The sequence below is a fragment of the Mesotoga sp. B105.6.4 genome (assembly GCF_002896535.1).
Taxonomy (GTDB): domain Bacteria; phylum Thermotogota; class Thermotogae; order Petrotogales; family Kosmotogaceae; genus Mesotoga.
The window spans coordinates 1-49,581 of record NZ_JWIM01000024.1; the positions used below are offsets into that span (position 1 = coordinate 1).

General features: G+C 44.9%; 46 protein-coding genes and 1 pseudogene. 14 read left to right on the plus strand and 33 right to left on the minus strand.

The window, feature by feature from the left end:
- From RJ60_RS06080 to RJ60_RS06090, 3 genes are all read left to right on the plus strand, one after another.
- On the plus strand, window positions 1-1,026 hold a 1,026-nt coding region (locus tag RJ60_RS06080; RefSeq protein WP_103134257.1), incomplete at its 5' end, for an IS256 family transposase.
- A 390-nt stretch (window positions 1,027-1,416) separates the two neighbouring features.
- Window positions 1,417-2,052 carry a DUF6088 family protein gene (locus RJ60_RS06085; RefSeq protein WP_103134258.1) on the plus strand — a complete coding sequence of 212 codons (636 nt, stop codon included), beginning with the start codon at window positions 1,417-1,419 and terminating at the stop codon, window positions 2,050-2,052.
- The gene (locus RJ60_RS06090) at window positions 2,036-3,034 is read left to right on the plus strand and encodes a nucleotidyl transferase AbiEii/AbiGii toxin family protein (RefSeq protein ID WP_103134259.1); all 999 of its coding nucleotides are present in this window, start codon (window positions 2,036-2,038) and stop codon (window positions 3,032-3,034) included. Before RJ60_RS06085 ends, RJ60_RS06090 begins: the two co-directional genes overlap by 17 nt.
- A 1,291-nt stretch (window positions 3,035-4,325) precedes the next feature.
- Here the strand turns inward: RJ60_RS06090 and RJ60_RS06105 are convergent.
- The 3 genes from RJ60_RS06105 to RJ60_RS06115 all read right to left on the minus strand — a co-directional run bounded on the left by RJ60_RS06105 (window position 4,326) and on the right by RJ60_RS06115 (window position 5,748).
- Window positions 4,326-4,625, minus strand: coding sequence for a GIY-YIG nuclease family protein (locus tag RJ60_RS06105; RefSeq protein ID WP_103134261.1), 300 nt, complete (start codon window positions 4,623-4,625; stop codon window positions 4,326-4,328).
- Window positions 4,626-5,296: 671 nt separating this feature from the next.
- On the minus strand, window positions 5,297-5,542 hold the full coding sequence (locus RJ60_RS06110) for a type II toxin-antitoxin system HicA family toxin (protein WP_103134262.1): 246 nt from the start codon (window positions 5,540-5,542) through the stop codon (window positions 5,297-5,299).
- Window positions 5,539-5,748, minus strand: a complete 210-nt coding sequence (locus RJ60_RS06115; RefSeq protein WP_102819198.1) for a 2-oxoisovalerate dehydrogenase — start codon at window positions 5,746-5,748, stop codon at window positions 5,539-5,541. The genes RJ60_RS06110 and RJ60_RS06115 overlap by 4 nt, the downstream gene beginning before the upstream one ends.
- Before the next feature lie 879 nt (window positions 5,749-6,627).
- Here RJ60_RS06115 and RJ60_RS06125 point away from each other — a divergent pair.
- Together RJ60_RS06125 and RJ60_RS06130 are read left to right on the plus strand one after the other, a co-directional pair.
- Window positions 6,628-6,894 carry a DUF4160 domain-containing protein gene (locus RJ60_RS06125; RefSeq protein ID WP_103134264.1) on the plus strand — a complete coding sequence of 89 codons (267 nt, stop codon included), beginning with the start codon at window positions 6,628-6,630 and terminating at the stop codon, window positions 6,892-6,894.
- 13 nt (window positions 6,895-6,907) lie between these two features.
- The gene (locus RJ60_RS06130; RefSeq protein ID WP_102819196.1) at window positions 6,908-7,156 is read left to right on the plus strand and encodes a DUF2442 domain-containing protein; all 249 of its coding nucleotides are present in this window, start codon (window positions 6,908-6,910) and stop codon (window positions 7,154-7,156) included.
- A 555-nt stretch (window positions 7,157-7,711) separates the two neighbouring features.
- Here the strand turns inward: RJ60_RS06130 and RJ60_RS06135 are convergent.
- The 3 genes from RJ60_RS06135 to RJ60_RS06155 all read right to left on the minus strand — a co-directional run bounded on the left by RJ60_RS06135 (window position 7,712) and on the right by RJ60_RS06155 (window position 10,728).
- The gene (locus RJ60_RS06135) at window positions 7,712-8,569 is read right to left on the minus strand and encodes a nucleotidyl transferase AbiEii/AbiGii toxin family protein (RefSeq protein ID WP_258006200.1); all 858 of its coding nucleotides are present in this window, start codon (window positions 8,567-8,569) and stop codon (window positions 7,712-7,714) included.
- Window positions 8,569-9,165 carry a type IV toxin-antitoxin system AbiEi family antitoxin domain-containing protein gene (locus RJ60_RS06140; protein WP_103134266.1) on the minus strand — a complete coding sequence of 199 codons (597 nt, stop codon included), beginning with the start codon at window positions 9,163-9,165 and terminating at the stop codon, window positions 8,569-8,571. Before RJ60_RS06140 ends, RJ60_RS06135 begins: the two co-directional genes overlap by 1 nt.
- Before the next feature lie 1,263 nt (window positions 9,166-10,428).
- Entirely contained in the window at window positions 10,429-10,728 is a 300-nt protein-coding gene (locus RJ60_RS06155; protein ID WP_099829278.1) for a nucleotidyltransferase family protein, read from the minus strand.
- A gap of 684 nt (window positions 10,729-11,412) precedes the next feature.
- Here RJ60_RS06155 and RJ60_RS16040 point away from each other — a divergent pair.
- The 8 genes and pseudogenes from RJ60_RS16040 (at window position 11,413) to RJ60_RS06195 (ending at window position 18,318) form a co-directional block, all read left to right on the plus strand.
- Window positions 11,413-11,610: a nucleotidyl transferase AbiEii/AbiGii toxin family protein gene (locus RJ60_RS16040; protein ID WP_258006198.1), complete on the plus strand. Its 198-nt coding sequence runs from the start codon at window positions 11,413-11,415 to the stop codon at window positions 11,608-11,610.
- 44 nt (window positions 11,611-11,654) lie between these two features.
- Entirely contained in the window at window positions 11,655-12,005 is a 351-nt protein-coding gene (locus tag RJ60_RS16045; protein ID WP_258006199.1) for a hypothetical protein, read from the plus strand.
- The gene (locus RJ60_RS06170) at window positions 11,980-12,822 is read left to right on the plus strand and encodes a hypothetical protein (RefSeq protein WP_103134269.1); all 843 of its coding nucleotides are present in this window, start codon (window positions 11,980-11,982) and stop codon (window positions 12,820-12,822) included. The genes RJ60_RS16045 and RJ60_RS06170 overlap by 26 nt, the downstream gene beginning before the upstream one ends.
- 1,111 nt (window positions 12,823-13,933) lie before the next feature.
- On the plus strand, window positions 13,934-15,082 hold the full coding sequence (locus tag RJ60_RS06175; RefSeq protein ID WP_103134270.1) for a Fic family protein: 1,149 nt from the start codon (window positions 13,934-13,936) through the stop codon (window positions 15,080-15,082).
- A 568-nt stretch (window positions 15,083-15,650) separates the two neighbouring features.
- Window positions 15,651-16,256 carry a hypothetical protein gene (locus tag RJ60_RS06180; RefSeq protein ID WP_258001929.1) on the plus strand — a complete coding sequence of 202 codons (606 nt, stop codon included), beginning with the start codon at window positions 15,651-15,653 and terminating at the stop codon, window positions 16,254-16,256.
- A gap of 241 nt (window positions 16,257-16,497) precedes the next feature.
- Window positions 16,498-17,655 (plus strand): polysialyltransferase family glycosyltransferase, encoded by a 1,158-nt coding sequence (locus RJ60_RS06185; RefSeq protein WP_103134271.1) that lies wholly within the window; start codon window positions 16,498-16,500, stop codon window positions 17,653-17,655.
- A 171-nt stretch (window positions 17,656-17,826) separates the two neighbouring features.
- Window positions 17,827-18,033 (plus strand): annotated as a pseudogene (locus RJ60_RS06190) (GDP-mannose 4,6-dehydratase); the annotation flags it as partial.
- A 27-nt stretch (window positions 18,034-18,060) separates the two neighbouring features.
- Window positions 18,061-18,318 carry a glycosyltransferase gene (locus tag RJ60_RS06195; RefSeq protein ID WP_102819145.1) on the plus strand — a complete coding sequence of 86 codons (258 nt, stop codon included), beginning with the start codon at window positions 18,061-18,063 and terminating at the stop codon, window positions 18,316-18,318.
- A 177-nt stretch (window positions 18,319-18,495) separates the two neighbouring features.
- Here RJ60_RS06195 and RJ60_RS06200 read toward each other — a convergent pair whose 3' ends face one another.
- The 27 genes from RJ60_RS06200 to RJ60_RS06355 all read right to left on the minus strand — a co-directional run bounded on the left by RJ60_RS06200 (window position 18,496) and on the right by RJ60_RS06355 (window position 47,746).
- Window positions 18,496-19,215, minus strand: coding sequence for a cytidylyltransferase domain-containing protein (locus RJ60_RS06200; RefSeq protein WP_102819146.1), 720 nt, complete (start codon window positions 19,213-19,215; stop codon window positions 18,496-18,498).
- On the minus strand, window positions 19,212-20,225 hold the full coding sequence (locus RJ60_RS06205; RefSeq protein ID WP_102819147.1) for a PseG/SpsG family protein: 1,014 nt from the start codon (window positions 20,223-20,225) through the stop codon (window positions 19,212-19,214). The genes RJ60_RS06200 and RJ60_RS06205 overlap by 4 nt, the downstream gene beginning before the upstream one ends.
- Window positions 20,207-20,725 carry a GNAT family N-acetyltransferase gene (locus tag RJ60_RS06210; RefSeq protein ID WP_102819148.1) on the minus strand — a complete coding sequence of 173 codons (519 nt, stop codon included), beginning with the start codon at window positions 20,723-20,725 and terminating at the stop codon, window positions 20,207-20,209. Before RJ60_RS06210 ends, RJ60_RS06205 begins: the two co-directional genes overlap by 19 nt.
- A 52-nt stretch (window positions 20,726-20,777) precedes the next feature.
- Entirely contained in the window at window positions 20,778-21,842 is a 1,065-nt protein-coding gene (pseI, locus tag RJ60_RS06215; RefSeq protein WP_180977944.1) for a pseudaminic acid synthase, read from the minus strand.
- A gap of 1 nt (window position 21,843) precedes the next feature.
- Complete coding sequence (gene pseC, locus RJ60_RS06220) at window positions 21,844-22,983, minus strand: UDP-4-amino-4,6-dideoxy-N-acetyl-beta-L-altrosamine transaminase (RefSeq protein ID WP_180977945.1); 1,140 nt, start codon at window positions 22,981-22,983, stop codon at window positions 21,844-21,846.
- A 7-nt stretch (window positions 22,984-22,990) separates the two neighbouring features.
- On the minus strand, window positions 22,991-23,932 hold the full coding sequence (locus RJ60_RS06225; RefSeq protein ID WP_102819150.1) for a dTDP-glucose 4,6-dehydratase: 942 nt from the start codon (window positions 23,930-23,932) through the stop codon (window positions 22,991-22,993).
- Window positions 23,929-24,972: a polysaccharide biosynthesis protein gene (locus RJ60_RS06230; RefSeq protein ID WP_102819151.1), complete on the minus strand. Its 1,044-nt coding sequence runs from the start codon at window positions 24,970-24,972 to the stop codon at window positions 23,929-23,931. Before RJ60_RS06230 ends, RJ60_RS06225 begins: the two co-directional genes overlap by 4 nt.
- 357 nt (window positions 24,973-25,329) lie before the next feature.
- On the minus strand, window positions 25,330-26,475 hold the full coding sequence (locus RJ60_RS06235) for a RimK family alpha-L-glutamate ligase (protein ID WP_102819152.1): 1,146 nt from the start codon (window positions 26,473-26,475) through the stop codon (window positions 25,330-25,332).
- Between the two features lie 128 nt (window positions 26,476-26,603).
- Complete coding sequence (locus tag RJ60_RS06240; RefSeq protein WP_102819153.1) at window positions 26,604-27,803, minus strand: hypothetical protein; 1,200 nt, start codon at window positions 27,801-27,803, stop codon at window positions 26,604-26,606.
- Between the two features lie 53 nt (window positions 27,804-27,856).
- Window positions 27,857-29,077, minus strand: coding sequence for a glycosyltransferase family 4 protein (locus RJ60_RS06245; RefSeq protein WP_102819154.1), 1,221 nt, complete (start codon window positions 29,075-29,077; stop codon window positions 27,857-27,859).
- 77 nt (window positions 29,078-29,154) lie between these two features.
- Window positions 29,155-30,561, minus strand: a complete 1,407-nt coding sequence (locus RJ60_RS06250) for a polysialyltransferase family glycosyltransferase (RefSeq protein WP_102819155.1) — start codon at window positions 30,559-30,561, stop codon at window positions 29,155-29,157.
- Window positions 30,554-31,564, minus strand: a complete 1,011-nt coding sequence (locus RJ60_RS06255; protein WP_102819156.1) for a glycosyltransferase — start codon at window positions 31,562-31,564, stop codon at window positions 30,554-30,556. Before RJ60_RS06255 ends, RJ60_RS06250 begins: the two co-directional genes overlap by 8 nt.
- Window positions 31,565-31,637: 73 nt before the next feature.
- A complete protein-coding gene (locus RJ60_RS06260; protein ID WP_102819157.1) occupies window positions 31,638-32,780 on the minus strand; it encodes a Gfo/Idh/MocA family protein in 1,143 nt (380 codons plus the stop codon).
- Window positions 32,781-32,888: 108 nt separating this feature from the next.
- Window positions 32,889-33,272: a four helix bundle protein gene (locus RJ60_RS06265; RefSeq protein WP_102819158.1), complete on the minus strand. Its 384-nt coding sequence runs from the start codon at window positions 33,270-33,272 to the stop codon at window positions 32,889-32,891.
- A 106-nt stretch (window positions 33,273-33,378) separates the two neighbouring features.
- Complete coding sequence (locus tag RJ60_RS06270) at window positions 33,379-34,683, minus strand: nucleotide sugar dehydrogenase (protein WP_102819159.1); 1,305 nt, start codon at window positions 34,681-34,683, stop codon at window positions 33,379-33,381.
- Between the two features lie 15 nt (window positions 34,684-34,698).
- Entirely contained in the window at window positions 34,699-35,337 is a 639-nt protein-coding gene (locus RJ60_RS06275; RefSeq protein ID WP_102819160.1) for an HAD family hydrolase, read from the minus strand.
- Window positions 35,331-36,293 carry an ATP-grasp domain-containing protein gene (locus RJ60_RS06280; protein ID WP_102819161.1) on the minus strand — a complete coding sequence of 321 codons (963 nt, stop codon included), beginning with the start codon at window positions 36,291-36,293 and terminating at the stop codon, window positions 35,331-35,333. The genes RJ60_RS06275 and RJ60_RS06280 overlap by 7 nt, the downstream gene beginning before the upstream one ends.
- A complete protein-coding gene (locus tag RJ60_RS06285; protein WP_102819162.1) occupies window positions 36,281-37,579 on the minus strand; it encodes a DegT/DnrJ/EryC1/StrS aminotransferase family protein in 1,299 nt (432 codons plus the stop codon). The genes RJ60_RS06280 and RJ60_RS06285 overlap by 13 nt, the downstream gene beginning before the upstream one ends.
- A gap of 172 nt (window positions 37,580-37,751) precedes the next feature.
- Window positions 37,752-38,399, minus strand: coding sequence for a winged helix-turn-helix transcriptional regulator (locus RJ60_RS06290; protein WP_102819163.1), 648 nt, complete (start codon window positions 38,397-38,399; stop codon window positions 37,752-37,754).
- 1,329 nt (window positions 38,400-39,728) lie between these two features.
- Window positions 39,729-40,673, minus strand: coding sequence for a nucleotidyl transferase AbiEii/AbiGii toxin family protein (locus RJ60_RS06305; protein ID WP_102819166.1), 945 nt, complete (start codon window positions 40,671-40,673; stop codon window positions 39,729-39,731).
- Window positions 40,660-41,433 (minus strand): type IV toxin-antitoxin system AbiEi family antitoxin, encoded by a 774-nt coding sequence (locus RJ60_RS06310; protein WP_102819167.1) that lies wholly within the window; start codon window positions 41,431-41,433, stop codon window positions 40,660-40,662. The genes RJ60_RS06305 and RJ60_RS06310 overlap by 14 nt, the downstream gene beginning before the upstream one ends.
- A gap of 741 nt (window positions 41,434-42,174) precedes the next feature.
- Window positions 42,175-42,552 carry an endonuclease domain-containing protein gene (locus RJ60_RS06315; RefSeq protein ID WP_102819168.1) on the minus strand — a complete coding sequence of 126 codons (378 nt, stop codon included), beginning with the start codon at window positions 42,550-42,552 and terminating at the stop codon, window positions 42,175-42,177.
- Between the two features lie 790 nt (window positions 42,553-43,342).
- A complete protein-coding gene (locus tag RJ60_RS06325) occupies window positions 43,343-43,690 on the minus strand; it encodes a DUF86 domain-containing protein (RefSeq protein ID WP_102819169.1) in 348 nt (115 codons plus the stop codon).
- Window positions 43,683-43,985 (minus strand): nucleotidyltransferase family protein, encoded by a 303-nt coding sequence (locus tag RJ60_RS06330; protein ID WP_102819170.1) that lies wholly within the window; start codon window positions 43,983-43,985, stop codon window positions 43,683-43,685. The genes RJ60_RS06325 and RJ60_RS06330 overlap by 8 nt, the downstream gene beginning before the upstream one ends.
- Before the next feature lie 914 nt (window positions 43,986-44,899).
- Window positions 44,900-45,199 carry a type II toxin-antitoxin system RelE/ParE family toxin gene (locus RJ60_RS06340; protein WP_102819172.1) on the minus strand — a complete coding sequence of 100 codons (300 nt, stop codon included), beginning with the start codon at window positions 45,197-45,199 and terminating at the stop codon, window positions 44,900-44,902.
- The gene (locus RJ60_RS06345) at window positions 45,200-45,571 is read right to left on the minus strand and encodes an AbrB/MazE/SpoVT family DNA-binding domain-containing protein (RefSeq protein WP_180977946.1); all 372 of its coding nucleotides are present in this window, start codon (window positions 45,569-45,571) and stop codon (window positions 45,200-45,202) included.
- Between the two features lie 783 nt (window positions 45,572-46,354).
- The gene (locus tag RJ60_RS06355) at window positions 46,355-47,746 is read right to left on the minus strand and encodes an ATP-binding protein (RefSeq protein WP_102819174.1); all 1,392 of its coding nucleotides are present in this window, start codon (window positions 47,744-47,746) and stop codon (window positions 46,355-46,357) included.
- A gap of 738 nt (window positions 47,747-48,484) precedes the next feature.
- Here RJ60_RS06355 and RJ60_RS06360 point away from each other — a divergent pair.
- Entirely contained in the window at window positions 48,485-49,492 is a 1,008-nt protein-coding gene (locus tag RJ60_RS06360) for a hypothetical protein (RefSeq protein ID WP_102819175.1), read from the plus strand.
- Window positions 49,493-49,581: the final 89 nt, after the last annotated feature.

Genomic DNA, 49,581 nt, shown 5'->3' on the forward strand with positions numbered 1-49,581 from the left:
AATGGACATAGCAAGAAGACAGTTAGGAGCGATTACGGAGAAATAGAACTTGAGATACCAAGGGACAGAAAAGGTGAATTTGAGCCTGTTGTTGTGAAGAAACATCAGAGGGACATTTCAGGGATAGAGGATCAGATAATCTCCATGTATGCCAGGGGAATGACAGTAAGAGATATTCAGAGTCACATAGAGGATATCTACGGTTCTAGATTGTCTGCAGAGAGCATAAGCAGGATAACGGACAAGATACTGCCACTGGTCTCCGAATGGAGAAACAGGCCATTAGAATCTGCGTATGCGATAGTCTACATGGATGCCGTATTCTTCAAGGTAGTTGAGAGTAACCAGGTAAGGAAGAAAGCACTCTATATAGCCTTAGGAGTATCCCTAAATGGCCACAAAGACATTCTAGGTATGTGGATAAGCGAAACAGAAGGAGCAAGCTACTGGCTAAGCATTCTCAACGAATTGAAGAATCGTGGGGTTGAAGACGTAGCAATCTTCTCAATAGATGCATTAAGCGGAATGGAAGAAGCCATAGAGGCTGTATATCCATTCTCAGAGGTTCAGAAGTGCATAGTTCACCAGATAAGAAACACCATGAGATATGTAACCTGGAGGGATCGTAGACCTCTCGCACGCGATCTAAGGACAGTTTATCAGGCACCAACAAGAGAGGCAGGATGGAATGCATTGCTTGCATTAGAAGAGAAGTGGGGTGACAAATACCACTTGTCAATAAAAAGCTGGAAGGAAAACTGGGAATCTCTCTCAACCTTTTTTCAATATCCAGAGGAACTGAGAAGATTGGTTTATACAACTAATCCCATTGAATCAGTTAATAGACAACTGAGGAAGGTAACTAAGAACAAAGGAGTCTTTCCTACGGATACTTCTCTCTTAAAGATGGCTTATCTAGCAATAATAAATATAACAAAGAAATGGACAGTAAGAACCCTTGAATGGTCAAAGATACTAACTCAACTTGTGATAAAGTATGAAAGATTAGCTAAGTACATAAGCTGATTCTTAAACCCATTACAAAAAAGGGGTTTACACAAAAAAAGAGACAGAACCCAAGCATCTCTTTGATCTCACCTTGACCAACGAAGAAAGGATCCTTGCTCTGGAAGAACAGCTTTTCTCTTTGACGGCTGTCTGCTCTCGGTCTATAGAGAACATGAACACAATTCCAAGCAGAAACATTTACAGGCAGGTTTGCTGAGGTAGGATACTCTCTCTTCAGGTCATCCTCGTTCTCCTAGTCAGGACCCGGATTTTCCTTCTTCTTCGTTTTCTTGATTCGAAGTTTATAAGTTGAGCTGTAATTGCATTGTAGTTCTTATTCAATAGGAATAATGCTTGCTATGGTGTCACAAATACAATATAATATGTGCGATAAAAGGAGTGAGCCATATGGAAGAAATAACCACCAGGGAGAAAATTTCGAATTATATAAAGAAGAATCCAAAATCAAGGATTTACTCTATCTCTGATTTTTCCAAATTCGGCACTTATTCCAGTATTCGAAAAGCACTTTCACGCTTGGAAATGGAGGGAAGGTTAATCCGTGTTTCGAGGGGCTTCTATAAGCCCTCGGAATTCAATAAACTTATAAACGAGGAAGTTGCTTCAGATCCTGATCAGTTTGCGAGAGCCTATGCAAAGGCCCACGGGTGGAAAATCGCTCCTTGTAAGGAAGCGGCTTTGAATATGTTGGGTTTGTCGACTCAGGTACCAAATGTTTTTCAGTACGTAAGTGATGGCCCATTAAGAACGGTAACTCTGAATGATGGACGGAAAATCGAGTTCAGGCATAGAACTTGTCGTGAAATAAGCAAACTTAGTTACAAAGAAGCGGCTCTCCTTGAAGCACTTAAGACTTTGGGTAAGGAGCGCATTTCTCCTGATGTTAGGAGTAAGATCCTTCGAAGATTCAGTAAGAGAGAACTGGAAGCTTTAAGGAAGCGAGCTCGGAAGAGCAGGAAATGGGTTTATGAGGAAATCTGCAAATTGATTGAAAGGAGCGGGAATAGTGTATCGCATCGCTAACGAAACTAGCTCGAATTTGAGAGCCATTTTTGCGAATACTGCTTCCAGAAGGGGTATCAGCCCGGCTATTATAGAGAAGGACTTTTGGGTATGTTTCCTACTCGAGGTTCTCTTTCATCAAAGCAAGTATGCAAAGCACTTTGCCTTTAAGGGAGGAACGTCTCTTTCAAAAGTATATAAAGCAATAGAACGTTTTTCTGAGGATATCGACCTGATAGTTGATTGGAGGCTTCTAGGATATTCGTTAACGGAGCCATGGGAATCAAGATCTAGAACGAAGCAAACAAGTTTTAATCAGGAAGCAGCTTTGAGAACTGAACAGTTTCTCGCTACCGAGTTCATTCCACATCTAGAAAAATCATTGAGTTCGTTTATCAAAGATTTCGACTTGTATCTCGATCCAGATGATTCTCAGACCGTTCTTTTTAGATATCCGCAAATATTCACTGACCAGAGTTTACTCCAGGAAATTAGGTTGGAGATCGGCCCCTTGGCCGCGTGGTCTCCATCTGCTGAGAAGCCCATTATTCCCTATGCCGCCGAGGAATTTCCTGAAGTGTTTCGAATGCCAAGTACGCTCATAACGACAGTCGAGGCAAAACGAACCTTCTGGGAGAAGGCGACCATACTCCACCGTGAAGCTAACAGGAAGAACGGAACGTTGCCGCTTAGGTATTCAAGGCATTACTATGATCTTCATATGTTGTGCAACACCCCAATAAAACGCGATGCTCTTGAGGACATCGAATTGCTTCGTAAGGTTGCGGCATTCAAGGACAAATTCTTTCATTGCGCATGGGCAAAATACGAAGAAGCACTACCCTCAACGTTGCGGTTAGTGCCATCCGACAATGTTGTAAAGAAACTAAGAGAAGACTTCAAAAACATGAAAGCAATGATATTTGGTGCGATTCCCACTTTTGACCAAATTCTCGCTACGCTCAAAGAGCTGGAGCATGAGATGAGAAGAATCAGTTATTGAGCAAAACGACGCAAGGCTGGCTTAGGCAGGAAGTGATGCGCCGAAAGATCGCCGGCGGAAGTGATGCTGGGAAGTACATCCCAGGAAGTGATGCTCGCTGGCGCGAGGAAGTGATGCTGGCGCTTACGCGCCAGGAAGCAACAAAGCCTGCTTTTCGCTCAGCGCTGATGAACACTACGTTGAAGGTCAACGGTCCACCGTCCTCCGACAAGAATGAAAAGAGTTGAGGAGCCGTGTCTACGATTTTGCTTCTCACAGCGTAGAGCGGGTTTTCAGAACGAGACAGTGGCCCAGCTGGAGATTTCTGCTTAGTTCGGCTATTTGAAAGATAATCAACTGGACGAAATCGAAGAAAAAGCTGAAAGAATAAACCGAATGCTCTGGAAACTCTCTAAGTCTCTCGAAAAATCGGAGGACCGATAACGGCGACGGAGGACCGCTCTTCCAGCGTTCAGCGGCTCTCAGGGCGAGATTTCGATCAGTTGCATATCGGGATGACTGTCTTTTGTTACTTCACGTCATCCTGGCGTGCTACTGGCCAGGATCTCGATCTTTGGAGCGTTTTAAGACCAGATCCCGATCAGTTGCATATCGGGATGACTGTCTTTTCTTACTTCACGTCATCCTGGCGTGCTACTGGCCAGGATCTCGATCTTTGGAGTGTTTTCATGACCAGATCCCGATCAGTTGCATATCGGGATGACTATCTTTTGTTACTTCACGTCATCCTGGCGTGCTACTGGCCAGGATCTCGATCTTTGGAGCGTTTTAAGACCAGATCCCGATCAGTTGCATATCGGGATGACTGTCTTTTCTTACTTCACGTCATCCTGGCGATGTTCTGGCCAGGATCTTGTTCTTGAACTAAGAACGATAAAACGAGAAGACGCTTTGAGTCTGAGATGAAGCTTGGCGCTAAGAGCGGTTGTTGGTGATACGTGGTTGGTGGTCTGCCAAGAACAAAGAGCTAAAGTTCCTATCAAGTAAAGAATAGCGAAATCCGGTCTGTCAAAACCAACTCAGTTCGTCGGCCTGACAGTTTCTTGGTAAGGGTATGCCATGCTCTACATAAGACCTTGACCAAGAACAAAGAACAGATCCTCTCTTTGGAACGAAGAACAGATCTTTCCTCTTGAACGGTCAACGGAAAACCCCTCTTCCCAACGATCAGCGGTGCCATGAACAGGATACCCCAAACAGGAGCATTTTGGGGCAGGCTAAGTGAGTGGATCTTGCGCGGGCTCTAGGGAATGACAGTTTGGGTCATTAGCGGGTCTGCATCTTATTTTCTTTATCGGGAACCACTATAGATCTCTTCCCAAAGGTCACGAAGCTCCGGATTCATTTTCTTGATCAGTCTTAGTTTCCATTCTTTTTTCCAGCTCTTCAGTTGTTTTTCCCTTCTGATAGCTTCTTTGATTGTCTCATGGTACTCATAGTAGACAACGATTACGCAATTGTACTTGTCAGTAAAACCTTCTACGATTCTGCTCTTGTGTTCAAACACCCTTCGAAGAAGATTGTTAGTTACACCAACGTAGAACAAAGTTCTGGAAGGATTTGTCATTATGTAAACAAACCCTGAGTTCATTACATCACCTCATACGAATAAGAAGATGAGTGTTTTTATGATAGCACTGTGATTGCCTTTTGATGAGTGCACGTGAAGAAAAAGAGCGAGATCCCGTGCAGGTACCCTGAACAGGTGCACATCAGGGCGGGCTCTACGGGATGACCCTGAACAGAACATTTTCATGGCAGGCTTCATTGGGGCAGGCTCTACGGGATGACTGTCTTTTCTTACTTCACGTCATCCTGGCGATGTTCTGGCCAGGATCTTGTTCTTGAACTAAGAACGATAAATCGAGAAGACGCTTTGAGTCTGAGATGAAGCTTCGCTGCGAGAAGAAGCAAATTCGAGACACCGAAGAGTAAGGAGAAAAAGCAGATCCTGTGCTGAATCCCTTAACAAGAGACCCCAAGCAGGAGTTCTGAACAGAAAACCCTGAACAGAACATTTTCATGGCAGGCTTCATTGGGGCAGGCTCTACGGGATGATGACCATTAGTGGTCGGGATAGAATAGCAACTCATTTCTGAACTTGTTTCAGCATCTAGTTCCTTCGATGACCGTCAACGGAGGAATCTTCATTGATTGGATCGAAGCCAATATCCTGAAAGGAGCACGTTCATGAGGGGGTTAAGTGATTCTTCGATTATTGTGGTAGTGAACGGTCGTTCGCCCTCCTAATGTCAAATACGACTATTCCTCGACTAGAAATTGAAGCAAGTTTTTCTTTGTCATTTGAAGATGGTCGGCGATTTCCGTGAGTATGGCGTTCAAAGTACCTGGCTTCAGCAGACTGTGTCTAGGTATAGTTATATGATGCTCACCTTTCTCTTTTGTAGTCAGCCTGACATGGCTGCCGCTTTGGCGTGTGACTTCGTAACCTAACTTGGAGAGAACTTTGCACAGTTCTTCACCGCCGATATCCCTCGGGAGTCTCAAAGCGCAATTACCTCTTCTTTGACGAAATGCAGCCTGATTATTCTCGGGAGGTCATTTTCATCGAAATGACATCTGATGGCATCTCTGATTTTCTCCCTGAGTTCTTCAAGAGTCTCCGCTTCAGTAACTATTGACTGGCCCAAAGCTCGCGCAATGAACCCCGAAACAGAATCCTCTTCAACCAGAAAGATTATCTCGCTATTCACCTTTTACCTCCACCTTTTCTTCAGAAACCGCTCACTGTTTAAGAATCACTTAGTCAAGTTATCGGTCCCGCAATACTTCGGATGAATCATTTCGATTCGTATGAGCTCACAACCAATCAGAAGAATTATACCATCATCGAGAAGTGATGCAGCTGACGCAGGAAGCCTCTCAAGTCAACCGTCAACGGTCCACCGTCCTCCGACAAGAATGAAAGGAGTTGAGGAGCCGTGTCTACGGTTTTGCTTCTCACAGCGTAGAGCAAGTTTTCTGCTCTTAAGCGTTCAGCGGCTCTCAGGGCGAGATCCCGTGCAGGTACCCTGAACAGGTGCACATCAGGGCAGGCTCTGCGGGATGACTGTCCTTTCTTGCTTCACGTCATCCTGGCAATGTTCTGGCCAGGATCTCGTTCTTTGAAACAGTTGCAAGTGACAAGTTGCAAGTTGAATAAGAAAGGTTATCCGTTATCGGTTCACCGTTCGCCGAGGATAATCGGTTCTTCGTTCCAGAGCAAGTATCTGTTCTTCGTTCTTGGGCAATCGACGACGAGGCGGATCAGAGGTAAGGGGAATGAGGCTAGAGGTAAGAAGATCAAGATCTCTTCGCTCTTCCGACCTCTTGCCTCTGACGTCAAGCTCTTCCCAAGGACGGGTCCATGATCTGGGACGAGTCACGAAGGACGGTTCTCCACAGCGCTCAGCGGGTTCTTGTTCTTAAGCGTTCAGCGGCTCTCAGGGCGGGCTCTACGGGATGAAGGTGCGGGGGTAGCGTTATGAACCTATTGGAAAAATGTGGTCGTTATAGGTCTTTCCTCAGGGGAGCGATCCCCGGTGCAAAAATGGCTGTTTCCTTAGTATAATATGCTATGGAAGGAGGAATCGATGCCAACAATAAGCATGTTCTACGGAATAATTGTGAGGATGTACTGTTCTCCTAATGAGCACAATCCTCCTCATATACACGTTTACTATCAGGAACACAGTTCTACCGTCTCAATTCCTGATGGAGAACTTCTAAGTGGCGAGATTCCCGCAAAGAAGCTTCGATTAGTTCAGGCGTGGATTGAGCTTCATTCCGATGAGCTAATCGCTAACTGGAAACTTGTGACAGACGGCGAACTTCCCTTCAAGATAGAGCCACTAAGATGATGGAGGTATTGACATGAGTATTGGAGTGAAGTCGATAAAGAGCTGTAAACCTTATCAGCTAATACTTGAGTTCAGTAATGGGGAAGAGAGAGCGATAGATCTGGAGGGAATACTGAACATAGGAAAATTCTCGGAGCTACGAGACCCGAAAGTCTTCTGCTCAGCTCGAATTAGCTTTGATACAATTGAATGGTCCAATGGACTGGACATCTGCCCAGAGTATCTCTTTGATCATTCAAGCCCTATAGCAGTACCCCGTTGAGAAAACGGAATTCTCTGAGTAGTTCAATTTGGTTTCTCGCTCGCGAGAGAGCCGTTCATTAGACGCTGCGCGTCCAAGTTCTTCGCAAAGAGAGAAGTTCATTGTTCTGGTGCTTTGCACCTAGGTTCTTCGTTCCGACACTTCGTGTCCAGGTTCTTGGTCTCCTAGGCGTAAGGGAAAAAAAGACGTAAGAGGCCAGAGGTAAGAAGAGCAATTAGATCTTGCCTTTCTGACCTCTAGCCTCAAACCTCTTACATCGTACGCAGCTCAAGACGGTCGAGATTAGATCCCGTGCAGGTGCCCTGAACAGGAGCATTTCAGGGCAGGCTCTACGGGATGACATCGCAGGGGTCTTGAACAGGAGACACAACAAAAGCCGCAAACAGGTGCCCTAAAAAGAAGACCCTGAACAGGGACTTTTCAGGGCAGGATAAGTGAGTGGATTCCGGGGAAGGTTCTACGGGGATGACAGTCTTTTCTTGCATTCTGTCATTCTGACGAAGGTCCTGGTCAGAATCTCTCGGTCTCAGGATCGGATGGAGGGATTGCTATTACTCAATGAAGATTCAGTCTATCAGATTTTTTTAGAAGGTCGCCGATTGTCTTCACTGTTTCGACCACATCGTTGAACTGAATGTTTTTGGCATAGCTGTTTTCATTTTGATAATTCTTCCAGAGCCTTTTCTGGTATTCTGATTCCTTGAGTTCGGAGACAATGCTTTCATAATCAACAATTGTATTGGACGATCCTCGCCTAAGCGCAGTGTTTTCGATTGCTTTTCTTAGAATAGCTAAAGAGATTTGGTCTTTCTTCAGTCTGAAAAGAGTGTGAATGTCGTACAAATCTCTGGGACGAGAACTCAACACAGTTCTTCTTAAAATGGTCTCGTATTTCTCGGCGAGTATCGTTTCAAGTGTGTATGCTTTTATGATGATTTTCTCTTTTCCGAAGATTGAGCGATACTGGTAGTCGATTTCTCCGGGAGTTATTGCATCTCCGGTTGTCATGTCGATTCTCATCGGAACTCTGATTCTGTCGCATCTAGCTTCTAGTGAAACACGGAAGTTGTTGTATTCGTCTTCCTCGCGGATTGGCACTATTCGCTCGAATGTGAAACTAACTTCGTCATCAAGGGCTGTGTCAATTATTTCGGTCACAACCCTTTTTAGCGTGCCTTCATTCATTGCAAGGTTCTTGACTGTGGTATCCATATCTATTGTGGTTCTCTGTCCTATACCAATCATGGAAGCAATCAAGAGGCCTCCTTTCAATATGAATGACTCTCTGTAAAAGGATCTAGCCAATCTCTCAATAAACCTTTCGAACATGAACATGTGAAGTATCTCTCCCGCATTCAACCCTTTCTCTGAGGCGCTTTTTCGAATCTCGTTTTTCAACTTTTCAGCGTTCATCACAGTAGAACCTCCGTGTAGGTATGCAAGAGATCTTCAACTCCAAAAACGCGTGAGTATTTTGACAATTTCCCAAGATCTTGCCTGCCCCTGAAATACGCTTTCAAGGCACTTGAGATGATCTGAATATCAAACTTGTCCTTCTCTTTTAGCAGATCGCAGATTGTCCTTTCGGAATCGTAAGACCTTACAGTGTTTCCAAAAGGCGATTTAACACTTGCCAGACCCATATTAAAAAGTGAGCGTTTTATGTAATGGAAGACCAGATCATCGTACTCTCTCGAAAGATAGGTTACGTTCGAACCCTGAGATACTGTTATATGGTATTGGGATGGCGCCCGGTCTGAAAGTCCCAATAGATAAAGGGAGGTTGTGTGCGAAAAGATACAGGATTTGCACCTCATCTGGAGTATCTTGTAGTCATCTGTTATACTTCCTGATAAAACGTATCTTCCTCGCGAGACTCTCTCAACCTCTCCCAACTCAAGAAGTCGTCTTAACTTTTCCTTTCTAATTCCCTCCGCAACAACATCGCCGGTTTCAATGAAACCATTGTTTTCGGCAGCGATCTGTTTGATCTTCTCTAAGTCATCCATCGTTTCACCTTCTGTACGTGCGTTCTTTAATTGTATCATATTAAAGCATGTTAGTACACCTTGATATTACGCGAGAACAAAAGGCTGGCTTAGGCAGGAAGGGATGCCACCTTCGGTGGGACGCATTGCACTGAGGAGCATCAGTGGACGCAATGCCGGCAAAGACCGTGCCGGGACGCAAGGCTGGCGAAGATCACGCCAGGTCGCAATGCCCAGAGAAGCATCTGGGGACGCAAGGCCCGCTTCGCGGGGAAAGAGCCGCTGAAGACTGGACGCTGGGTAGAGCATGGACCCGCTGGCAAAGATCAAAGAGCCGCTTGTAGGGGCGAACGGCTGTTCGCCCTCCTAATGAACTGATAACTTGGACGAAGAGGTTTTCAGATTATTAAGGTATCGGTGAAGACATGGAGCAACTCAGATGGTTATGCAGTGGCATGTTCTTTCATCAGAAAATTCGTTGATCTCTCTGCGTGTGTGCGACTTGGACAACGGTCAACCGTCAACGGTCCACCGTCCTCCGAGAAGAGCATATTTTGTTGAAAGGCGCAATGCGCCGAGGAGCATCTGGGGACGCATGGCTGGCTTCGGCGGGAAGTGATGCCACCTTCGGTGGGACGCATTGCACTGTGGAGCATCAGTGGACGCAATGCCGGCTAAGAACATGCCGGGACGCAAGGCTGGCGAAGATCACGCCAGGTCGCAATGCCCAGAGAAGCATCTGGGGACGCAAGGCCCGCTTCGCGGGGAAGGAAAACTAGCCAGTCACCTTCGGTGGCCAGTTCCGGCTGCGCCGGCCAAACGTAGACAATTGAGAAAGAGAACATCGAGAGGTTCGCTGCGCTCACGAGAGAAGAGAGAGAGCCAGTCACTGGTGAAATGAGACGCAATGCCGGCGAAGACAGTGCCGGGACGCAAGGCTGCCTTCGGCAGGAAGTGATGCTGGCGCTTTCGCGCCAGGAAGCTGAAGAACATAAGAAAATGAACACAACGAGAATACTTGAAGCGAGGATTTCCAGATGATATATTATCCTCAGTTTATTTTGAAGAGGATACTTGATGGAGATCGAAAGGCTTAATATCTGGAAGCTTGGTGTTGGGCTTGCAAAGGATGTCATATTCTCACAGAGAGATTTCCTAAGATTGTTGCCCTGACAGTTTTCTTGTCATTCAGAAATTCGGAAGCGTTCTTGATTTCCTTACAGAAATCGAAAATAAGATCGATTTCAGCTATTATGTCATTTAGATAATCTGAGTATACGCGCTTCAAATTTCAATGGCCTCTCTTAGAATATGTTCTCCGATTAAAGGTTTTAAAGTGCTTTCGTCAACAAGATCTATCTTGACTGACAAGAGGCTCGACAGTTCATTTCTGAGGTCGATGTAATCAATCAGCGTTAGGTTCGCATTCTCTTCAAAGCGAACAAGAAGATCTAGATCGCTTTCTTTGTTCTGCTCACCACGGGCATAAGAACCGAAGACTCTCAGCGATTCGATTTGATAGCGCAATCTGAAGTAAGGCATTTCGTCTTTCAGTACGCTTAGAATCTTATCAAGACTCTGCATCAGTTCTCACCTCATAAAAATTATATCATTGCATGTCATGGCCCAGAAGTGGAGAGGAAATTGCAGATGAATAAGGACTCCATTTTTGCATTATGGTAATGACGTTCTTCGTTGCAGAACTAGCAGCTTTGTTCTTCGTTCTTGGCAAAGAGCGTGAAAGAAAAGAGAGAGGGGAGAATGATGAGAAGTATGAGATTCTGTGCAAAGGCAAATCAGAGGTAAGGGGAATGAGGCTAGAGGTAAGAAGATCAAGATCTCTTCGCTCTTCCGACCTCTTGCCTCTGACCTCAAGCTCTTCCCAACCCAAGGACGGGTCCATGATCTGGGACGAGTCACGAAGGACGGTTCTCCACAGCGACCAGCGGGTTCACCGTTCTTAAGCGATCAGCGGAACTTCTGGCGTAGAGCGGCCTTTTCGGTGAACGGGTACTTGTTCTTGGACGGCTTACGGAGGAGGACTGTTCTCTTCAAATCGTCCGGCGTTGTATGACGAGATTCCAATGAGGATCACGCCTTTTCCCAAAACACGAAAACGAACATTCACAACAGGTAGAGCGCTAATTTGCTGCAGGATGAGACTGAGATCGCGAAACTATAGTCACCTCTCTAAGGAATAGCAGCTAGCATTTTTCAAGTGAAATAGTTTATGAGGTACTAACAACTCGTATGTGATATACTGAGGTTATGAAGAGGAATATGAGTTTCTCAGATATCGAAGTTGCTTTGAAGGCTTTGCATTCTCAGATAAAGAGGATTGGTAAGAAAGTCGGTCTGGTTGTTTGTGGTGGCACCGCGCTGAACGCTCTTGGTTTAGTCCAGAGGACAACGGCTGATATTGATGTGGTTGGTTTCGCAGAGAAGTCGAGGATCAGATTGTCGTAAGTAAGGCCGAATTCCCGGTTTGGCTTCTAGACGCTGCCGGAAAAGTGGCCAGGGATCTGGGGCTTCCCAGAGACTGGATAAACGACGGACCGGCATCACTCGTAGAACTCGGTTTGCCTGAAGGATTTTCGAAGCGACTAACCAAGGTTCAAATTGGAAGCTCACTTTCTGTATATTATATTTCGCGAATAGATCAGATTCACTTTAAGTTGTACGCTTCAGCTGACCGAGGCGGCTATCACGTAGATGATCTGATGAAGTTAGAACCAACGGAAAGTGAGATTGTGGAGGCAGCAAAATGGACAATGACTCATGATGTCTCGCCGGCTTTTAGAGTAATCTTGATCGATCTTTTGCGGAGGCTTGGTTTTGATGATGCATCCAAAGAGCTTTAAGAGATTGATTATAGATAATGCAGTAGGGATATTGTGGAGCCAGTGGGCAAATCTTGGTGCTTGGTCGAGAGCCGAGCAAACGATGAAATGTTTTAGTGATCCGGAGAGCGCTATTGCCTTTTCCAGTTATTTATGTAAACACGAAAAGCGTCTACAAAAAATCTCCCTGGACTGGAGCGTAGTAAACCTCAAATATATCAATCATTCTCGCTTGAAAAGACTTCGGAAAGTTGTTACCGATCGTATTGAACTACCGGTTGATGTTTGTGAAGTGCACGCTGCAACTACTTCCAGCAAGTACATCACCGAGCCCGACGCAAGAGACATAACGAACTTGCTTATTCGACTGAGACTAATATTCGGATCTACTACCAGAGCCGAGGTGATATTCCATTTACTGACTAGGGGAAGCGCAAACTCGAATCAAATAGCGAGCCATCGCTTTCTCAATCAGAAGGCAGTACTTCTAGAACTAGAGAAGCTAGCTAAGGCCGGCGTTTTGGTAGAGAAAAGGTCGGCAAGAGAGAGACTGTTTTCCGTCCAAGAAGACTTCGCGAGACTTTTCAAATTTGAAATTCAGCCGATTAGTTCTCCATGGTTTCTTCTTGCTTCGCACTTGATTCTGGAAGAATGTCTCAGAGATGACTTAATTGAGGATGAGTATCTGGTCCTCTCTGCATTCATGGATCACAAAAGAAGATTGTCTGAATATCTGCAGAGAGCCGGTAGTTGTAAATTGCCTATTTCAGGATCCACAGCCTACGAGTTATATGAGAGTGTTACTGAGTACTACACATGTCTTTGCACACTCTTGTAGGAATGAGGCTGCTCAGCAGAGCGCATTGCCGGCGAAGACCGTGCCGGGACGCAAGGCTGCCTTCGGCAGGAAGCCACTCAGGTCAACTATTTCTTCTGCTTGCAACTGACAACATAAAACTTGGAACTGCTTCTCTTTCTGGTGGACGGCGGACCGTTGACGGGCAACGTTGTTTTGAACAGCGTACAGCGGCTCTTACATTCGAGATCCCGATCAGTTTCATATCGGGATGACAGTCCTTCACGTCATTCTGAAGTGCTCCTGTTCAGGATCTGGGCTTGGGTCTCAGCGAAGGACGGGTCCATGATCTGGGACGAGTCACGAAGGACGGTTCTCCACAGCGTTCAGCGGGTTCACCGCTTTTAAGCGTTCAGCGACCTCTCTCTCGCCAACAACGGACAACTATTTCTTCTGCTTGCAACTGACAACGTGGAACTTGGATCTGCTTCTTTCCGATGGACGGTGGACCGTTGACCGACAACGTTGTCTTCGCCAGTGTACAGTGGGTCCTTGTTCTTAAGCGCACAGCGGGTCTCAGGGCGAGATCCCGTGCAAGTTCATCACGGGATGACTGTCTTTTCTTACCTCACGTCATCCTGAAGTGCTCCTGTTCAGGATCTGGGCTGTGGGTCTTGACGAATGACGGGTTACCAATAACCAACAACAGACAACTATTTCTTCTGCTTGCAACTGACAACATGGAACCTGGAACTGCTTCTTTCCGGTGGACGGTGGACCGTTGACGGGCAACGTTGTTTTGAACAGCGTACAGCGGCTCTTACATTCGAGATCCCGATCAGTTTCATATCGGGATGACAGTCCTTCACGTCATCCTGAAGTGCTCCTGTTCAGGATCTGGGCTTGGGTCTCAGCGAAGGACGGGTCCATGATCTGGGACGAGTCACGAAGGACGGTTCTCCACAGCGCTCAGCGGGTTCTCCGCTTTTAAGCGTACAGCGGAACTTCTAGCGCACATCATTTGGAGATGTGATGTTGATTTTGATCTCCGGTATCGCAACTCTGACTTCTTCAGAGAGGAACTTATACTTTTGGTTCGTATTGTATAATTTACCCAATAGGAATTATACTTTTGTACAATTTGGAGGTTTGGATGAGACCAGAAGATTTTTCAGCTGACTCTCCGGGAAGGGTTCAGAAGGTTTTAGGTTCCGGTTTTTCCTACTGGGCGTTTATTCCCGATCCGTTGCCGCCGAAGCTTGATTATGTAGATAGTCTTGTTGTTGCACTGGGGGAAGCTAATCGAGCAATGGGCGAATTCTCTGGATTGCTTGCGGGAAGTCCAGGCGCGAAATTGCTTACCCGCCCCCTATTGCGAAAAGAGGCAGTATCATCGTCTCAGATCGAGGGGACCACTTCAGAGATAACCGATCTTTACCTTTTCGAAGCCTCGGATGAGAGCTCAGGTTTGCCGGAGGACGTCAGGGAGGTTTCAAATTATCTGAAGGCTCTTGAATACGGTCTAGACAGGATCAAGTCTCTGCCTGTCTCGACAAGGCTCTTCAGAGAGCTTCACGCCATTCTAATGAAGGACGTCAGAGGCGGGCATGCGTACCCGGGAGAGCTTAGAAAGACACAAAATTGGATAGGTAAGCCAGGATGCACGTTGAATGAAGCTGACTTCGTTCCCCCGCCTCCTGAAGAGTTGAATCGCTGCCTTTCAGATTTGGAAGTCTTTATCAACTCTGACTCGAAAATACCGCTTCTTGTGAAGCTGGCACTTGTCCATTACCAGTTTGAGGCAATCCATCCCTTCGTCGATGGCAATGGTAGGGTTGGGAGACTGCTGATCGCACTCCTGAAAACTTCATGGGGCATGTTGGATCAACCCGGGCTATACCTGAGCGGGTATTTCGAAGCAAACCGACTGGAGTACTATTCGAGGCTGAGAAGCGTCAGTTTCGACGGTGAGTGGAATGCATGGGTACTATTCTTCACTGAGGCCGTGCTAGAGCAGTCAAACTTTGGGAAGCGGAAACTTCGAGAAATGATGAATCTGAGGAACGATTGGATACAACGCGTGAGATCTCTTTCGTCCTCATTGCCTCTGACTCTCATTGATCACTTATTTGAAAAACCAATTCTAACGATTCCACAGGCGAGTGAAAAGCTTGGTGTAACGTACGTTAGCGCGAGAAGGGCTATTGAGGCTCTGTGCAAAAATGGGATATTGACTCCGCAAGATGGAAGCAAGTACGCAAAGAAATTCATCGCTTCAGAATTATTGGAGATGATTAAGTGATGCTGCTTCGAAGGAAGCCTCTCAGGTCAACCGTCAACGGTTCATCGTTCTTCGAGAAGATCAATCGACGAGAAAGAGCGTTGTGGAGAGTTTCGCTGCGCTCACGAGAGAAGAGAGTGAGCCAGTCATTGGTGAAATGAGACGCAGTGCGTGCGAAGATCGTGCCGGGACGCAAGGCTAACAAGGATCATGCCAGGTCGCATTGCCCGAAAGAGCATCCGGGGACGCAAGGCTGCCTTCGGCAGGAAGCGATCTGAAAGCCAGTCAGGCTCCACCTGGCCAGTCTTTGCTTCGCAAAGGCCAGTCTCGCCTTCGGCGAGGCCAGTTTCGCTTCGCGGGCAAACATAGACAATCGAGAAAGAGAACATCGAGAGGTTCGCTTCGCTCACGAGAGAAGAGTGAGAGAGAAAAAACCAGTCAGGTTGGAATTACGCCGTCACAAGAACCTCTTTGATCTCACCTTGACTAAGAACAGAGAACAGATCATTCCTCTAGAGCGAAGAACACTGTTTTCTCTTTGGCGGCTGCCTGCTCTTCTCGGATGACGGCGGACCGTTGACGGGCAACGTTGTCTTCGTCAGCGACCAGCGGGTTCTCCACTTTTAAGCGTTCAGCGACCAGCGAAAAGCGGCTCTTCCAGCGATCAGCGGTTCTTCTGCCTAACGAAGTCGGCCTCGCCTCATGTCGCTGGAGTGGCGCGCTTGTTCTTGCGGCAAATTTCGATCTTTCAAACGCTGAGGTTAGATCGATTCTTCAGCAAACGGCAGAGAATCTGGGGCTAAAACAGGAACATTTGGGATACGGGCTGGTCAGGGTCGATCTCGCGGTTCAAGCGGCCTCTAGAAGTGTTCCTACCGATCCGGACCCAGATCCCAAACCCGATACTATAACGGTGTCAAGTATAAGTTATTCATTGAACAGAAATGCCAAGCATATGTATGTTTCGGTTCAGCTGGAGCCGATCGTTGTCGGAGCAAGTGTTTCTGTAGCGGTGTATCTCAACGGAGGAATCTTGCCATACTACACTGGAACAATCACTACAAACACGGCGGGTGTTGCCAAATTTACCGTTGTCAATACGCCGTCGGGGACTTATACGACCGTGGTAACTGATGTCACAGCTGTTGGGTACACTTGGGACAGTAAATTTCCGGATAAAAGTTATTTTAAGTAGCCAGTTCCACTACCTGAAGTATTACCTACGTATGAACATCAAAGTGCTTGTTTTTCGGCAAGCACTTTTTTTGTTTTTAATTCATTTGGTTCTCCGATCCGTTTGGAGAGTGATGGTTGGAATTCTTTTTTCCAGATGCTTAATGATGTACACTTTAATGGGAGATGTTGTTCTTACAGTCTTGTTCCGGAATTATCTCCCTTATAAAGTAACTTGACCTCGAGTGATTGGAGTTGTCATTTTGGAAAGGCGCGTTCTCCATGTTGTTTTCAGGCCGAGTCATCTAGCAGTTTCAAGAGCAATAGCGGATACCATTTCCGGAAAGCATTTACTTGTTGCATCTACCGAGTTTGATTTTGACTGCTATTCTTCTCATGAGCTTGATTCTAAGTTGTTCACTAAGATCATTAAGATTGAGAAACCAGATTTTCGTACTAGAAAACTGTATGATTACGGAGAAAGGATGAAGATTCAAAAAGTCAAAGAGTCGATTTTCTTGCTCAATAGAGAAGTCAGGACTTTCAATCCCGAATTTGTAGTAATATATAGCGATGAACACATCCTCTCAAGAATTGTGTTAGCTGACAAGAACTCGAAGTACATACTTATTGAAGATGGAATGGTTGCCTACAAGAAGACATCTCTGATGTCAAGATTAAGGAGAAAGCTTAGAGAAAACACCAGAGATTTCTTCTGGAAGACGGCTACAGGTTTTAAGATATCGCCTTGGGAGGGTTACGGGAGAACTGATTTTGTCGATTTGTTTGTGAAGTCATTCAATTCCAATCTCGATAATTCGAAGGTAAGAAAGGTGAAGGTACTTGGTTACCCATGTTTCATCGCTTCCTTAGGATTTCGCATAACAGATTTTCAGTTCCGATCAAAGTCGGAAAGAGCTTTATTCTTCATTGGACAAGGCCTGCAGGGCACTAATAGCTATCCCGATCATGAGTTCTATTCATTACTTGCAAAGTTGAGAGATGGTCTTTCCGGTCACTTTGAAAGATTCATATACCTTCCTCATCCAATGGAAAAAGGGAACTCCAAAAGAATTACTGACTGTGGATTCAGCGAAGTAGTTACTGGAAGAATTGCTGAGTTGACTGTTCTCACAAGTGGATACTCCTCTATTCAGGTATGCTCCTTGTCCAGTACAGCCCTCATTAACCTTTCATTTGTTGGAATTCCTTCATTTAGCTTAGCAAGTATGTTAGGCACGGATTTGTCCTTGTTATTCGGAGAGGAAGTGTTGGTGAATCTGAAATGTCCAAAGTCGTTTACAGATATTGTAGAAGTTGCAGAGAATTCCCCACCTGTTTCAGCAACCGCTGCAAGTGGTGAAGCAAGAGCTCTGGCAGAGACCTTTCACAGTGATCTACGCACCATTTTTGATTCATGAGACTTCCTAAAAGGTAACGGGCTTCAGAAGAACTTGCAGTAGCATATCCAGATTTTGGCAAGCTTAGTCTTCTGATGAAATGCAGTATGCCATTCTTACGATTTCTTCGCATTGACACAGTACATAGTGATATTATTGACTTGAAAAGTCGATGCAACCGGAGGAACGCATATGAAAACATTAATCACTGGAGCAGCTGGCTTTATAGGGTCTCACCTTACAGAATACCTTGTCGAGAAAGGCTTCGAAGTCAAAGCCTTCGTCCGTTACAACTCGAAAAACAACTGGGGCTGGCTCGAAGAATCTCCCCATTTAGATAAGATAGAAGTCTACACAGGCGATATACGTGATTTGTTCGCATTCCCAAGTATAGCGGAAAGCTTTGGAATCAGCCAAGTTGAATGAATGCTAACTGGCTTATCTGTGGTGGCGACTCGAAATGTCGGTAGCGAAGACATTGTCTTAGATGGGCATAATGGTTTTATTGTCTCTTCAAGGGATCCTAAGGAATACGCTGATTGCTTGTTGGAGGCCCTTACGAAGACTTGGGATCAGTATTTTATAAAACAATCTGCAGTAGAGAGATTCGGCTCAAACATAGTTTACGACAAATTGGTCAAGCTGTATGAGTCACTGATAGAGAATTACTATCAGGATGCGTAGCGAACATAGATCACCTTTTTTGGCTTAGATTCTATTGATAATGGCACCTTAGCAGATTCTGGTAGAAGACATCAGATAGCTTCTATGTAAAAGACCAAAGTGATTTCGTGAAATTCGTTGACTTAATCTTCGTATGAATAACGAGAAGCAAATCTGACTGCGTTTCTGAATGAATGTTTATAATCTTGAATCTAGCCTAGATGCATTTATTTCTACCAGCTCCGGATACTTCTTTAGAAAATCTATGATTTCGCGCCAGTTCATTTTGTTGGCATTATATTTCTCAACTATGATTCTCGCGAATTCTAGATCTTCAGGATAATCAACAGTGAGTCTGTACCTTGATAAATCTTCTTCCAGAGGCACCTCAATGAGTTTGAATAGCTCAGGGTGTCCTATTATATATGGTGTAACGTGCTCTCTTTCTCTTTCTTCTCTTGCATCTTTCCAGGCATTCTCAAGAGCTTCATACGTGAATACTTCAGTATCTAGGCCATGAGGCCAAGTCCTTTTCTTTATACGATTAGAGGCGTAGTGTGCACCAAACACTTTAAGGGTTAGAATCAGCAAATCAATGATCTGCGGATCGACAAATGGACAATCTGAAGTGATTCTAACTATTATGTCCGCTTTGAAATATGAAGCAGTCTGGAAGTACCTATCTAGAACATCATCTTCACTTCCTCTGAAAGAAGCAATTCCCTTCTCCTTGCACCATTCTGAGATCAAATTATCCTTATCAGATGTAGTGGTTGCAACGATCACTTTGTCGACGTATCTTGCCTGTTTTGCTCTTTCGACTGAATACTCAAGAAGGGGCTTATCGGCAATCAACTTCATTGTTTTGCCCGGCGTTCTCGTTGAACCGAGTCTTGCTTGTATAATTGCTGCTATCATCTCTTATTCACCTTATCGACTATCGCCTTAGCAGTTCTCAGAGCACCTCTTCCGTCAAACTGTGAGAACAATGGTGACAGCCGCTTCTCCTTGGAATCTTTTATGCTTATTTCCTGCAGAATCAATTCCGGAAGCTTTTCAAAATCAATATTCTCATACCATCCAAGATTTGTTATGCCAAAGCTCTCAAGCTTCTCGGCTATCAGTCTCTGGTTATCTGCGAGAGTGAAGATTACCGGCACACGATTCATTGTGAGTATTTCATATGTCGTTGAGCCGGAGGCAGAAACAACAATTGAGGCCTGAGCAATATGCTCTTTCAGGCTTGAAGGTCTATGAATCAGTTCGCAATCTTCAAGACTGTCAGATAACAACCCCAATTTCGTAATTTGGCTTTCCGAAAAGCCCGGACCAACGATAACTCTCTTTTTCAGAGGCAATTTCCCAAAAGCTTCCAGGAACCTTGGCATAAGATCGAAGAAATCTGATGCACCAGTAGTAATAAGCAAACCCTTCTCACTCAGATCTGAGCTTTCTAGATTCCAGTATTCGCTTTTCATCACTAGATACTTTGGGCCTAGCAAGAACCTCGTTCCATTCTTCTTGCGGATATAGTGCAAGTCTTTGGCATGAATATTTCCGTTAATGAGAATATCAGCGACCACTTCGGCGTAAACATCGTTGTTGTCATCGAAATGAACTAGAAAAAGCTCTTTTGCCAATTCTTCAATATAGCTGGAGTCGGCAAGATAGGAATCAAAAACCACAACTTCAGGTTTAATATTCTTGATTTTCTCTATGTCGTTGTAATCAAAGGTTTCTGAGCACACAAAATCAAATCCGTATTCGGCGATCTTGCTTTTTGCTTCCGCATTAGCAAGAAAGACACTGCTAACACCACACTGCTTCAGTGCTGTTGCAAGAGAGAGACATCTGAATAGATGACCGAAACCTATACTACTGCTCGCAGCAGTTTTAAACAGAACAGTTTTTATCTTGTTCTTCCCCATTCTTCTCTCAGGATAGACATTCTAGTAGTATCCATGAATTCTCCGCGCTTATAGTACTCCTGCCTAAAACGACCTTCTTCAACAAACCCCAGTTTTTCATACAGCCTCATCGCAGGCGAGTTGTTGGCAAACAGCTCTAGGTATATTTTGTTAATAGGCAGATTTCTGAATACGTATTCAAAGAAGATCCTACTGGAATCAAATGCGATTCCCTTTCCCTGAAAGCTTCTTGCTATCATTATCCCGAATTGAGCTTTCTGATGTCTGTAGTCAATGTCAGTCAATCTTATTTGCCCGGCTCTTTCAGATTTGAACTCTATTATCAGTTCTATGTTATTCTTCGCGGCAGATTGCAGCCAACTATTATGAGCGAAGTCATAGGTGGGAGGATCGGAAAAGAATTCGTCGGCGAATTCAAGATCATTTCTTATACCAAGCAAGAAATCTGTATCCTTTATACTTAGCGGACGAAGAAGTACATCTCCCTCTTCTAGAATCATTCAGGAACCCCCTTCTGGTTGGAAATTACCATAGCTTCCGGAGATATGTATTCTACTCTAATTCTTTACTTACTAAGCTCCAGCTTAACGGTGTTCCATATTCCGTATCAATAACAGCTCTTTTCCCGAGGATTTCCGGCAAGTGCTTTGGATGCAATCCATATCCGGGTCTTATAGATTTAACATTTTCTTCCGTGAATATTTCTCCCTTCTTCATGTTTTTCACTACGAAGAGAGATCGTGCCATGAGACGGCTTCTTTGTTGCTTTTTGTTGAGCGTATATGTTGTCTTGCCTATTGCCTTTTCGGCCTCTCTAACAGCACTTACCATCGTCTTAAATTCATCTGGTTCTAGAGAAAACGGTGCATCTGGTCCGCCCAGATTTCTATCAAGAGTTAGATGTTTTTCGATGATCTTTGCTCCTAGTGCAACTGAGAGAACGGCTGTTGTGATTGTATTTGTGTGATCGGATAAGCCAGCGACGACACCGAAAGTCTCCCCAATGTTTTCTATTGTCTTCAAGTTAGTCTCCTCTATCGGAGTCGGATAAGCGCTAACACACTTCAAAACTGCAATATCGTTGTTCTCGTGCTTCCTTATCGTTGACAAAGCCAATTCGATATCCGTCAGTGTGGCCATTCCAATTGAAAATATTATAGGTTTTCCCTTTTGAGCAATATAGTCTATGAGAGGAATATCCGTTATCTCGTACGAAGCGACTTTATGAACAGGAACATCTAGCTCTTCAAGGAAGTCAACCGAAGTCCTGTCAAATGGAGTGGAAAAGAAGATTAGCCCTTCCTCTTCCGCAATCTTTTTTAGTTTTGGCTGCCATTCCCACGGAGTGTATGCTTCCTTGTACAGCTGGTACAGATTCTTCCCTTCCCAGATGGTATCATCCAGCCTGAAATATTCGTTATTGCAGTCTATCGTCATGGTGTCAGGAGTGTATGTCTGAAGTTTAATGGCATCTGCGCCCGCATCTTTGGCCTTCTTTATAATCTCAACTGCATAATCGTACTTTTGGAGATGGTTGCACGACATCTCGGCCACAATAAATACTGGATGTTCATCGCCCACTAGACGATCTCCTATCTTGAATTCCACAAAGATCACCTCACTTTGTCAGACTCTTTATGGACTGTATTACGTAGTTCACTTCTTCGTTCTTCATTTTCGGATACATGGGTATAGAGAGTTCATGTTCATAGTAATACTCCGCATTTGGATAATCACCTTTTTTGAAGCCATAGTTATTTCTATAGTACGGCTGCAAGTGAACAGGAATGTAATGTACCTGGGCAAATATCCCCATTTCTCTGAGTTTTATATAGGCTTCTTTTCGATCTGTTTTTGTTACTAGAATAGGATAGAGATGATATGCGTGCCTCGAACTATATTGCTCGGGTTTTGGAGGCATCACAAGCCCTTCGATATCTTTGAAAGCTTCGTTGTACATGGAAGCTATTTCGTTTCTTCTATCCAGGAAACCTTCGATTTTCTTCAGCTGTGAAAGGCCAAGAGCGCATTGAAAATCTGTAAGCCTGTAGTTGAATCCAAGTTCCTGCATTTCGTAGTACCATGGTCCATCGTTTCTTTGCAGAAGAGCCGGATCTTTTGTTATTCCATGAGTGACAAAGATCTTCATTTTCTTATAGAATTCCTCATTGTCGGTCGTTATTGCTCCGCCCTCTCCAGTGGTAATATGTTTCACCGGATGAAAGCTGAATAGAGACATGTCCGCTCCTGTTCCAACCATCTTGCCATTCCTTTTCGCTCCAAGAGCGTGAGCCGAATCTTCAACTACAACTACGTTATGCCTTCTAGCAATTCCCATGATGGTCTCGATGTTTACCGGATAACCTGCAAGATCCACCGGAGCAATAACTTTAGTATTTGGCGTTATCGCTTCTTCGATCTTTGCGGTATCGATGCAATATGTTTTGAGGTCGATGTCCACAAATCTTGGCCTGGCCCCCAAATAGATTGCCGAATTCGAAGTGGCTACAAAGGTTATTGGAGAGGTAATTATCTCATCTCCAGGTCCAATTCCGGCAGCAAACATTGCCCCGTGGAGTGCGGAAGTTCCCGAGCTGAAAGCGACAGCATACTTTGCGCCAACATACTCAGCAATCTCCTTTTCGAATTCCTCGATATCCGGTCCTTGTGTTAGCCAGTCACTTTGAAGGACCTTTGCCACGGCTGAAATATCGTCTTCATCTATCCATTGCCTGCCGTAAGGGATATTATTCACCATTTGCCCCCTATAATTCTGGATTGCTTTCTATCCATTTTTTCGTCTTTTCAATGCCTTTCTCAAGTGAGAGTCTTGGCTCCCAATCTAGTAGTTCTTTGGCTTTCGTTGAGTTGCACTTGAGTCTCATGATTTCTGCTTGCGGGTGAATATGTGGAACGTGCATTATAAGCTCGGGAGTTCCTGCAATCTGTAAAGCGAGATCATTTATTGCAACATCGCTTCCCGTACCCGCATTTATTATCTGACCAAGAGCAAGATCGTTGTTGCCTGCCCTTATTATAAAATCTACGCAATCTTCCACGTATAACAAATCTCTTGTCTGTGTTCCGTCACCGTAGATTCTCAACGGTTCGCCCTTGAAAGCCTGTCTGATGAATATTGCCACAACCCCACCTTCCCCATTCGTCTTCTGGAAAGGTCCATATGTGTTGAACGGCCTGATGACGGTCGTTGGCAAACCATATGAGTAATAATACGAAAGAGTAAGCGCTTCTCCGCTCAGTTTCGCAGCCGCATATGGAGAGGCGGGTTTCGTTGGGTGTTCTTCTGTGATTCCTGATTCGTCATGACTGCGATCATAGACCATACAGGTTGACATGAATACGACTCTCGTCTTCTGTTTTCTGCAGTTTTCAAGAATATTGAAAGTGCCAATAATATCTCTTTCAATAGTCTGAACAGGGTTATCTATTGAATTTTGTACATTGATTTCGGCAGCCAAGTGATACACGATATCGTATTTCTCTTCAAAAAGCTTCTTTAGAATTCTCTCATTTCTTATATCGCCTTCCAAGAAATGGAGTCCAGTACTTTGGGAAAACTCTGATATGTTCTCTCTTCTTCCGTTTGAGAAATCATCAACAGCAAATACGGAATTTCCTTCGTCTAGTAATCGCTTTATCAACCAGCGGCCTATGAATCCCGCTCCGCCCGTTACAAGAGCTTTCATTGCTTCACCCCTTCTCTATTCAGTATATCCCAAATCATATCTTTTACTCGAAGATAATCGAGGATTGGCGCGTTCTCTGATGAATACATACTTATAGCGGCTGGTGTCGCGTTATCTTTGTAGTGGTTGATATAGTCATCTCTTTCTCCAAAAAAAGGCAGTACTGCAAACATGTCTTCAAGCTCCAAAGCTCTCATGCTCTCTTCTTCGGTCATAAGTTCCTCGTACATCTTCTCGCCGGGTCGCTTACCGATAACCTTTAACAAGTTATAATCGAAGTACTCCATAACACTTTTCGCAACATCTCCCATTCTGACAACCGGCATCTTCAGAACAAATATCTCTCCACCAAGAGATTCTGTCGCTGCCTTAAGAATCAACTCTACTGCTCTTTCCTTGCTCATTACGAAGCGAGTCATTTCCGGCTCCGTAAGGGTCAACGCTGCCTTCCTTTTTGCCTGCGCGACAAACAACGGAAGTACACTGCCACGACTCATCAAGATGTTTCCGAATCTGACCGAAACAAATTTCGTTCGAGAGGTCCCTCTGGAAAACTGTGCAGCACTCATTAGTCTCTCTGCTAGAAGCTTCGTCGCGCCCATTGTATTGGTTGGAGAAGCCGCTTTATCTGTGCTGGTATATACTACGGTCTTGGCATCGGCTTTAAGCGCAGCTTCAATAACATTCTGAACGCCGAGGACGTTAGTCTTAACAGCTTCAAAGGGATTATATTCGCAGGCAGGAACATGTTTCATTGCCGCGACGTTGAAGACGATGTCTATACCCTCCATGGCACGCTGAACCCTCTCTTTGTCGCGGACATCTCCTATGAAGAAACGAGTGTTTGCTGTGCTGGGTATCTCGTGCCCGCTATCGTCACTTTCTATTATTCCAAGCTCGTTCTCCATAATGAACTGCTTGTGCTCGTCTCTCGAAAAGAGCCGGATGACTTCCGGGTTTTTCTTGAGCAAGCTGTAGAACAAAGTCTTTCCAACAGTTCCCGTGCCACCGATTATCAGGATTTTCTCACCAGTAAACATTCTCTTCACCTTCACTAAAGCCAATTGAAATGCAACACTTCGCCGATATTCCATTATAATGCCGAGATGGATTATAGATAACTAATAGAGATCCTCTTCTAAGCTAATTGAGAATCACCAGAAATCTGTTATGACCCTGTATTGTATGCAAAGTGAAGAAGGCGGTTCCGTAAGCAGTTCAGCCCGGTTACATAACTCGTTTTCTCAACAAAGGCATTTGCGACTTCATGACTTCATTTTCGCCTGAGTTCAAGGCTCAACTGAGCATAAAGGGTAACGCCCACTACAGCGAGGCCTATAGGAAGCATCCAGATCCTCCAGAAAATATCTTCAGCTATCCTTAAGAATTCGCCTTTGTCACGTGGATTTCCTTAAGCATTGTTTGGACAAGGCCGGTTCAAGATACTTCGCTTTCCATTCTTCAACGGAAGAAAGATAGTTCTGCTCAAAGAAAACTTTCAGAGCAAGTTGCTGAGGCCAAAAAAGCCCCTTTTCAAAGAGCAAAGTTCCATCATCTTGTAAAGTGTATGCACCGGGGATACCATTCACTTTGAGCTGCTCTGGGGTTTTAACATATATAAACGGGCTAATCTCACTTATCCAGTACTTCCCGCTCCTATCCTTGAGCATATCAACTCCAAGCATAGCCTTTCCAATCTTGCTATAGGTTTCCAGGGCGATTCTAATTGCCTCGATAGGCAAGTCTTCTTTTATCACGATTCCACTCCCGGAAGCTCTGAAGTCATTGCCTTTGGGCTTCCGATAATATCCAAAGATCATATTCCCGATGATATTCACCCTTGTATCTACTCTATCGCTTTCCACAAATCGCTGGAAATAGACTAAGTTTTTCTGCCTGACGTACTTCAGATGCGTTCGCTTTCCGTAGACAGAGAATACTTGCCGGACAATTCTCTTCGCTTCTGAGGCGTTAGCAACTGAGAAGACTTCTTTAGAACCTGCTCCGAAAGATCCTTTTGAAACCAATGGATAACTTAGGTTTTCTGCCATAGTCTTGCTTTCATCATAGTCATTCGAGATGAAGGTCTCTATAACTGGAAGATTGTTGATAGATAAAATATATGTGGAGTATGCTTTGTCGTCACAAAGCAGCAAAGTATCATAATCTGGGAAGCAGACTTTGCCTAGTTTATTCTCAAGAATGTAGATTTTCCTCTTGATATCCTCCATTTGAAAAGGACCGTCTTTTGGCGACCAAATTATCAAATCGAATTTCGAAGCCCTCTGAATCCAGTCAGATCTGCGATATTCATAAATGGAATAAGGAAATCCATTCTTCTCCAAGAAGGTCGCGTACTTTGTCCAGTAGGGAACAGCATTGCAGTCTTGAGTCAGTCCTACAAAAGGTCTCTTAATCTTGTCAGGCCAATCGATTTTCACTTCCTCGGAGTGGAATTTCCCTGGATCATCAAAGGTCGGACTAGTAGACTCTGGAAACCAGAGAATCCTTTCCATCAATTTCCTCTTTGTTCCATCAAACAATACGTCTCCTCCGCTCTTATTCTTTTGTGGTACTTATCTGCTGCTCTCATTTGCTCGCTGACTACCTATAGAGTTCGAGTATCTCTTGTACAGTTATCTTCAGGAGGATCGTTGACGCTTTGAAGAAGCTAACTACGAGTTCTCTTCACACTATCATGAGAAGCTTCAATAATGAAATCAGAAATAGGCTTCATCTTAACAGCCCAATCTAGCTCCTTCACAGCGTGGTCCCTCAAGATTCTTCTACCATCTTCTCGTCCATTGTAGATCTCTATCGCCATCGTAACCAGTTCATCGATATCAATAGGGTCTTCACCATGCTCGACTTTCTTCACATATGGTTCGAGGCCAGTGAAATCGGGGTCATCAGTTGCGTGTACAAACGGTAAGCCTCTCGCGCAGAACTCTCTGTGTTTCAACGGCGAAGGATATTGCCCGCCGATCTTGTGCAAGGCAAGGGCCCCAATACCAATGTGGGATCTATCAAACAAATGATCCAGTTCCTTTCCATCAACAACACCGTGGAATATGACATTCCCGCCGATGTTCAAGCTACGCATCAATGCAAGCAAGTTATCAATTTCTTTTCCGTCCCCAGCGATGTTGAATAATATTTCATGGTCGCCATTATAGGCAGCAATCCCCTTCATAATTCGATCGTATCCATGATAGTTCGTGATTTTCCCAAGTCCAAGGAGCTCTACAGTTCTGTGCAGATAAGGAGTCTTTCTAACAGTCAATTCATCGACGCCAACGCCGTTAGTAGTCAGAAGCACTCCCTCCCTTTCAAAACCACTTACTCCTGAAACTCCAACAATAAGATCCACGTGTCTCTCCAGAATTGATGCAAAACTCCTCTCCAGAATACTCCGAGGCAGAGTGTGGGAGAGCCTGTATTCGCTTGTCCAAGGGTAGGTGGGATACTCCCAGATAATCTTGCACTGCCTAGAGAGAGTTCTTAAGAACCTCATGACTAAATGAGAAAGAGCAAATCTCCTGATGTATACTGCATCGATTTCCTTCTTCTCGCACCATTCCTGTGTGAAGCGCATGATTTGCGACAGAACCTGCTGATTCTTGATCCTCTTGAGTATGCTTGCCCTATTAGTAATAGATGCCATTCTGCTGCCAAAGTTAAAACAGGATTCTCTTTCAAACTTCGATTTGACAACTCTGTAAATGACAAACTCGGTATTTCTAAGGATTCCTAGAAATACCGAATGACCAAGCTTTTCGAATGCTACACACTGAGACCTGACTTTCTTGAGAAATCCCAGTGATTTCGACTCTTCGTTGAGGATCGTGAAATACAACAATGAGTTATTCATGACATCATTACTCCTAACGAAGACTGTTAATAAGATGCTAAGCCGTCGAGTCTTCAACCATGATTGTGACCGGCAAGATCTGTAAAAGTTTTATCATATTGAGTTCCAACTCTCTCCCATGAAAACTGCCTCACATGTTCCATCATTTGCTCTTTTCCCATCTTTTCTGCAGATTTCTCGATTGCTTCTGCTAGTTCTACCGAGTCGTATTTCTCGACAAGTTCAAAGCAATCTGGATGATAGATGTCCCTAACTCCTTCAAGATCTTTCATAGTAACAACTGGAAGTCCGCAAGCGAGCGCCTCAAGAAATACGAGGCCGAAAGCTTCTGAGATGGATGTTAGAACAAATAAATCACATTCGCTGTAAGCTTCGATAAGTTCGTCTCCCAGCAGTCTACCCTTGAAATGGATTCTTTTGGCCAGTCCATTTGCGTGCACGAAATCATGTAAATTATCGCTTTCAGGTCCGTCTCCAACAATCACATATTCGTAGTCTTCGGAGAGATGTTTCATTGCTTCAAGCACTTTGATATGATTCTTTCTCTTTATCAAGCTGCCCACCGTGATGAGCTTAATTCTATTGCTTTGTGTTCTGCCTTTCTCACTGAGATTCCTTTCTCGAATTTCAGACGCCCTATTCAGGAATTCATGTGAAATCCCGTTACCAATCACCGAACATAATTTCTCGCTGTAGCCTATTTCACTTACAATTCTGTCTCTTAACCCCGAACTCACACAAATGATGGGTATTTTGCTGACGTCAAGGAATCCGAAGAAGTCTTTGAGAAAAACTTTCAGATTATATCTAACTTCCTCCTCTTCCGATATACCATGGGAAGTGAAGGCAAAGGGAATACATGATTCCACGGCCGAGAGAATCATTGGCAAGCGATCGAGATTGTTGCCGTGTATGCTTATGATGTCAGGTTTGATTCGATCTATTAATTTTTTCCAGTAGAGTCTTACACCGAGAAACCTGGCTTCTTCAAGCAAAGAAGGATGTTCGTAATACTTCGCCACATTCTTTTCACTCTTAAGAAGCTTCCATACTATCTTTGGTGAGGCTTTGAATAGTTCCCACAGTTTTTTTCTCGGAAAAATGTGGAGAGCTTTCTCCGAACTCCCAGTGAAATCATGAAGTGTCGCCAAGTAGACTTCATGACCTAACTCCGACAGCGATCTTGCTATCTCATACGTTGCCATCGCGGCCCCGCCGGCGAACTGACCGCCTTGGTTCACAGGAGCCATCCCAGGTCCAATAAGTACTCTCACAGTAGATTCCCCCCTACTTGCTCATAAACTCCGAACAGGAACGGGTAATCCCCAAGTTTCCCTTTGCAATTAGCTCATTACTCTAAATGTCCTTCAAGTAGCTTGTCCAAAACGCTTACCAATCTAGTTCCAGAATCATTGACCATGAATCTGTCATCAACTAAAGTCAGATTCTGGTTAGTGCACTTATCAATTGCTTCGCCAACGGACCTTTCCTGGAAAACAACACCCAAAAAACCCTTCAAAGCTTCAAGATGCTTCTGGTGGTCTTCGAATCTCAGAACAACGGTTGGTACAGAGTACTGAAGAGCATCTAGTGCACATGTTGAAGAGATGGTCAAGTGAATATCTGCTATCTTAAGCAATTCAAAAACTGAGAATGTGGATACGATGACATTCTTATTCCGAAGGGCCGCGTACTTATCCTTCTGCTCACTGGGGTGTGGCTTAATTATTACGAAATAACCCCTTTTACTCAGCGAAGCCACGGCTTCGACATAAGCTTCCGCTTCGTAGATTGGTTGTGTACTGATCAAAGCCACTTGCCTACCTTTTGAATCATCTTTGATGCCTTGCACTTCAAGAATTGCTGGGGCGTTCCTAACTGACTCGATATAATAATTGCCCACCACATGTATGTTTTCCGCTCTGAAAAGAACGCTTTCACCTATAAGAATCTCTCTAAATGCCTCACCATACACGAGCATCTCATCCGGCGTGTCGCTTCTGACTACTTCATGTTTATATATATATCCAGCATGAAATCTGTTTATTATTCCGTGCTGGATCTCCACAACTGGGATTTCACGAAGCTTTGCCGCGTAGGTTAGCGCTCTTGAAGAAAGATTGTACGAACAGACCTCGAGTATTAGTTTCGGAGTGAGCCTTTCCAGAAGATCTTTCATCAAAGAAACCAGTGCGATATATCTTGGTATCACTTTGCGGATGCTTGCAGTGAACCTCTCAGCTGCTGATGAATCCAAGAATCCTACTATAAGGTTTTTTATTTTGCTGAGAATAGCATCAGTACGTTTTTGGTGACCTCCTGCTTTGATTAGGCTCTTTGTAAGAAGATTCATTCCTGATATTCTCTGCTTCGTAAATACGTTCTTCCCTGGATTAGGGACTGAGACATTAGGTATCTCGATAATCGAATAGCTATACCGAGTCAGTTTTCCAATCCAGTCGATGTATATATCAAACTCTGATCCTTCAAATTTTCTTCTGGTTGTGTTCGCAGATATCGCCAGAATCTTGTTTTCCTTGGGAAGCCTAAAATTCAACAATGACGAAGCCATCATTGAGAGCATTCTTAGACTCTTCGAATTAGCGTACCGAGAGCTAAAATCCCCCGTTAGGTGAGAATACAGACTTGTCCTCACCACATTCCAAAGGGGGATCTCATCTATTTGCAGTTCTGCGCATGAATCGCCTCGCTCTTCCTCTATCTTCGATATAAGGGATAGTGCCTTTGCGCTATCCATTAGCGAATATCCTTTGCAAAAGCCCCTTCAACGATCCTAGACCATACGCTATATGGAGAACAATGAATCCAACAAACGCAGGCAAGAGAAGAGCTGACTTTCCGGGTCTCAGTGAAATCCCTAACGATGCTATTAGCAATAACGAAATGTACAGAGTAATAACAACTAGATAGGGAATTCGCACGAAAGGCACCCATATGGAAATCAAACCAAATACAAGAAGGAAGGAGACGAAAAGGAATGGAACGATGTGCCTTAAGGAAAATGGCATGTTTGAGAACCGAGAACCTGCGATTACCCAATAACCATTTCCAAAGCTATTCCTCCACAGATCCCCGTAGGTCGACCTGGCGTAATAATTAAACTGTATGTCCGGGTAAAGAATGATTCTGCCTCCGGCACGCTTCAGTCTCAGATTCAGTTCGATATCTTGATTCCTAACAAGCTGCTCATTGAAATAGCCGATTCTGTCGAAAACCTCTCGTTTGTAGCAACCGAAAGGAGCAGTATCTACCTCTGTGGGTTTGGTTACGCCTGTCCTAAACTTGGCACCGCCAACTCCAATTGGATGAGATAAGACTTCGGCGATAGCTCTTCCCACGGGAGAGTTTACACGAGGCTCCGTTTTCACTACTCCACCCACATTGTCTGCACCGCTTTCTATAGCATGCTGGACGCATTTAGAGATGTAGTCCGATGGCATTTCACTGTGTGCGCCGCTGAAGAATATGTATTCCCCTTTTGAAGCTTTCACTCCTAAGTTCATCGCAACGGGAGTTATCTTCTTTTCGTTGTCAATTAACATTACTCTGTTGTCTCTTAATGAGATTTCGTTGACGATATCTCTTGTTCCATCTTCACTCATTCCATCAACCACGATTACCTCTATGAGTTCTCCGGGGTAGTCGCAGGCTAGAAATGACTTAACGCATCTCTCGATGAACTTTTCTTCGTTTCTGGCAGGTATTATAACCGAGACCCTTGGAAGCTTCAAACTCCTCACCACATCTCTGCTTCAAAAAAGCATTTCGCGATGCATTGTATCTGAAAGATTCTGTCCATAGATGTAATAGATATTATCCGAATCTAACCGGCGCTCCCTCTCTTGCCGATTTGTATATTCCAAGAATGATTTCCACGGACTTCTTGCCTTCTTCTCCATTGACAAAAGGCTCGCGATCTTCGATGATTGCCCTGGCGAAGTCTTCAAAGGCCGTTATATGACCAGAGCCATAAACCGTTTCCGGGTCTGGAAGATTCATGAAAGGGTGTGAATCCTCACCTTCGAATCTCCAGGTCTGGATCTTGTTTACTGCCAGTCCACCGAGGACAACTGTTCCCTTTTCACCGAAGACAGAGAGAGTCTCTTCCAGATTCTTCGGATATACATTTGCCGTTCCTTCGATTATACCAATTGATCCGTTCTTGAATCTAACAATCGCGGCTCCAAAGTCCTCTGTCTCAATATATGGATGATTGTAGTTCTCGGTCATTGCAAATATCTCTTGGACTTCCCCTCCAAGCATCCACTGGAGAAGGTCTATGTTGTGCGCGCACTGGTTCATGATCGTTCCGCCATCCATCGCCCATGTTCCTCTCCAGCTGGCTTGTTTGTAGTACTCTTCGTTTCTGTTCCAGAGAATTCGTGCAGTTGCGGTGAAGACTCTTCCAAATTTACCGGAATCGATCGCTTTTCTCAGCTCCTGAACGGGAGGGTTAAACCTGTTCTGAACACAGACGGCGAGTTTCAACTTCTTTTCTCTCGATAGGGCTATCATTTCGTCCATGTGCTCTGAAGATAGTGCCATAGGCTTTTCAACGAGAACATGCTTTCCCGCCGAAAGAAAATCTATAGTGTTCTTGTAATGATTCCCGCTTTCGGTGGCGATGGTGACGAAGTGGATATTTGTCGAGAGTAAGTCTTTGTAGTCGGAGATTACGACTGGACGTTGGAGATCACACTCGGATGCTGGAGAGGAAGAGTCTATTTCTTGGCCGTGCTGGGTATCTTTTTTCTCTCTTATTCTCTCTTTTTCTCCGCGAACAAGCGATATCTCCTGTCTCTTCATATATTCTTCTGCAGCTCTCTCGGCTTTCTCCGGCACCAGATCACAGACTGCAACGAGATCGATTAGATCACTGTTGGCTGCAAAGGCCTCTATGTGTTTCTTTGTTCCGATTCTTCCGCAACCAATTAGGGCGGCGGTTAGTTTTTTCATGTGGTCACTCCAATCGTTTTGGGGTATCGAGAAAGAGCACCGTCGAGAAGGCGAGACGACACTTCGTGTCGAGAAAAGACCAGTGGGAAAAGATCATCTCTTCTAGCATCATTTTTCCTTTAGGCCTGATGTTGAAACACTCTTCCTTCTAATTGACGAGATTAGATTCATCAGCATCCTTCTCAGTCCTTCATAACTCTCTGTCAGACTTGAGTAATCAACCTCGTTGAGATATCCAAGTCTCTTTGAAATATCGATTTGAGTTCTTAGTTCCATTAGTGATCCTCTCGCGTTATATAGAAAATGCAAATATTCTTTCGAGTGGCCCCTACCATTGCCTTCAGCGATGTTCGACGGTATAGATACAGCTGCTCTTCTCATCTGCGAAACAAGACAGTATCTCTCTTCTTCTGGAAAGCTCCTTGTTAGCTTGTAGACGCTCTCAACAAAGCTCATTGACACTTCGTAAATCTCCATTTCGAAAAAAGCCATTCTTACCTTCTTCTCTCCTTTCTCTCTTACTCTCGGCGATGCTCCTCGCCTTCTCGAAAGTATCGCTTTTCACCAACAACCTACAACGCACAACGAACAACGGTTCCTAAAGAGCTTCAATGTTTATTGCTGTGATTCCCATTTTTTTCAAGACGTTTTTCGCATCGAAGATGTATTTCGCGTTCTTGACTATCATCGGATAGTTTATGAGTTTTTTGTGAGCCGTTGTTATTAAGACGACGTCGGATCCTATGATCAGATCTTCGGTGAGGTTGACAGTCTTCATGGTCTTTCCCTCCCACATGAATTCGGGGACATAAGGATCTACAACAGAGACGTGGGCATGGTTTTTCTCGAGGTGTTCGAGGACTTTGAGCGCCGGTGACTCTCTCATGTCTTCGATGTCTTCTTTGTATGCGATTCCGAGCATGACAACCTTGGCTCCATTCATACATTTGCCTCGTTCGTTCAATGCCTTCATGATTCTAGTTACTACATATTCGGGCATAGAATCGTTTATCTCTCCGGAGAGCTCAATGAGGCGAGTATGATAGTCATACTTGCGGGCAATATACGTGAGATAGAAGGGGTCGATGGGGATGCAGTGGCCGCCGACTCCAGGACCGGGGAAGAAGGGCATGAATCCGAAAGGTTTTGTGGAAGCGGCATTGATTACGTCCCAGATATTGATTCCCATCTTGTCGGCAACGACTGCCATTTCGTTAATTAAGGCAATGTTGACTATTCTGAATGTGTTCTCGAGTATCTTCGTCATTTCCGCCTCTTTCGGAGATGAAACAACAAAGACTTCGGCGTCCAAGACAGATTCATACAAAAGCTTAGCCATCTCGGTCGATTCTGGGCCTACTCCTCCGACGACTTTCGGAGTGTTCTTCGTCTTGAACCTGAGGTTTCCCGGGTCGACTCTCTCGGGACTGAACGCCAAGTAGAAGTCGTTTCCACATACAAGGCCGGTTTCTTCGAGGATAGGTTTCATGACATCTTCTGTCGTTCCCGGATATGTCGTTGATTCGAGTACCACGAGCATGTCTTTGTGGAGTCTCTTTGCAACGTCTTCGGTCGATTTGATTACGTATGTAAGATCCGGTTGCTTGAAGACGTCAAGGGGAGTGGGAACACAAATAGCTATGACGTCGCAGCCAGAGAGTTCATCGAAATCAGACGTCGCCCGAAGATGACCATCTGAAACGATCTTTTCCAGATCCGCGTTCACAACATCGCCAATGTAGTTATGACCTTCATTTACCATCTGGACTTTGCTTTCCTGGATATCGAAACCAATAACCTTGTATCCAGCCTTGGCCTTCTCAACAGCCAGGGGCAGACCAACGTAGCCCAGACCTATTACTCCTATTACTGCTGATCTATTAATTATAAGCTCTTTTAACATTTTTGACCTCCTTGATTAACTCCAAGTTTGTAGAAAGCCATTCACATTTCTGACGATTGTCACTCCATCTGATTTGGAAACCCCTTCAAGAAGTCTTTCGGCTTCTCTAAGCCCCGTTTTGACCAAGAAGACTTCTGCTCCAATAGACAAACCAGCTTCTAGGTCAGCTTCAGAATCACCGATGATTCCTACACGACCCATATCGAATTCCTTTAATGAGATGTTTTTGAGTAACCATTCCTTCTTTGTTATTTGCTTTTCAGGATCTAGAATAACTGATCTATCAAAAAAAAGATCATACAAACCGAGGTTCTTTAGCTGTGAGAGGTAATTCTTTTCACTTCGTCTGTAGGTCAGAACTATGTAGTCACTGATCTTCTCAAGCAGAGTACTATCAAGAATGAGCACATCATAGGCGAGATAGTCCTGCTTTTCAAGTGATTCTCTCTTGAATTCCCTGTAAACTTCATAGGATCCAAGCCTCTCAGGTTCACGTGTTAAATGAACTAGGAGGTTCTTGTCATCAGTTAAGACCTTCTTACATGTTTTGTATTGATCAAAAGTCAGGCCTTGGATATTCCAGTAATCCTGGAAGACTCGATAGAACCTGTACCAAACATCTGTTATGGTTCCGTCGAAATCCAGTATCAGCATTGCGGTTCCTCAAAAATCTCTGAAAAGTATCTGAACATGATTCGGTGCTTTTTGTCAATCACACATTCGTTGGATTCAATCTTCATTCCAGAAAGCTCCTTGAGCATGATCTCAGGTATATCGAGACCACTTTTAATTGTCAAAGGTAATCCTCCAGAGGCAAACCTAAGGTTCACATCCGTGAATACTATTCGAGAATTGTCTGTTAAGAAAAACTGGAAATTCGCGGGACCAATAATTGTGTATCTTCTGGAGATTGTTTCTATTAGTGAGGTCACTTCTATGTCGTAATTGTTTTCAGTTATTATAGCAGCTCCTCCAAGATTTTTAACTCGAATGCGTTGATTGAGGCCTAGTAATCTTCCTTCAAGAGAAAAGTATGTATCTACTGTATACTCTTTTCCTTGTAGATACTCTGTGACAAGATAGTCTTCCTTTAGTTTTTCGATCCATCTCAGCTCTTCGCGATTGCTAATGATCCTAGTGTTTTTACTGCCGCTTCCACGAATGGGTTTAATGAAAAGTGGTAAGAAGAAATCAGCGATGTCCTCTTGGAATCTCTTTGGGGTGTCAATTCCTAGTTCGTCCAGGTTGTTATAGAGATTCTCCTTATTATCTAATGCCTCATAAGTTTGAAGGGGACTTATCATAAAGTTTGTTCTTGTAAGTTTTCTAATCCTATCAGACTCTCTAGAAACAACAAATCCTTCTGCGGAGTGAGTGGGAATGTAAATGTCTATTCTCTCGCTATTAAGTAGATATATTAGGGATTCAACGAAACCGTCAGAATCCACTGGAGGAAGAACAAAGAGTTCATCCAAGAAGTACTTGGTAGGATTCTTGTCAGACACATCAAACCCAAGCACGCTCTTTTCTTCTATCCAACTAAGGTCATGAATATGTCTTGAAAGGTAAGTTCCGGTTAGTCCACCGCAGCACCCTATTAGGATTCGCATATGCAAGAACTCCTCAAAACTAAGATATCCTTTGTTCTTTTGACACAGTACTCAATCTCTTCGTCCGTCATTTCAGGGAATATCGGTAGGGCAAGTGTCTCTTCACAGGCCTTCTCGGTCACGGGAAATTCCCCCGTCTTATAACCGAGGTACTCAAAGCACTTCTGCTGGTGCAGGCCCATGGGATAGTAGATCGATGTGCCGATACCGTTACTTGCCAGATAATCTCTCAGGCTGTCTCTCTCTTCTCTACTGAAGCCTTCAAATCTCACCACATACTGATGGAAGACGTGAGAGAAGCGATAATCGTTAGCCGTCGCCGGTTCACCGTCCGCCGAATAAGGAACAGAGGGGCAGTGAATTACGACATCGTTGTGGGTTGTGGGTTGTGCGTTGTTCGAAAGAGAACTATCTTTACCCACAACCGACAACCTACAACATACAACGTTCAAGCCGTTCTTTATCATCTCGGCTTGATACTTCTCGGCTATTTTAATTCTTCTTCTTTCATATTCTTCCAGGTGTTTCAGCTTTATATTCAGAACTATGGCCTGGAGTTCGTCCAGTCTCGAGTTTATGCCTATCATTTCATGAACGTATTTCACGGGTGAGCCATGGACCCTGTAGCTTCTGCAGAATGCCGCGAGTTCGTCGTCATCTGTTGTGATCATCCCGCCGTCGCCATAGGCACCCAGGTTCTTCGTCGGAAAGAAAGAGAAGGTCGACAAATCTCCGATCGAGCCTGTCATAATAGTAGACCCGTCTGGATGGTTCCATCTTGCCCCAATCGACTGTGCGCAGTCTTCGATTATCTTAACTCCGTATATCTCTCTTATGTTCTGGAGTCTCTCAAGATTCATAGACTGGCCGAAGAGATGAACCGGGATTATCGCTTTGATCTTTTCTCTTTCAGGATGGGTTTGCAGCAGTTCTTCAACCTTGTCAAGGTCGATATTGTATGTTACCGGGTCGATATCTGCGAAAAGAGGGGTGGCGCCGTTTCTGGTAATACAACTGACCGTTGCGAAGAAGGTATAGGGAGTCGTAATTACATAGTCTCCGGGGCCTATTCCGAGAGCGGCCACTGCTATGAGAAGGGCGTCCGATCCATTTGCGACTCCAATCGCATGCTTTGCTCCAATTAGATCGGCTACGCTTCGTTCCAGCTCTCGTACAGCTTCACCTAAAATCACCCTTCCGCCTAGAAGAGCCTCGTCTATCTCCTGGAGAACCTCTTCTCTTAACTCATCGTATTGCCTTGTCAAATCGAATAGTGGTATATCCATAGAACCTCCATGTTTCTGTCGAGAGGACGCCTGTACTTGGAGAAGATGGAGCCGAGATTTCAAACGGACGAGGAGATTAGAATCACAATCTCCTTATTGGAGATCTACGCCGATAATTTACCTCAGGAACGTAACTCTCTTCTTCTCGCCCTCTCGAAAATGATTTTTCTCGTTACACAAGCTCTTCTAGTTCAACTTTGCCTAATTTGGATATTGTGAATACCATGACGTTTTTCATTCCGTTTTCTTTTGCGTTCTTGACTATGTTGTTTGCATGTCTGAATGACGCAACGATCATCGCGGTTTCCTCATTGCTCTTTGCTTCTTCGGGTGAAGACACATGAAGATCGTGGAATGTTCCGTTTTGCTTCGCTTGCGAATCGTCGATGAAACCGATTATCTTGACTCCTTCGGTTCTGAGGACGTCCGCAAGAATGCCTCCGATTATTCCCGCTCCATAAAGATAGAAGCTTTCGTGTTCACTCTCTTTGATCGTGTCGAGAACCTCTCCAAATATCTCTCTCGATTCGGTGTAGAGCTTGGCCGCTTCTTTGAGATAAAGAATAGTCAGATACTGCAGCCTGAACTTCCCGGCTTCAGTCAGCTCGTATCGCATGTTCCTTCGGTTGTCGCCCTCTTTGCTTATAAGGCCGGAGTCTTCGAAGTCTTTTATATACTTGTTGACCATACTGGGAACAATACCGGCAATTCGGGCAAGCCTCTCCTGGGAGAGGGAAGAACTCTCAGTCAGGGCCTTCAGAATACTCATCTCTCTGAAATTGGGAGACGGATTGAAAAACGAAAACTCGGAAAGATCCATAGTCGCTCCTTTATTATTCATTCACTGAAAGAATTATAACAACTCGATTGTTCATAAGTCAAGTAATCTCTCTTGAGTAGATTTAATTATGATGCATTACGGTGATAAGTACGGAGAACAAGAGAGAACTCGCTTCGGCCGTGAGAGGATGAGAACGGGCAATTGTGAGATAACGAGAGGAGTACGTATTGACAGAGGCGAGGAACGGGTTTCGGGTGTGGCGTCTCGGTTTGGCAAGAGCGAGAGCCCGTGCAGGTACCCTGAACAGGTGCACATCAGGGCAGGCTCTACGGGATGACGCTCATTTCTTACTTCAACTCATCCTGGCGTGGTTCAGGCCAGGATCTAGATCTTTGAAACAGTTGCAAGTGACAAGTTGCAAGTTGAATAAGAAAAGGTTATCCGTTATCGGTTCTGCGTTCTCCGAAAAGCGCATCAGTTGCAAGTTCCATGATGCAAGTTGTAAGTTGTAAGAGCAAAAGCCAATAAACTCTATAAGTCTCTTGAAATGCTCTTCTCGGTGGACTGTGGACCGTTGACGGACAGTTTTGTTTTCATCAGCGCTCAGCGGGTCCTTGTTTTTAAGCGCACAGCGGAACTTCTGGCGTATAACGGATCTTCATGGCGAGATCCCGTGCAGAAGAATCACGGGATGACAGTCCTTCACGTCATCCTGAAGTGCTCCTGTTCAGGATCTGGGCTTGGGTCTCAGCGAACGACGGGTCCATGATCTGGGACGAGTCACGAAGGACGGTTCTCCACAGCGATCACCGTTTTTTTACAAGCGGTTCTTACCAGCGTTCAGCGGGTTCATGTTTTTAAGCGTATAGCGGATCTTCATGGCGAGATCCCGTGCAAGTTCATCACGGGATGACAGTCCTTCACGTCATCCTGAAGTGCTCCTGTTCAGGATCTGGGCTTGGGTCTCAGCGAAGGACGGGTCCATGATCTGGGACGAGTCACGAAGGACGGTTCTCCACAGCGCACAACGGGTTTTCTGCTCTTAAGCGTACAGCGGGTCTTACCAGCGTTCAGCGGGTTCACCGCTTTTAAGCGTACAGCGGCCTCTCTCTGGACCGTTGACGGACAACGTTGTTTTGAACAGCGCTCAGCGGGTCCTTGTTTTTAAGCGTATAGCGGATCTTCATGGCGAGATCCCGTGCAAATACATCACGGGATGACCAGGTAAGTGGATTTAGGACAGGCTCTACGGGATGACTGCCGAGTAAATCGCTTCTGCCCAGAAGAAAAATGGAGACCCTACACTCTATACCCGCTCGTTATCCCGTCATCTGAAATTCTTTCAGCGTCTCGCCCTTCATTCTCTCTTCAAGCCTCGTTTGTTTTCCATAGCGCCATCGGGTGGGATCTTATTCTCTCGACAATTTCGCTTTCATCGAATAATAGTTCAGGATCATATTCATGCTTCCTGAACTTATCTATAAACGCTTTCTCTTTCCCAGTGAAAACAAGTAGTTCCGAAAGAAATCTTTCCACCGAACAAAGCATTTCATCAAGATCAATTTTCTCTGCCCTCCGAAGCACCGGCAGTAACTCGGTGCGTATTCGGTACTTTGAAATACTCTTATGCGCTCCTAAATCGAGACTTTCAGGAATGCCAGTATTGCCGATCGTAAAATAGAAGAGGGCGCATTTTCTAAGTAGTTCCTTGTCTCTTTCAGTCAAAGAAAGAACGGAGATCATCTTATTAACATCATAGAGATCACGAGCCGCTCCTCTTGTCAGTAGAGCAACTATTTTGTTTGAAAGTATTTCTATGGGACTTACACACCGACTTCGTACTTCTTGAACAACTCCGGGAATCGTAGTTCTTCTGATTTCAAGAGGTAGTACATGAACTCTCATAGAGAAGTTGATCTCGATCTTGATATTATCTCTTGCTCCTCCAGAATTCGCATATTCGAAAACGTGTGATTCGAGAGAATAGTGACGCTTTGATTTGTCGCTATGTTTGTAATCGCTGGCCTTCATGAAGAGGATGATCTTATCTATAATGACACTCCGATCTTCAATCATGGTATCCCTGGATAGGCTTCTGCAGTAGTCAAGGTCTATATCAGCCGACAGTCGCGGAAGCTGCATGATCATTAGGTTGATTGCCGTTCCGCCCTTCAGAGCAAGAGATTCCGATAAAAGCGTATCCGAGTCTATGAATTGAAGTACCTCGACTAATCTCAGTGTTTTCTCGTATGTATCACGGACAAAACCCAATTCTGACGCGAGTTGCCCGATGGTTCGTTTATCGTATTTCACCCGTGTCTCTTACTCCTTTCGAGATTATCGCCATGAGATCTTCCGGAACGAAGAGGTTCCATCTGGAATCGTAAGTTGGTGATTCATACCGAATAGCGTTATAGAAGTACCTGACACTCTTGCCTTTCGCCAGTTCACATAGCTCGAAGAACCCTTCAGATAGGCGAAATTTGCTCTGAAAATGCCCCAGTATGTATCCAGTCTTTTGATAAAGAAATCTCTTGCTATATTGACCCAGATAAGATACCAATTTGCTTTCACTGAGTGAGGGAACAGCGTCCAAGCAGCGAAGCAGTTCTTCAAGACCTCCTATCCTCTCAAAGTCATTGATGCTGTCAAGTGTGGTCCTCTCCTTGTCTGTTGTTCTCACACCATCTGGATTCATGACAACTCCTTCAAGTATTCGCGGGGATATAAAACGATATCTCACATCATCAAAGGTAAACTCAGAGAACTTCGTCTGTGCGCTCACATATACCTCATAATAGACTTGGTTGGCATACCCGTAGTACTCGTAAGCAGAGTGATGCGTAATATAAGATTGCGGCTTGATCTTCGATGCGATTCTATATCGGCCAACTATCGCCTGCCCGGTCTCCAGGCTTCTTGTCACATATAGATTTCGCTTGACTTGCTCAATTAAGCCGCGCTTCTTGTAGTTTTGCAGCAGAGAATCAGCCGTCTCGCTTTTTCCGACAAGTTTTTCCACGTCGCTCTTTGTGAAAACCCCCAACCTTGCAAGTTGCTCGTAGTATTTCACGTTCATCACCTTCAGTATTTTAATTCTAGCATATTACTGGCATTCTATTAACACTTGTAAGCATCAAATGAAACATGAATGGTTTTCGGCTCTTAGGTTGCACGACCAACAATCCAGAGGCAGAGATTATGGCGTTAATGAGAATCCTATGATGCTCATTCCTTGACAATATATGGTGCATTTCACTCCTGATGATCCTGATCTTAAATCCTCCCTTGCTACATTTATCATTACCGATAAATCAAGGGTGATAATAAGAGATTTAATGATGCTTCTTCTCCCTAACAATACATGCTGTGTTTAGCTCCAGATGATCCTGATCTTAAATCCTCCCTTGCTACATTTATCATTACCGATAAATCACGGTGATAATAAGAGATCATATGATGCTTCTTCTCCCTAACAATACATGCTGTGTTTAGCTCCAGATGATCTTGATCTTAAATCCTCCCTTGCTTCATTTATCATTACCGATAAATCACGGTGATAATAAGAGATTTAATGATGCTTCTTCTCCCCAACAATACATGCTGTGTTTAGCTCCTGATGATCTTGATCTTAAGTCCTCCCTTGAGGGAGGAGGGCCACGAAGTGGCGGAGGGTGTGCACTAATTCGCAAGATCGAGATCCAAGAGATCAGAAGTTAAAAGAGTCTACTGCAACACAAGTTGACGTTGCCTGGTCAGAAAGAAAAAACTTCATTCGGTGAAGCGACACGGTTAGTAGTTTCGCTGCTCTCTATTAGCTATGTTCTTTTTGTGCAATTTGCAGAAGCTTCTGTCTAATTCCTTCCAAGACACCTTGAATGTTGTAACGAACATCTTTTTCAGACACTCGGATAACAATTAAGCCCATTCCTTCAAGTTCTTTCTGTCTCTTTCTATCTTCTTCGCCCCTGATGTCATGAGAACCGCCGTCCACTTCAATTACAAGCCTCAATTCCTTACAAAAGAAATCGACAATGTATCTGCCTATAGGCTTCTGTCTCGTGAATCTGTAACCCTCGACCTGCCTTTTCTTAAGTTGTTGCCAGAGAAGTACTTCTCCAAGCGTTCCGTTCTTTCCAAGTGTTGAGGCTAAGGCTTTCAAATTATGTTCATAAGTTGGATAATCCGTCACAGCAATCACCCATGCAATTGAAGAACATGGGTAGGGTCAAGAGATGGCGCGGTGTAAGTACAGACCTTGTGAGGCCGAGCTGTTTACTCCCCTTTCGGGAGAGTGTCCCCCTCAAGCGGGGATTAAGTTCAAGAGCAAAAGAGCGGTTCATCGTTCCGACACTTCGTGTCCAACCTTTGGGGGTCGAAGGGAAAGCAAAAGGCCGGGGTTGGGGGTAGCGGGTTCGGTAGGAAAGAGCAAGAGAACCTGGCGGACCGTTGACGGACAACGTTGTTTTGAGCAGCGATCAGCGGGTTCACCGCTTTTAAGCGTACAGCGGCTCTTCACAGCGTTCAGCGGGCAACGCAAAGCGGGTTTTCTGAACGAGACAGTGGCCCAGCTGGAGATTTCTGCTGAGTTCGGCTATTTGAAAGATAATCAACTGGACGAAATCGAAGAAAAAGCTGAAAGAATGAACCGAATGCTCTGGAAACTCTCTAAGTCTCTTGAAACTGTCTTCTCGGTGGACGGTGGACCGTTGACGGACAACGTTGTTTTGAGCAGCGTACAGCGGCTCTTCCAGCGTGCAGCGGTTCTTACTGAGCTGTCAGTCCCTATTTTCGCTTCGTTGGTTCTTCAAAGTGTTCAGCAGGTTTTCGGAACCGTTTTTCAAAGAACTAGATCCCGATCAGTTTCATATCGGGATGACAGTTTTGTGTTACTTCACGTCATCCTAGCGCGCTTCAGGCCAGGATCTCGATTCTTGGCGTAAAAAAACTCAATTGGTGAAGATCAAGTTCGGCAATTCGCCTCAGGTTTCCTCGCTCTGAAGTATTTCAAGCAGCCTCGGTCGAAGAGAAGGCAAGTCATTTGCAATAACTACCCATACTATGTCATAGTTAACACCAGAATAGTCATGAATAAGTCGGTCTCTCGTGCCGGATATCTCTCTCCAGGGAATGTCATTGTGAGCGTTTGTGAAGTTTTTTGGGAGTTGTTTTACTGCTTCTCCAATTATCTCTAGGTTTCTGATCACCGCATCCTGTGTTTTCGAATCGGCCATGAATTCATCATATGACATATTCCCAACATAGATTGCAATCCGCTCTATGCAATCGATAATATCCTCAAGGATCGCCCTGATTTCTCTTTTAGACATATGTTATTGACTTCTCGATATCCTGCCTAATTCGGCTGTTTCGTATGCTCTTTAACCCAGAAGGCGTAAGCAGATCGACCTTGTTCTGTACGATACGTTCAAGATGGTCTGCGATCTCCATAAACTCCAAACCGGGTACCTTGTCAAACTCTATGTAGATATCTACATCGCTGTTGTCGCTTTGATTTCCTTTCACATATGAACCAAAAACCCCGATCTTTGAAACAGAAAATCGATTCTTGAGTTCGGGAAGGTTTTCCCGCAATAGTTCGATAATGCTTTCCAGATCATGCATAATATCACCTCACCGGAATTCTACCACACCTGCTGTTCAGGTCGCATGCAAGGCTGGCTTAGGCAGGAAGGGATGCCACCTTCGGTGGGACGCATTGCACTGAGGAGCATCAGTGGACGCAAGGCTGGCAAGGATCATGCCAGGTCGCAATGCCCGGAAGAGCATCCGGGGACGCAAGGCCCGCTTCGCGGGGAAGGAAAACTAGCCAGTCAGGCTCCGCCTGGCCAGTCTTTGCTTCGCAAAGGCCAGTCTCGCCTTCGGCGAGGCCAGTCACTGCAAGCAGTGGCGAGAAAAACTACAAGAACACAAAACCCATTTCGCAAGGGCAGTTCCGCTACGCGGGCAGAAGAGCCTAGTCTAGGAAAGGGTTACATAGTGCGGGTTAGAAAGATCGGGTTGATAGGAACGGGTTAAGAAATTCGGGTTCTTAGGGGCGGTTTATCAGAAACGGGTTATGAAGATCGGGTGTATTAAGAGCAAAGGCTAGTTCCGGCTTCGTGGACTAAGATCCGCTGAAAGCTAGGCGAGAGAGATCGATGAGGCGAAACCCAGATCCCGTGCAAAACCATCACGGGATGACCCTGAACAGGAGCATTTCAGGGCAGGCTAAGTGAGTGGATTCTGTGGCAGGCTCATTAGCGGAGGGTCTATGGGATAACAGTCCTTCGCGTCATCCTGGCGATGTTCAGGCCAGGATCTCGTTCTCTTTAGGCGCAAAAATGGGACAGACCTTAGGAGCTGGTCAGTTCCAATTTTCACTTTCTTTGCTATTCAAAGCGGTTCGCGTTTTCTAATAAACGGATCTGTGCAGCTTACAGAGGCTCTTCGATGCAAATCAGGTGATGGAATGGAATCATGACAAAGAATTGAGCTTCTGAGCATGTCATCAGAGAATTCCATATCGTTCCGACCCGTCACAAGTGATCATGCTTTGCATAATTCTTCAGTTGTCTGTAGAAGTTCTCTCTTGTTCCAGCCAGAACGATTACGACAACTCCAGTCTCGTCGTAAATCCGATAAGCAACTTCATATTTCGTCTTCTTGTAGATGAAGTGCTTGCAGTATACTCCCGAAAGATCGCCGGTCTTCTTTTCGCCAGCATAGGGGTCATCTCGGATCTCAAGAATGACTCTGTAGTATTTTCCCGTAAGCTCTCTTTCCTTAAGCTTCTTGAAATACTTGAGAGCAACACTCGAAAACCGAACTTCAAACACTTATCTATTCCCCTCTTCAGGAAAGACCTCACTCAAAGTTGGGCTTTCTCTTCTACCTTCAGCGATTTCATCTGCTTCCTTGATCATCGTATCAATCGCCGGCTTTATCTTTCTTCTAATTTCACTGAATTTTGCAAGAAGCTCTTCGCCATTGTATCCTTCTGAAATGAGATCAGCCAGTATCTCCTCTGAAAACTCCTCTCGAGACTCTTGCAAGGGCCGAATTACTATCTGATTTTCCTGAAGTGTACATTCAGCTTCATGTCCAAATCCAAGAAGCTTGTAATACCTCAAAGGGATAGTTATCTGTCTCTTATCCGAAACACGGATTATCTTGCGTTCCTCGATCTTCTTTTTTGTACTACTAGCCATAATGTATGCTCCTTTCACTTTGGAGATTCATCGATTCGATTATATCATTTACCAAGATACCAAGTGTCTTGGGTGGAGAAGAGTTTTCTTATACTCTTCTCTTTCAAAAACACAGAGCTGAAGCCGACTTGTCGGGAAGTGAGGCTAATTGATTGACGCAAGGCGCCGAAAAGCATCGGCGGACGCAATGCCGGCGAAGAACATGCCGGGACGCAAGGCTGGCGAAGACCACGCCAGGTCGCAAGGCCCGCTTCGCGGGGATGAAAACTCCTTCAAGATTAGACGCAAGGCGCCGAGGAACATCGATGGACGCAAGGCTGGGCAAGAACGGCCCAGGTCGCAATGCCCGCTTCGCGGGGAAGATCTTCAGTACCAGTCACCTTCGTTGGCCAGTCTTTGCTACGCAAAGGCCAGTCTCGCCTTCGGCGAGGCCAGTTCCGGCTATGCAGGGCGGAATAGACGCTGAAAGCTTGGTGCGAAAAATCGATAAGAATGAAACCCAGATCCCGTGCAGAAGCACTCACGGGATGACAATACGAGACGATTCTTGAATTCTTTTGTAGGGGCGAACGGCTGTTGGCCCTCTCAATAGACTCATATCGTGGATGAGAAGGAACTTGCCGATTCGCCAAAGCGGTCGAAGAAAGTGTCGACCTCTACGAAGTTGCCATACCGCTTTATTTAGACTTAACGTGCTTAGTAATTCGTTCCACACAATGAATCCGGAAAAAGGCGATTCGATGGTCTGTGCATTATGAAAGCACAAGAGGTCCAATTTCTATTTCAGGCGAAGAGGTCGTCTACGGTTATCAAGTGAACACTTGCATCCTTTGCGGCTAGTTCTTCCAGATCAGAGGTGAACCCGCTCTTGGAAAAGATGACGAATATCCTGTCTTTGCAAGCGATAATCGATCCCCTATCTTTTAATCTCTCAAGTTCGCCTATCCCGATTCTTGCGTTGGTCCACTTGCATTCACCGATTATCACTTGATTATCTCCCAGACCAAGAAGGTCAATTTCCTCTTCCTTCTTTGTTGCCGGGTTGTTTCCCCACCACTTGCCCAACTTCATAATTCTGAAGGGTAGTTCTCCCCTGCCACTTTTGTACAATAAATAGTCCCTGCATACGCTTTCGAAAGCTAGGCCGAGATACTTGCTGAGTCCGTTATCGATCTTCTTGTCCAGAAGCTCTTCTGTCATACCGGTTTCAATAAGTGAGAGGTTAGGAAACACAAAGGTGTACCAGAATCTGAAAAGGTTGTCTCTGATGTAGTAGATCGCCTTCCGTGAAGTGTTTTTCTCTGTAACGGGCACTTCTCGTCCCAATATGTTCAGGTTCAGCAGTGTAGCTATGTACTTTGCAGTCTTATCGTTAGGCTCTCCTACCCTTGTGCTTATCTCGTTCAGGCGCGTAGCGCCTTGAGCAATTGATTCTATTATACTGTTGTAGAGGGAAGGTTCGCGCAGTTCCTGTCTCAACAAGAATCTAGGCTCGGCATAAAGATACGCCGATGTATCGAGAAAGTTGTTTGCGATGTTCTCTCCACATGGAAGATGCTGATTCCACTTCTGCAGATACTGCGGGATGCCCCCCAAAATTCCATACGCGATGATTTTTTCTTCGTTGCTCAGTTCGGGAAAGAACAGCGACGCTTCTCGATAGGTGAATGGCTCGACTCTCAGCTGAGCTGTTCTTCTTCCAAACAAGGGGCTCCTACTGCCCAGCACTTCGCTCTCCATGAAACTCACAGATGAACCGCAAAGAACTAAATAGAGCTTTGTTTCTAGTAGCTCATTATCTATTAGGCGCTGTAGCACTGACGGAAAAGAGCTAGTCGCATTCGCCAAATATGGGTATTCGTCTATTACTAGCAGCAAGCGATTTTCTTTTGCTTTGGACGCAACGAACCTAATCGCCTTTTCCCATGACTCAAATGGAGATAATGTGTCTTTGTGGCCGAAGTGGTCGAGAACGACTTCCGAGAAGTTTCGCAGCATCATTTTCTCGTTGACCTCATCGCAGACAAAGAAGATGCTTTCGATCTCTTTTGAGAACTCTCTTACAAGCGTGGTCTTACCCACTCTTCGACGTCCATATACAACGGCCATCTCGAACTTTCCACTGTCCTTAAGCTTCCTGAGAGAAGCAAGCTCTTTCTCTCTGTTGATGAACATTTAACAACCTCCAACGCAACTACTAACTCGTAAGTTACTAACTCGAGAGTTAATTATATCACCATAAATGCGGTTTTTGCAAAGCGTCTTCTCGTGAGCGCAGCGAACGTCTCGACAGTACTCTTTCTAGACGGTCTTATCGGTGAACGGATACTTGTTCTTGGACGGCTGACGGAGGACCGCTCTTCCAGCGTACAGCGGTTCTCTCCAGCGTCAGCGATCAGCGTTTTTTACAAGCGGGTCTTACCAGCGATCAGCGGGTTCACCGCTTTTAAGCGTACAGCGGCCTTTTCGGTGAACGGGTTCATGATCTTGAACGGTCAACGGCGAACCATGTTTTAGAGCGTTCATCGGGTTCTTGTTCTTGGACTGTTCACGGAGGACTGATCTCTTGAAAGCGTACCGCAGAATTCCTCCGTAGTGGAAACGGATGAATCTTCAAAAAACGACACTAACCTTTCTTCATCTCCTCTTCTTCCTTGACTCTTAATTGCACACAATATAAATAGTTCCTATATTGAGATCGTAAATGTCAAGTAATTCCTGAGCGTTGTTGATTCTTCAGGAACATCTTATTGTTACAGATTTGCTTTGCAGTAACTGGAATTCATGGCAAAAGCCGTCAAGAACCTCTGCTTTAACATCATCAATCAGTGGAGTTGATTCGTGACAACCGCACGAGTAGGCTAATGCACTTTTTGGTCATCTTTTGTATACTATAAATGAGGGAGTTGCTTTATGGACAATGATCTCCAGAGACTGAAGAAACGAATAGAAGAGCTTGAAGCCGCTAATGAACGTTTGAGACAGAAGACGGCAGCCCGAACAAATGGCAGTTCGAAGGTATCACACTATTCATCGCCTGATGAGAAGATTGCCCTCTACAGATCTCTTTTCTTCGGCAGGCAGGATTTGTATGCACTTCGATGGGAAGGAGCAGATGGTTCTTCCGGGTACCAGCCAGTTTGCAAGAACATCTGGAAGAAGGGCGTTTGCAGGAAACCTCAGATCAAGTGCACTCAGTGCGATTCGAGAGAATTCGCGCCGCTTACTGATCGGGTGATCTACAATCATCTTTCAGGAAAGATCTCGATAGGTATTTATCCGCTCATTGAAGACGAAACATGCAGGTTCGTTGCCGCCGATCTAGATGGTGAAAGCTGGATGGATGATGCACGTGCCTTCATGAATGCATGTGCAGCTTTTTTCGTTCCGGTGTATTTGGAGAGATCGAGATCCGGTAAGGGCTGTCATCTCTGGTTCTTCTTTAGCGAGCCGATTAGGGCGTCTCTCGCCAGAAAGATGGGCTTTTCTTTGCTCGCGAAGGTCCTGAAACATCGACCGAGGCTCTCGTTAAGTTCTTACGACAGGTTCTTTCCGAACCAGGAAACTATGCCGAAGGGCGGACTGGGTAATCTGATCGCTCTCCCTTTGCAGGGGATGTTGCGCAAAGAGGGAAACACAGTTTTTTTGGATAAAGATTTCGAACCCTATGATGATCAGTGGGCCTTTCTCTCATCTATAAAACGCATCAGCCACAAAGAAGTTGCGCGTATTCTGCGAGACATTTCTGATGACAGTGGCGGGAACAGAGTTTCTGTGACCGTTGCAAATACTAAGCCGATTCCTGAAGAGGTCACTCTAAGGCTTGACAGCGTTATAAGGATTGAGAAGGATTCTTTGTCGCCCTCGATTATGGGCGAGTTCTTGACTTTATCACTTGAACCCATAAAACAGAGAAGATAGCGTTTCAAACCCGCATGGTTTCGTAGACGCTATTTTTTTGTCTATATTTTGTAGTGGCAACTGATTATAAGATATAGTTGGCTATTAAT

Coding starts and splice junctions, on each gene's coding strand:
- RJ60_RS06325 (WP_102819169.1), bottom strand. CDS start 43,690: ATGTCTAAAAGAGAAATCAGGGCGATCCTTGAGGATATTATCGATTGC.
- RJ60_RS06195 (WP_102819145.1), top strand. CDS start 18,061: ATGCTAACTGGCTTATCTGTGGTGGCGACTCGAAATGTCGGTAGCGAA.
- RJ60_RS06270 (WP_102819159.1), bottom strand. CDS start 34,683: ATGTTAAAAGAGCTTATAATTAATAGATCAGCAGTAATAGGAGTAATA.
- RJ60_RS06230 (WP_102819151.1), bottom strand. CDS start 24,972: ATGTTTACTGGTGAGAAAATCCTGATAATCGGTGGCACGGGAACTGTT.
- RJ60_RS06275 (WP_102819160.1), bottom strand. CDS start 35,337: ATGCTGATACTGGATTTCGACGGAACCATAACAGATGTTTGGTACAGG.
- RJ60_RS06175 (WP_103134270.1), top strand. CDS start 13,934: ATGAGACCAGAAGATTTTTCAGCTGACTCTCCGGGAAGGGTTCAGAAG.
- RJ60_RS06125 (WP_103134264.1), top strand. CDS start 6,628: ATGCCAACAATAAGCATGTTCTACGGAATAATTGTGAGGATGTACTGT.
- RJ60_RS06260 (WP_102819157.1), bottom strand. CDS start 32,780: ATGAAAAAACTAACCGCCGCCCTAATTGGTTGCGGAAGAATCGGAACA.
- RJ60_RS06360 (WP_102819175.1), top strand. CDS start 48,485: ATGGACAATGATCTCCAGAGACTGAAGAAACGAATAGAAGAGCTTGAA.
- RJ60_RS06105 (WP_103134261.1), bottom strand. CDS start 4,625: ATGAACTCAGGGTTTGTTTACATAATGACAAATCCTTCCAGAACTTTG.
- RJ60_RS06285 (WP_102819162.1), bottom strand. CDS start 37,579: ATGGATATACCACTATTCGATTTGACAAGGCAATACGATGAGTTAAGA.
- RJ60_RS06085 (WP_103134258.1), top strand. CDS start 1,417: ATGGAAGAAATAACCACCAGGGAGAAAATTTCGAATTATATAAAGAAG.
- RJ60_RS06210 (WP_102819148.1), bottom strand. CDS start 20,725: ATGATTCTAGAAGAGGGAGATGTACTTCTTCGTCCGCTAAGTATAAAG.
- RJ60_RS06345 (WP_180977946.1), bottom strand. CDS start 45,571: ATGGCTAGTAGTACAAAAAAGAAGATCGAGGAACGCAAGATAATCCGT.
- RJ60_RS06200 (WP_102819146.1), bottom strand. CDS start 19,215: ATGATAGCAGCAATTATACAAGCAAGACTCGGTTCAACGAGAACGCCG.
- RJ60_RS06330 (WP_102819170.1), bottom strand. CDS start 43,985: ATGCATGATCTGGAAAGCATTATCGAACTATTGCGGGAAAACCTTCCC.
- RJ60_RS06155 (WP_099829278.1), bottom strand. CDS start 10,728: ATGCAGAGTCTTGATAAGATTCTAAGCGTACTGAAAGACGAAATGCCT.
- RJ60_RS06140 (WP_103134266.1), bottom strand. CDS start 9,165: ATGGATGACTTAGAGAAGATCAAACAGATCGCTGCCGAAAACAATGGT.
- RJ60_RS06250 (WP_102819155.1), bottom strand. CDS start 30,561: ATGGATAGCGCAAAGGCACTATCCCTTATATCGAAGATAGAGGAAGAG.
- RJ60_RS06240 (WP_102819153.1), bottom strand. CDS start 27,803: ATGAATAACTCATTGTTGTATTTCACGATCCTCAACGAAGAGTCGAAA.
- RJ60_RS06355 (WP_102819174.1), bottom strand. CDS start 47,746: ATGTTCATCAACAGAGAGAAAGAGCTTGCTTCTCTCAGGAAGCTTAAG.
- RJ60_RS06280 (WP_102819161.1), bottom strand. CDS start 36,293: ATGCGAATCCTAATAGGGTGCTGCGGTGGACTAACCGGAACTTACCTT.
- RJ60_RS06130 (WP_102819196.1), top strand. CDS start 6,908: ATGAGTATTGGAGTGAAGTCGATAAAGAGCTGTAAACCTTATCAGCTA.
- RJ60_RS06225 (WP_102819150.1), bottom strand. CDS start 23,932: ATGAAAGCTCTTGTAACGGGCGGAGCGGGATTCATAGGCCGCTGGTTG.
- RJ60_RS06205 (WP_102819147.1), bottom strand. CDS start 20,225: ATGGGGAAGAACAAGATAAAAACTGTTCTGTTTAAAACTGCTGCGAGC.
- RJ60_RS06135 (WP_258006200.1), bottom strand. CDS start 8,569: ATGAACGCTGAAAAGTTGAAAAACGAGATTCGAAAAAGCGCCTCAGAG.
- pseC (WP_180977945.1), bottom strand. CDS start 22,983: ATGGTGAATAATATCCCTTACGGCAGGCAATGGATAGATGAAGACGAT.
- RJ60_RS16040 (WP_258006198.1), top strand. CDS start 11,413: ATGAAGAGGAATATGAGTTTCTCAGATATCGAAGTTGCTTTGAAGGCT.
- RJ60_RS06290 (WP_102819163.1), bottom strand. CDS start 38,399: ATGGATCTTTCCGAGTTTTCGTTTTTCAATCCGTCTCCCAATTTCAGA.
- RJ60_RS06265 (WP_102819158.1), bottom strand. CDS start 33,272: ATGGCTTTTTTCGAAATGGAGATTTACGAAGTGTCAATGAGCTTTGTT.